Origin of the sequence: Pseudomonas atacamensis (genome assembly GCF_017167965.1) — a bacterium.
Lineage (GTDB): Bacteria > Pseudomonadota > Gammaproteobacteria > Pseudomonadales > Pseudomonadaceae > Aquipseudomonas > Aquipseudomonas atacamensis.
This window is the reverse complement of record NZ_CP070503.1, coordinates 5,045,621-5,099,786: the sequence shown is the minus strand read 5'-3', so window position 1 is coordinate 5,099,786 and position 54,166 is coordinate 5,045,621. Positions and strand designations below refer to the sequence as shown.

The following is a 54,166-nucleotide window of genomic DNA, read 5'->3' as shown; positions in this document are numbered from 1 at the left end:
CCAACCGGTGCTCGATGCACGCGGGCTGATGGGCCAGGTGGTTGAGTTGATGCCGTACACCTCGCGTGTCCTGCTGCTGACCGACACCACTCACAGCATTCCGGTGCAGGTGAACCGTAACGGTCTGCGCGCGATTGCCAGCGGCACCGGCAACCCTGAGCGCCTGGAATTGCGTCATGTCGCCGACACGGCAGACATCAAAGAGGGCGACCTGCTGGTCAGCTCCGGCCTCGGCCAGCGATTCCCGGCCGGTTATCCGGTGGCCACGGTCAAGGAAGTCATCCACGATTCCGGCCAACCGTTTGCCATTGTCCGCGCCGTACCGACTGCCGCCTTGAACCGCAGCCGCTACCTGCTGCTGGTGTTCAGCGACAGCCGCACTGCCGAGGAACGCGCCAATGACGCCGCCCAGGCGCAGGAACAGCTCGATGCCCACGGCGGTGGCCCGATGTTGCCGGCCAGCGTGCCGAAACCGTTGATCATGCCTGCCACGCCGTCGACCGCTACCGCAGCGCCGGCCACTGAAGCCGCAGCGCCTGCCGCCACGCCAGCCAAGCCCGCCGCGAGCAAACCGCCCGCTGCCGCTCCGGCCGCTGCCAAACCGCCGGCCGCGAGCAAACCACCGGCGAAACCGCCAGCGACTACCGGGGGACGAGAATAATGGTCGGCGCGAAAAAATCCGGAAACGGCTGGATGATCTGGCTGACATTCTTCGTCGGTATCCTGCTCAGCGTATCGCCGTTGCCGATCTTCATGGAAATCCTTCGCCCGCTGTGGCTGGCCTTGCTCGTGACCTTCTGGGCGCTGTATATGCCGCACACGGTCGGCATGGTCACCGCCTTCTGTCTGGGACTGGCCGAAGATGTCCTGCAGGGCGACCTGCTCGGGCAGAACGCGCTGATCCTGACCCTGATTACTTTCCTCGTGTTGTCGTTGCAGCAGCGTCTGCGCATGTTCCCGATGTGGCAGCAGTGCCTGGTGATCCTGGTGATCTTCGGCCTCGCACAATTGGCGCAACTGTGGCTCAGCGCTCTGACCGGCAACCGTCAGCCAACCCTGGCGCTGGTCTTGCCGGCGCTGGTCAGTGCCTTGCTCTGGCCGTGGGTCAGCTTCGCCCTTCGCGGGATGTGCCGACGCTACAGAATCTATTGAGCCGGTGAAGCAGGGCACTGAACAGGGAGATGTTTTGATGAAACTGCTTTACCTCGCCTCCGGCTCACCGCGCCGCCGGGAATTGCTCACGCAGATCGGCGTGCAGTTCTCCTCCATCAGCGCGGACATCGACGAAACCCCGCTGCCTGAAGAATCCCCTTCGGCCTATGTCGACCGCCTCGCGCGTGGCAAGGCTGAGGCCGGGCGCCGCTCGGTCGTCTCTGACCAGCCGTTCTGCGTGCTTGGCGCCGACACCGCTGTGGTACTCGACGGCAAAATACTTGGCAAACCGGTGGACGAAGCCGATGCATGCGCCATGCTGATGATGTTGTCCGGCAACGAACACGAAGTGCTGACCGCCATCGCCGTGCTTGAAGGTGAGCGCTGCGAGTCGCGGGTGGTGCGCAGTCGCGTGCGTTTTCGCAGCATCAGCCGCGAAGAGGCCGGCGCCTACTGGGCCAGTGGCGAACCGCGCGACAAGGCCGGCGGCTATGGCATTCAGGGCCTGGGTGCGGTGTTCGTCGCCGGGCTCGACGGCAGCTATTCGGCGGTGGTCGGCCTGCCGTTGTGCGAAACCTGCGAGGTGTTGGGCCATTTCGGCATACCCTGTTGGCAAAACCTGAACACGCCCTGAGCGTCGTACGAATCCAGATGCGGCCACTATCGTGAACATGCCTGAACGAGATCCTGCCATGAGTGAAGAGATTCTGATCAACATCACGCCGATGGAATCGCGCGTGGCGGTGGTCGAAAACGGTGTGCTGCAAGAAGTCCACGTCGAGCGCACGCAGAAACGCGGGATCGTCGGCAACATCTATAAAGGCAAGATCGTTCGTGTACTGCCGGGCATGCAAGCGGCATTTGTCGACATCGGCCTCGATCGTGCAGCTTTCATTCACGCCGCCGAAATCTCCTTGCGCGAAGGCCCGGCGGTGGAAAGCATCAGTTCGCTGGTGCACGAAGGTCAAAGTCTGGTGGTGCAAGTCACCAAAGACCCGATCGGCTCCAAAGGCGCACGCCTGACCACGCAACTGTCGATTCCTTCGCGTTATCTGGTGTACATGCCGCGCACCGCCCACGTCGGCATTTCCCTGAAGATCGAAGACGAAGCCGAGCGCGAGCGTCTCAAGCAGGTGGTCAGCGATTGCGTAGCCAAAGAAGGCATCAAGGAGGCCGGCGGTTTCATTCTGCGCACAGCCGCTGAAGGCGCGGGCGCTGATGAAATCTTGATGGACATTCGCTACCTGCGGCGCCTATGGGACCAGATCAACGAGCAGATCAAGACCATCGCCGCGCCCAGCGTCATCTACGAAGACCTCGGCCTGGCCCTGCGCACCCTGCGCGATCTGGTCAATCCGAAGATCGAGAAGATCCGCATCGACTCGCGGGAAACCTTCCAGAAAACCACGCAATTCGTCGCCGAACTGATGCCGGAAATCGCCGATCGTCTGGAACACTATCCGGGCGAGCGGCCGATCTTCGATCTGTACGGAGTCGAAGATGAAATCCAGCGCGCGCTGGAGCGCAAGGTACCGCTGAAATCCGGCGGCTATCTGGTGATCGATCCGGCGGAAGCCATGACCACCATCGACGTCAACACCGGGGCGTTCGTCGGTCATCGCAACCTCGAAGAAACCATTTTCAAGACCAATCTCGAAGCGGCCACGGCGATTGCCCGGCAGATGCGCCTGCGCAACCTCGGCGGGATCATCATCATCGACTTCATCGACATGGAAGATGAAGAGCACCAGCGTCAGGTCCTGCGCACTCTGGAGAAACAGCTGGAGCGCGATCACGCCAAGACCAACATCATCGGCATTACCGAGCTGGGCCTGGTGCAGATGACCCGCAAGCGCACCCGCGAAAGCCTCGAACAGGTGTTGTGTGAACCGTGCAGCAGTTGTCAGGGACGCGGCAAACTGAAGACCGCCGAAACCATCTGTTACGAGATCTTCCGCGAGATTCTACGCGAGGCGCGGGCCTATCAGGCCGAGGGTTATCGGGTACTGGCCAACCAGAAAGTGGTCGATCGTCTGCTCGATGAAGAGTCCGGTAACGTCGCCGAGCTTGAAGGCTTTATCGGCCGCACCATACGCTTCCAGGTGGAAACCATGTATTCCCAGGAACAATATGACGTGGTGCTGCTCTGAAGCCCTGCATCACTACTCATTCAACGCGGCTGGCCTCAGCTTTTCGCAGTATTTTTGCCATGGGAGCCAACTGACATGGAGCGTCTGACACGCATTCTGGCCGCACTCACCCGCTGGGGGCTGGGCCTGTGCGCGTTGGTTCTGGTGTTGATGGCGTTATACGTCAGCCTCGGCCGCGAGCTGACGCCACTGGTGGCCGAATACCGCGCCGACATCGAAGACAAGGCCAGCGCCGCCCTCGGCATGCCTTTGCAAATCGGTGAGCTGGAAGGCAACTGGAGCGGTTTCGCGCCGATCCTGCTGGCCCACGACGTGATGGTCGGCGACGGTGCCAACGCTCTGCGCCTCGACCGCGTGCGGGTGGTGCCGGATATGTGGGGCAGCGTGCTCGCCCGCGAAGTGCGCCTCGCGCATATCGAACTCAACGGTTTGAAGGTCAGCCTCAAGGAAGCCGAAGACGGCACTTGGGCGCTGGAAGGCCTGCCGGTGCAGAAGGATCAACCGTTCGATCCGGCACAATTGTTCCAGCGCTCGCAGATGATCAAGCAACTGTCGGTGCTCGACAGCCAAGTGACCCTGCAACCGCTCGACCACGCGCCCATGACGCTCACCTATGTCGGTCTGAATCTGCGCACCGGCGCCAGCCGCCAGCGTCTCGACGCGCGTCTGACCTTGCCCGATGGCCAGCCTGTGGCGCTGAGCCTGCGCAGCCAGTTGCGTCCTGATCAGTGGCAGAACAGCTCTATCGAGGGCTATGCCAGCCTGCCGCAGAGCGACTGGTCGAAGTGGCTGCCCGAGCGCCTGACTCAGCAATGGAATTTTTCCGAGATCAAGGCCGGCGGTGAACTCTGGGTCGATTGGGCCGAAGGCGCGTTGCAAAGCGCCGCGTTGCGCCTGAATGCGCCGCAAGTGACCGGTGCCTACGCCGAGCGCAAGCCAATCCAGATCAACAATCTGGCGCTCAACGCCTATTACCGCAACACCGCCGAGGGCGCGAAGGTCACTCTTGATTCACTGGCGATGAGCTTCGGCGACACCCGTTGGGAATCCCATGTGCAGGTGCAGCAGACTCGCGCCAGCGCCAACGCTGAAGAGCTCTGGCATTTGCAGGCCGATCGCCTCGATCTGACCCCGATCACGCCGCTGCTCAATGCGCTGGGGCCGTTGCCGCAAAGCTTCGCCACAGTGGTCGAGCGTTTGAAGGTAACCGGCGGCCTGCGCAACGTCCTGCTGGATTTCCGTCCGACCGCCGCCGATGGCAATAAATTCGGCTTTGCCGCCAACCTCGATAATGTCGGTTTTGATGCCTACCACGGCGCTCCGGCGGCGCGGAATGTCAGTGGCAGCCTCAGCGGCAATCTGGACGGCGGTGAGTTGCGCCTCGACAGCAAGGACTTCGTCCTGCACCTCGATCCGATTTTCGCCAAACCATGGCAATACCTGCAGGCCAATGCGCGGCTGACCTGGAAGCTCGACAAGGATGGCTTCACCCTGATTGCGCCGTACCTGAAGGTGCTGGGCGAGGAGGGCAAGATTGCCGGCGACTTCCTTATCCGCCTGCACTTCGACCATAGCCAGGAAGACTACATGGACCTGCGCGTCGGCCTGGTCGATGGCGACGGTCGCTACACCGCGAAATACCTGCCGGCGGTGTTGAGCCCGGCGCTTGATGAGTGGCTGCGCACGGCGATCCTCAAAGGCGCGGTGGATCAGGGTTTCTTCCAGTATCAGGGCTCGCTGAGCAAGAATGCCGGCGAGGCTGATCGCAGCATCAGCCTGTTCTTCAAAGTGCATGACGCCGAACTGGCCTTTCAGCCGGGCTGGCCGCACGTGAGCAAGGTCAGCGGTGACGTGTTCATCGAGGACAGCGGCGTGCGCATCTGGGCCAGCAAGGGCCAGTTGCTCGATACGCAAGTCAGCGATGTCTTCGTCAATATTCCTCACGTACCGGCCGGACAGAACAGCCATCTGTTGCTCGATGGCGCGTTTGCCGGTGGCCTGGGCGATGGTTTGAAGATTCTTAAGGACGCGCCGATCGGCACCGGCGAAACCTTTGCCGGTTGGGAGGGCGCCGGTGATCTGAATGGCAAGCTCAAACTGGACATTCCGCTGGCCAAGGGCGAACAGCCGAAAATCCTCGTCGATTTCAAAACCGCCAACGCGCGGCTGAAACTGGCCGAACCGAAACTGGAACTGAGCCAGCTCAAGGGCGATTTCCGCTTTGACAGCAATAAAGGCCTCAGCGGCCAGAACATCTCTGCGCGGGCCTTCGACAAACCGGTCACTGCGCAGATCTTCGCGGATGGCAGCCCCAACCAGATCAAGACCCGGGTTGCGGCGTCGGGGCAGGTCGAAGTGAAAAAGCTCACCGACTGGCTGGGCGTGACCCAGCCGTTGCCGGTGTCCGGGACGATTCCTTATCAGTTGCAGCTGAATCTTTCCGGGGCCGACAGCCAGTTGCTGGTCAGCTCCAGCCTCAAAGGCGTGGCAGTGGATTTGCCGGCGCCGTTCGGCATGGCCGCCGATGTCGGGCGCGACACAGTGTTTCGCATGACCCTGCAAGGCCAGGAGCGGCGTTACTGGTTCAATTACGATCAACTGGCCAATTTCACTTTTGCCGCGCCGCCGAGCAATTTCGCCGATGGCCGTGGCGAACTGTTTCTCGGCGCTGGCGAAGCGGTGTTGCCGGGCGCCAAGGGCCTGCGCATTCGTGGGGTGCTGTCGGAGCTGGACGTCGCGCCGTGGCAGGATCTGGCCAACAAATACGCCGGCGGGGATCCCGGCGGCAGCGCCAAGCAACTGCTCAGCAGCGCTGACATCAAAGTCGGCAAATTGACCGCGCTCGGCACCACGCTGGATCAGGCCTCGGTGCAGATCAATCGCAAGCCCGGCGCATGGAATCTCGCTCTCGATAGTCAGCAGGCCAAGGGCACGGCCAGCCTGCCGGACGCCAACGGCGTGCCGATTGCGGTGAATCTGCAATACGTGAAACTGCCGGCGCCGGACCCGGCGGTGCAGGCTGACGAGAACGCGCCGGATCCATTGGCGTCAGTCGATCCGACGAAAATCCCGGCGCTGGATATCACCCTCAATCAATTGTTCCTCGGCCCCGATCTGGTGGGTGGCTGGTCGCTGAAAGTGCGGCCGACCGCCAAGGGCATCGCACTGAACAACCTCGATATGGGCCTCAAGGGAATCCTCCTGCAAGGCAACGGCGGCTGGGAAGGCGCGCCGGGGGCGACCAGCAGTTGGTACAAGGGCCGCATTGGCGGCAAGAATCTGGCCGACGTGCTCAAAGGCTGGGGCTTCGCGCCGAGCGTGACCAGCGAAGAATTCCATATGGACGTCGATGGACGTTGGCCGGGCTCGCCGGCGTGGCTGGCGACCAAGCGCTTCTCCGGCACCCTCGACGCCTCGCTGAACAAGGGCCAGTTCGTTGAAGTGGAAGGTGGTGCTCAGGCGCTGCGGGTGTTCGGTCTGCTCAACTTCAACTCGATCGGCCGGCGTCTGCGTCTGGACTTCTCCGACCTGTTCGGCAAAGGCTTGAGCTACGACCGGGTCAAAGGTTTGCTGGTGGCGAACAACGGTGTCTACGTCACCCGTGAGCCGATTCGCCTGACCGGGCCTTCGAGCAATCTTGAGCTGGACGGCACGCTGGATCTGGTCGGTGACAAGGTCGATGCGAAATTGCTGGTGACACTGCCGGTGACCAACAACCTGCCGATCGCCGCGCTGCTTGTTGGCGCACCGGCGGTCGGCGGCGCGCTGTTCCTCATCGACAAGCTGATCGGCGACCGCGTCGCGCGCTTCGCCAGCGTCAAGTACACCGTCAAAGGCCCATGGAAAGAGCCGAAAATCACCTTTGACAAGCCTTTTTGAACGGCCCGGCCTTGAAGCGATGGAGTAGCATGGCCGAATACCTCTTTGGGAGTTCGCCATGTCTTTAGCGGTGATTCAAATGGTCAGCCAGAGCGACGTGCCGGCCAATCTGGCCCAGGCGCGACGCCTGCTCGAACAGGCCGCCGCCGGCGGGGCGAAACTCGCGGTGCTGCCGGAAAACTTCGCCGCCATGGGCCGTCGCGACGTCGCCGATATCGGCCGCGCCGAGGCCTTGGGCGAAGGGCCGATCCTGCCCTGGTTGAAACAGACCGCCCGCGACCTCACCTTATGGATAGTCGCCGGTACATTGCCGTTGCCACCGTTGGGTCAACCCACGGCCAAAGCCAATGCCTGCTCGTTGCTGATCAACGATAACGGTGAGATCGTCGCGCGCTATGACAAGCTGCATCTGTTCGATGTCGATGTCGCCGACAATCGCGGCCGATACCGTGAATCCGATGACTATGCGTATGGCGGTAATGTAGTGGTGGCGGATACGCCGGTGGGGCGAGTCGGTCTGAGCGTGTGTTACGACTTGCGTTTCCCGGAGCTGTACAGCGAATTACGTGCCGCCGGTGCCGAGTTGATTACCGCACCGTCGGCCTTTACGGCCGTAACCGGCGCCGCGCATTGGGATGTACTGATCCGCGCGCGGGCCATCGAAACACAGTGTTATATCCTCGCGGCCGCACAGGGCGGCAGTCATCCGGGGCCACGCGAGACCTTCGGGCATGCGGCGATTGTCGACCCGTGGGGGCGTGTGCTGGCCCAGCAGGATCAAGGCGAGGCGGTGTTGCTGGCCGCCCGCGACAGCGATGAACAAGCGTCCATCCGGGCGCGCATGCCGGTGACGCGTCATCGGCGGTTTTTCTCGCAGGGCGCCCAGCGGCCTGCTTCAGAACACGAATTTAAGGCGTAAACCTATGAGCGAGTTGTTGTCCTCAGTCAGTGATCACCTGTTGGCACCCGGCGGTGTCACGATCGAGAGCCTGCAAGGCGTGCTCGGCGATCTGGCCGGGCCGGGCATCGATGCCGCCGACCTGTATTTCCAGGGCCAGATTTCCGAGTCGTGGGCGCTGGAAGACGGCATCGTCAAGGAAGGCAGCTTCAACCTCGATCAGGGTGTCGGCGTGCGCGCGCAGTCCGGTGAGAAAACCGGTTTTGCCTACAGCAACGCGATCACCCTCGAAGCCCTCGGTGCAGCGGCCCGCGCCGCGCGTTCGATCTCACGTGCCGGGCAGAACGGCACCGTGCAGGCATTCACCAGTCAGGACGTCGCGCAACTGTACGCGCCCGATAACCCGCTGGAAGTGCTCAGCCGCGCGGAAAAAGTCGAGTTGCTCAAACGCATCGACGTCGCCACCCGCGCACTCGACCCACGGATTCAGCAGGTCAGCGTGAGCATGGCCGGGGTCTGGGAGCGAATCCTGGTGGCCTCCACCGACGGTGGCCTGGCCGCCGACGTGCGCCCACTGGTGCGTTTCAACGTAAGCGTCATCGTCGAACAGAATGGCCGTCGCGAACGCGGCGGGCACGGCGGCGGTGGGCGTACCGATTACCGCTACTTCCTCGCCGAAGACCGCGCCATGGGTTATGCCCGCGAAGCGCTGCGCCAGGCGCTGGTGAATCTGGAAGCGATTCCGGCGCCGGCCGGTACCTTGCCGGTTGTGCTCGGTTCCGGCTGGTCCGGCGTGCTGCTGCACGAAGCGGTCGGTCACGGTCTGGAAGGCGACTTCAACCGCAAGGGCAGCTCGGCCTACAGCGGGCGCATGGGTGAAATGGTTGCCTCCAAACTTTGCACCATCGTCGATGACGGCACCTTGAGCGGCCGTCGCGGTTCGCTCAGCGTCGATGACGAAGGCACGCCCACCGAGTGCACTACGCTGATCGAAAACGGCGTACTCAAGGGCTACATGCAAGACAAGCTCAACGCGCGGCTGATGGGCGTGGCGCGCACCGGTAACGGTCGCCGCGAATCCTACGCGCACCTGCCGATGCCCCGCATGACCAACACCTACATGCTCGGTGGCGAAAGTGATCCGGCAGAAATCATCGCTTCGGTGAAGAAGGGCATCTACTGCGCCAACCTCGGCGGCGGTCAGGTCGATATCACCAGCGGCAAGTTCGTATTCTCCACCAGCGAGGCTTATCTGATCGAGGACGGCAAGATCACCGCACCGGTCAAAGGCGCGACGTTGATCGGCAACGGTCCCGAGGCGATGAGCCGGGTGTCGATGGTCGGTAACGATCTGGCGCTGGACAGCGGTGTGGGTACGTGCGGCAAGGATGGGCAGTCGGTGCCGGTGGGTGTCGGCCAGCCAACGCTGAAAATCGATGCGATTACCGTGGGTGGCACGGGCGCATAAGAGCGGCGGGGCTTTCGGGTGGCGCGCAGGACGGCCACCCGGTGGCGATTTTCAACGCAGGCCGCGTTGAGTCTCGTCCAGCTCCCGAATGTATTTGAAGATCTTGCGGCTCGAAGCAGGTGGTTTGTTTTGCGCAACCTCATGCTGGGCCTGACGGATCAGGGAACGCAATTGCTGGCGATCGGCGTCCGGGTATTCGATGACGAATTTCTCCAGCACGGCGTCATCGCCCGCGATCAGGCGGTCACGCCAGCGTTCCAGATTATGGAAACGCTCGTTGTACTGGCGAGTGGAGGCATCGAGTTGATCGAGCAGAGTCAGAATCGCGTCAGTGTCCTGGTCGCGCATCAGTTTGCCGATGAACTGCAAATGCCGTTTACGCGCGATGTTCGCGGTGTGCTTGGGCGCATCGGCCAATGCCCGGCGCAAAGCGTCGGTCAACGGCAATTTGGCGACCAGATCAGGCTTGAGTGTGGTCAGGCGCTCGCCGAGGTCAACCAGCGCATGCAACTCGCGTTTGACCTGAGATTTGCTTTTTTCTCCCGTATCGAGGGAGTCGTCGTAAGAATCAACCATGGTGGCAGTCCGCAAAGAAACGCCGCCATGATAACCAGTCGGGGGCCGCTTGTCCGGCCCGGTCGCTCGATGACCCCAGCCGAAAGCAGAATTTGAGTGGAGATGAGCATGAGTGCAGTTCAAAGCGTCGGCCCGCAGGCATTGCCGGCACTGCAAGAACAGGTCGAGCAGATCATCGCCGAAGCCAAGCGCCAGGGCGCCAGCGCCTGTGAAGTCGCGGTGTCGCTGGAGCAGGGGCTGTCGACTTCGGTGCGTCAGCGCGAGGTCGAAACCGTTGAATTCAATCGTGATCAGGGTTTTGGCATTACCTTGTATGTCGGCCAGCGCAAAGGCTCGGCCAGCACCTCGGCCACCGGGCCGGAGGCGATTCGTGAAACCGTCGCAGCAGCACTGGCCATCGCCAAGCACACTTCCGAAGATGAAGCCTCGGGCCTCGCCGACGCCGCACTGATGGCCAGGGATGTGCAGGATTTCGACCTGTTCCACGAATGGGACATTACCCCGGAGCAGGCCATCGAGAAGGCTTTGCTCTGCGAGGCGGCGGCGTTCGATGCCGATGCGCGGATCAAGAACGCCGACGGCACCACCCTCAGCACCCATCAGGGCTGCCGGGTTTACGGCAACAGCCACGGTTTCATCGGCGGCTACGCATCGACCCGGCACAGCCTGAGTTGCGTGATGATCGCCGAAGCTGACGGGCAAATGCAGCGCGATTACTGGTATGACGTCAATCGCCAGGGCAGTCTGCTCGCCGATCCGGTGAGCATCGGCCAGCGTGCCGCGCAACGGGCGGCCAGCCGTCTGGGCGCGCGGCCGGTGCCAACCTGCGAGGTGCCGGTGCTGTTTTCCGCCGAACTGGCGGGTGGTCTGTTCGGCAGTTTCCTCTCGGCCGTGTCGGGCGGCAGCCTGTATCGCAAATCGTCGTTTCTGGAAGGCACACTCGGGCAAAAGCTGTTCCCGGAATGGCTGACCATTGATGAGCGCCCGCATCTGATGCGCGCCATGGGCAGTGCTTCCTACGACGGTGATGGCCTGGCGACTTACGCGAAACCGTTCGTCGAGAAGGGCGAGTTGGTCTCGTACATCCTCGGCACCTATTCCGGGCGCAAACTGGGCATGCCGAGCACCGCCAACGCCGGCGGCGTGCACAACCTGTTCGTCACCCATGGCGACGAGGATCAGGCAGCGCTGTTGAAGCGCATGGGCCGAGGACTGCTGGTCACCGAATTGATGGGCCACGGCCTGAACATGGTCACCGGCGACTATTCGCGCGGTGCGGCGGGCTTCTGGGTGGAAAACGGCGAGATCCAGTTCGCCGTGCAGGAAGTGACCATCGCCGGCAACATGCGCGACATGTTCAAGCAGATTGTCGCGGTGGGTAATGATCTGGAGCTGCGCAGCAACATCCGCACCGGGTCTGTATTGATCGAGCGGATGACTGTCGCCGGCAGCTAAGCCGCGAATCCGCCAACAAAAAAGGCGCGCCATCCGATCTGGATGGCGCGCCTTTTTTGTTGGTTTCACTGCGATTCCCCTGTGGGAGCGAGCCTGCTCGCGAAAGCGATGGATCAGTTGTAAATGTGCTGACTGACACAGCGCATTTCGCGAGCAGGCTCGCTCCCACAAGTGAACAGCGCAAACTCGAATGCTTGTGTTGGTTCTCATTATCATCTAATAATAAATCTCATCTCCGAACGAGTCCCGGATCATGAGTTCTGCCTTGCACGAGCAGCCCTACCTCGAAAGCTGGCGCTGGATGAGCCGCCAGATCCGTTGCGCGCTGGATCCTGACGAACCGCGCCTGATCGAACACTACCTCGCCGAAGGACGCTATCTGTCCTGTTGCACAGCCACTTCGCCCTGGACTGTCGCCGAAACGTCTTTCCGTCTGCTGCTCGATACCGCCACGGACATCGCGTTGCCGTGGCACTGGCGCAGCGTCTGTCTCGATCAAGCCTGGCGCCCCTTGCGTGAAATGGAGCGCCTGTCGCTATGCCAATGCCGCTTGCGGCGCTGGCAACGCTACACCTGGCAGCTCGCCACTTGCGAGTTGCAACCGTCGATTCCTCTCATTGATTTGCTGCAAGGACATTCGCATGACCAAGACACGTATTGAGCGCGACAGCATGGGCGAACTGCAGGTGCCGGTCGATGCGCTCTATGGCGCGCAGACCCAGCGCGCCGTGGACAACTTCCCGATCAGCGGCAAGCCGATGCCGACGCAGTTCATCCGCGCGCTGATCCTCGCCAAAGCCGCCGCTGCCCGGGCCAACGTTGAGCTGAACCAGATCAGCGCGGCCCAGGGCAAAGCCATCAGTGATGCCGCGCAAGGTCTGCTCGAAGGCGATTTCATGCAGCATTTCCCGGTGGATATCTTCCAGACCGGGTCCGGCACCAGCTCGAACATGAACGCCAACGAAGTGATCGCGACGCTGGCCAGTCGCATGCTCGGCGAGCCGGTCAACGCCAACGATCATGTCAACTGCGGGCAAAGCAGCAACGACATCATCCCGACCACCATCCACGTCAGCGCCGCGCTGGCGCTGCATGAACAATTGCTGCCGGCGCTGTTGCATCTGGTCCAGGTGATCGAGCGCAAGGCCGAGCAAGTGCATCACCATGTGAAGACCGGGCGCACCCACCTGATGGACGCGATGCCGGTGCGCATGAGCCAGGTGCTCAACGGTTGGGCGCAGCAGCTCAAGGCCAATATCGGCCATCTGCAGGATTTGCTGCCAAGCCTGCAAGCGCTGGCGCAGGGCGGCACTGCGGTCGGTACCGGGATCAATGCGCATCCGGAGTTCGCCGCGCGATTCAGTCGGCATCTGAGCCAACTGACCGACGTGCAGTTCACCCCGGGCAAGGATCTGTTCGCGCTGATTGGCTCGCAGGACACGGCGGTCTCTGTCTCCGGCCAGCTCAAAGCTACTGCGGTGTCGCTGATGAAAATCGCCAACGACCTGCGCTGGATGAACTCAGGTCCCCTGGCCGGCCTCGGCGAAATTGAACTGCAAGCGCTGCAACCGGGTTCATCGATCATGCCCGGCAAGGTCAACCCGGTGATCCCGGAAGCCACTGCGATGGTCGCTGCGCAAGTGATCGGCAACGACTCGGTGATCACCGTGGCCGGCCAATCCGGCAATTTCGAACTGAACGTGATGTTGCCGATCATCGCGCACAACCTGCTGAGCAGCATCGAACTGCTGGCCAATTCCAGTCGCCTGCTCGGTGACAAGGCAATCGCTACTTTCAAGGTCAACGAATCGCGCTTGCAAGAAGCGTTGTCGCGCAATCCGATTCTGGTCACCGCACTCAACCCCATCATCGGTTACCAGAAAGCCGCCGAAATCGCCAAGCAGGCCTACAAGGAAGGCCGCGCGGTGATCGACGTCGCTCTGGAACACACCGACCTGTCGCGCAGCCAGCTGGAAGAGTTGCTCAACCCCGAGAAGCTCACCGCCGGCGGCGTGTAAACCCCGCAACCGCTTTGGAGGCTCACCATGGAGCACTGGAAACGCACGATCGAACGGGCCAATCGCTGCTTCATGCTGGGCGAACTGATCGACGCCCGCGAGGCTTACCTGCAAGCCCTGGCCCTGGCGCAAGTGTTGTTCGAACGCTGGGCGGATGCCGACGAAGCGGTGGCGGCCTGCGTCGTCTCTCATCACAACCTCGCCGACCTGCATTTGCGCCTGAACCAACCGGAGGAGAGCGCCGAATATCTTTGCGCCATCCATCAACGTTTGTTGCAGACCATGCAGGACGAACGCCTGCGCCCGGCCCTGCGTGAGGCGGCGTTGCGCCAGAGCAGCAAGACCTACGTCGAACTGTTGAATTTCATCAGCGAGCACGGCGAGTACCCGCGCACCCAGCGCCTGCTGCATCCGGACACCGGCAATGCCCGCCGCGCCTCAAATCCCCATCAGTATGGAGTCCACTGAAATGGCTTTTACCTTGCCTGCCTTGCCTTATGCCTACGATGCCCTTGAGCCGCACATCGATGCGCAGACCATGGAAATCCATTACACCAAGCATCACCAGACCTACATCAACAACCTCAACGCCGCCGTGGAAGGCACCGAATTCGCCGAGTGGCCGGTGGAAAAACTTGTCGCCAGCGTCCAGCAACTGCCGGAAAAGCTTCGCGCGGCGGTGATCAATCAGGGCGGCGGTCACGCCAATCACTCGCTGTTCTGGGAAGTGATGGTGCCCAACGGCGGCGGCAAGCCCGACGGCGCGCTGGCCACGGCTATTGATGAGCAACTGGGCGGACTCGACAGCTTCAAGGAAGCGTTCACCAAAGCCGCGCTGACCCGTTTCGGCAGCGGCTGGGCCTGGCTCAGCGTGACACCGGAGAAAAAACTGGTCGTGGAAAGCAGCGGCAATCAGGACAGCCCGCTGATGACCGGCAATACCCCCATCCTCGGTCTCGACGTCTGGGAACACGCCTACTACCTGCGTTACCAGAACCGTCGCCCGGAATACATCAACGCGTTCTACAACGTGATCAACTGGCCGGAAGTTGCTGCGCGCTATCAGGCCGCACTGGTCTGAGCCTTCCATAAAAACAATCAGGGCTGACTATGGGCACGGAAACACTGGCGATTGGCAGCGGGCGCATGTTTCGTTACGCGGTGGGCTCGCTGTTGCTGCTGGCGGGGATGACTTTGCTGGTCGCCCACGGTTTGCAGTGGCTGAATCTGGAACCGCGGCTGTTGCGCGCCTTGCAGGGCGGTGCCATCTGCGCCTTGGGCACGGCGCTTGGCGCGGTGCCGGTGCTGGTGATCCGGCGCATGCCGCAGGCACTCAGCGACACCTTGCTGGGATTTGGTGCCGGGGTGATGCTGGCGGCGACGGCGTTTTCGCTGATCGTGCCGGGCATTGCTGCGGCGGAGAGTCTTGGTCTTACGCCGTGGGCCGCCAGTGGCCTGATCTGCTTCGGCATCCTGCTCGGCGCGTTCGGTCTGTATCTGGTGGATCGGCGCGTTTCCGGTGCCTCGCCGCAGATGCTCGTCGGCACGCTGGAGCATCCGGTGATTCCACCACGAATCTGGCTGTTCGTGTTCGCCATCATCGCGCACAACATTCCAGAAGGCATGGCGGTCGGCGTGTCTGCCGGCGGCGGGATGGCGGACGCCGACAGTCTGGCGATGGGCATTGCGTTGCAGGATGTGCCGGAAGGGCTGGTGATTGCGTTGGTGCTGGCCGGGGCGGGGATGTCACGGTTCAGGGCGTTTCTCATCGGCGCGGCGTCTGGGCTGGTCGAACCGGTATTTGCACTGTTATGCGCGTGGCTGGTGAGTCTGGCTCAAGTGCTGTTGCCGCTGGGACTGGCGTTGGCGGCCGGGGCGATGTTGCTGGTGGTGACCCACGAAGTGATTCCGGAGTCGCGCCGTCATGGGCATGACAAGCTGGCCAGTCTGGGCCTGTTGGTCGGGTTTTGTTTGATGATGGTGATGGATACGGCGTTGGGGTGAATGGAGGCGAGGAACAGTGTCCCCGCCTCGCGGATTATTCACCTTCGTCGAAATACCTTTCGATCAGATCGACCAATGCGTCCATGGCTTCCTGAGCCTGTTCGCCTTCGGTGCTCAAATGGATTTTGGTGCCTTTACCCGCCGCGAGCATCATCATTGCCATGATGCTCTTGCCGTCGACAGTCGTTTCAGGGGTGCGTCCCACCCGGATCGTGCAGTCTGGATACTGACCGGCCACGCCGACGAATTTGGCCGATGCCCGGGCATGCAGACCCAGTTTATTGATGATTTCGATTTCACGAGCAGGCATCGCGGTGTGGATCCTTTAGGTGAGGTCGCGGTGGCGAACCTGGACGTTCTTCAGGGTTTTCTGCAGGGCCTGACCCAGACGTTCGGTCAGGTAGACGGAGCGGTGGTGCCCGCCGGTGCAGCCAATGGCAATGGTCACGTAGGCGCGGTTGCTGGCGGCGAAGCGTGGTAGCCACTTGTTCAGGTAGGCGTAGATGTCCTGATACATTTCTTCGACATCCGGCTGCTGCGCCAGATACTCGGCCACAGGGGCATCGAGGCCGGACTGAGCGCGCAGCTCGGGTTTCCAGTACGGATTGGGCAGGCAGCGCACATCGAACACGAGGTCGGCGTCGACCGGCATGCCGCGCTTGAAGCCAAATGATTCAACCAGAAACGCCGTGCCGGGCTCAGGCTGATTCAACAGGCGCAACTTCAGGGTATCGCGCAGTTGATACAGATTGAGGTTGGTGGTGTTGATTTTCAGGTCAGCCAGATCGGCGATCGGGCCGAGCAGGGCGGTTTCATCGTGAATCGCCTCGGCCAGTGAGCGATTGGCGTTGCTCAGCGGGTGACGACGACGGGTCTCGGAAAAACGCTTGAGCAGGGTTTCTTCGTCGGCGTCCAGGTACAGCACATCGCACTTGATGTGTTTGGCACGGACGTCTTCGAGCAATTCGGGGAAACGTGACAGATGGCTGGGCAGGTTGCGCGCATCGATCGACACGGCGACCAGCGGCTGCGCCAGTTCCGTGTGAATCAGCGCACGCTCGGCCAGTTCCGGCAGCAAACCGGCCGGCAGATTGTCGATGCAGTAGTAGCCGTTGTCCTCAAGGACATTCAGGGCGGTACTTTTACCCGAGCCCGAACGGCCACTGACAATGATCAAGCGCATGATTAGTGCCCGTTCTGCTCGTCCAGTACAACCTGGTACAAGGCTTCGTTGCTCGCGGCGCTGCGTAACTTGTCACGCACTTCCTTGCGGTCGAGCATGCTGGCGATCTGGCGCAACAACTCCAGATGCGCGTCGGTCGCGGCTTCCGGGACCAGCAGCACGAACAGCAGGTCCACCGGAGCGCCGTCGATGGCATCGAAATCAATCGGAGCTTCGAGGTGCAGCAGGGCGCTGACCGGCGCCGTGCAGCTCTTGAGGCGGCAGTGGGGAATGGCGATGCCGTTACCAAAACCGGTGGAGCCGAGTTTTTCACGGGCGATCAACGCCTCGAAGACGTCCTGCATCGCCAGATCCGGCACTTCGCGGTGGATCAGGTTGGCAATCTGTTCGAGGGCTTTTTTCTTGCTGCCGCCCGGCGCGTTCACTTGGGAACGGCCGGGGGTCAGGATGGTTTCAAGTCGGATCATGGGATAGGGGTGTTAACGACCGGTCGCGCCCTGGAGGAGGCTCTGGGTCTTTTCCTTATGCTTTTTGAGTTGGCGATCCAGCTTGTCGGTAAGTGAGTCGATCGCAGCGTACATGTCGGTATCTTCTGCGTTGGCAACTACTTCTCCGCCGGGTATATGCAGTGTGGCTTCAATCTTCTGCTGCAGTTTTTCGACGCACATCGTGACTTGCACGTTAGTGATTTTGTCGAAATGCCTCTCCAATCGGTCGAGTTTTTCCTCGATGTAGGAACGCAGAGGTTCGGTCACTTCCAGTTGGTGTCCACTGATGTTGACTTGCATACAGCTTCTCCTTCGTTGCCAGTGCATAAAGCGGCAGGCCGAAAAGCCTGCCACTGGAACGCTGTAACGTGGCTTACATCAACCGCTTGCGTTCGCTCGAAGGCGCGATTCCGAGGGATTCGCGGTACTTGGCGACGGTGCGGCGAGCCACCTGAATGCCTTGTGCCTCCAGTAAACCAGCGATCTTGCTGTCACTCAACGGCTTTTTCTGATTTTCCGCGGCCACCAGTTTTTTGATGATCGCGCGGATCGCCGTGGACGAGCATTCGCCGCCTTCGGAGGTGCTGACGTGGCTGGAGAAAAAGTATTTCAGCTCATAAATACCGCGCGGGGTATGCATGAATTTCTGCGTGGTCACCCGGGAAATCGTCGATTCGTGCATGCCGACCGCTTCGGCGATGTCATGCAATACCAACGGCTTCATCGCTTCGTCGCCGTATTCGAGGAAGCCGCGCTGATGTTCGACGATCTGCGTGGCCACTTTCATCAGGGTTTCGTTGCGGCTCTGCAGGCTCTTGATGAACCAGCGGGCTTCCTGCAACTGGTTACGCATGAAGGTGTTGTCGGCGCTGGTGTCGGCACGCTTAACAAACCCGGCGTACTGGGCATTGACGCGCAGGCGTGGCACCGATTCCTGGTTCAGCTCGACCAGCCAGCGCTCGTTGTCCTTGCGCACGATCACATCGGGAATGACGTATTCGGCTTCGGTTGATTCGATCTGCGAGCCCGGACGCGGATTGAGGCTCTGTACCAGCTCGATGACCTGACGCAGCTCGTCTTCCTTGAGCTTCATGCGGCGCATCAACTGGCTGTAATCGCGACTGCCGAGCAGGTCGATGTAATCGGCGACCAGACGCTTGGCCTCGGTCAGCCACGGCGTCTTCGCGGGCAACTGACGCAATTGCAGCAGCAGGCATTCGCTGAGGTTGCGGGCGCCGATCCCGGCGGGCTCGAATTGCTGGATGCGATGCAGGACGGCTTCGATCTCGTCGAGCTCGATGTCCAGTTCAGGATCGAACGCTTCAAGAATTTCTTCGAGGGTTTCGTCCAGATAGCCCTGATTGTTGATGCAGTCGATCAGGGTCACGGCGATCAGGCGATCGGTGTCGGACATCGGCGCCAGGTTCAGTTGCCAGAGCAGATGGCTCTGCAGGCTCTCGCCGGCGGATGTGCGGGTGGTGAAATCCCACTCGTCGTCATCGCTGCTCGGCAGGCTGCTGGCGCTGGTCTGGTAGACGTCTTCCCAAGCGGTATCCACCGGCAGTTCGTTGGGGATGCGCTCGTTCCATTCGCCATCCTCGAGGTTGTCCACCGTCGGGGCGGTTTCCTGGTAGGAGGGTTCCTGGATTTCGGCGGGCTTCTGTTCGGCGTTGTCGGCCAGAGGATCGGCGTTGTCGAAGTCGTCGCCTTCTTCCTGGCGCTCGAGCATCGGATTGGATTCCAGAGCCTCCTGGATCTCCTGTTGCAGGTCCAGGGTCGACAATTGGAGCAGGCGGATGGCCTGTTGCAGCTGCGGTGTCATCGTCAGCTGCTGGCCCATTCTCAAGACTAGCGATGGTTTCATGGCAGGGGCTTAACACCTTATTCGCCGGCGCTTTGCGCCATCCACTACAGGGCGCCGAAGCGCCAAACTTAAGCAAATTATATGCCTGAAACTGAAGTGTTTGCCTAGAGCGCTGTAACAATTAAAGCGGATAAATGCGCCTTGAATCGATACAGCGCTGTCGCGCTTACAGGCGGAACTCGTGACCCAGATACACTTCCTTGACCAGATCGTTGGCCAGGATGGTCTCGGCATCACCTTCGGCGATCAGTTGACCGTCGTTGACGATGTAAGCGGTTTCGCAGATATCCAGGGTCTCACGGACGTTGTGGTCGGTGATCAGCACACCGATGCCCTTGGCCTTGAGGTGGTGGATGATCTGCTTGATGTCGCCGACCGAGATCGGGTCGACACCGGCGAACGGTTCGTCGAGCAGGATGAATTTCGGCGCAGTGGCCAGGGCACGAGCGATTTCCACCCGGCGGCGCTCACCACCGGACAGGCTCATGCCGAGGTTGTCGCGGATGTGGCTGATGTGGAATTCCTGCAGCAGGCTTTCCAGCTCCTTGCGCCGACCGGCCTTGTCGAGTTCAGGGCGAGTCTCGAGGATCGCCATGATGTTGTCGGCGACTGACAGTTTGCGGAAGATCGACGCTTCTTGCGGCAGATAGCCGATACCGGCCTTGGCGCGGCCGTGCATCGGCTGGTGGCTGACGTCCAGATCATCGATCAGCACACGGCCCTGATCCGCCTGCACCAGGCCAACGATCATGTAGAAGCACGTGGTCTTGCCGGCGCCGTTCGGGCCGAGCAAGCCGACGATCTGCCCGCTGTCGATCGACAGGCTGACGTCACGCACGACCTGGCGGCTTTTATAGGCCTTGGCCAGGTGCTGAGCTTTCAGAGTTGCCATTACTGGGATTTCTCTTCGGTTTTCTTCTTCGGCTGGATCACCATGTCGATGCGCGGGCGCGATTCGGTGACCTTGCTGCCCGTGGCGCGACCGGCGCTGGCCAGTTTCTTCACGGTGTCGTAGACGATTTTTTCGCCCTGGGTGACGTTGTTATCCTTGTCGATAACCTTGGCCTTGTCGATCAGCACCACCCGATTCTGCTGGGCGTGGTATTGAATCGTCACGCCGTAGCCCTTGACCGGGTTGGCGTCGCCCTGGGTCTGCAACTGCTCGAAATAGGCCAGGTTGCCGACCGAGGTCACCACATCGATGTCGCCATTGGGCGCGCGCGTCATGGTCACGGTGTTGCCTTTAACGATCATCGAGCCTTGGGTAATGATCACGTCACCTTTATAGGTGGCAATGCCATTCTTGTCGTCCAGTTGGGCGTCGTCGGCCTGAATGCGGATAGGCTGCTGCTGATCGTTCGGCAGGGACCAGGCGCTCGCGCTTCCCAGTGCTGCGCCCAGACTGAGCAAAATAGGGAGGGTTTTAACGAGCCTCATACTGTCCTCTTACGTTCGATTGCAGGTGTATCCTGCTGTCCTTCAGGTACGCTTTCATTCCGACGCCAGTCGATACACCGCCAGCGCCCTCGATTCTAACGGGTTGCGCAGTCTGCGCATATTCCTGCTGCGGGAACACGGTCATGCGGGTGCTGGTGATCAGGGTGCCGCGCTGTTTCTCGTCGGTGCGCTGTACGCGTACCGAGTCGATCAATTCCACTTCGGTACCGCCGGAATTCACTTCGCCGCGCTCACTGGTCACGTGCCACGGGAAGTCGGTGCCGCGATACATGTTCAAGTCAGGCTTGGTTACCAGAGTGACATCGGTAGCCTTGACGTGCTCGGCCTTGTCGGAGGTCATCTCGTACTGCACCTTGCCGTCGGGCAGGTACTGAATGGTGTGCGTGTTGGTCGCGTACCAGTCGATCGGATTCTCGGCCGCCGAAACCGGTGGCTTGTCGAGGAAGCGTTCCGGGCTGATGTTCCAATAGCCGACCGCAGCGAAAATCGCCGCGATGCAGCCGAACAGCAGGAAGTTGCGAAACTTTTTGCTAAACATGGTCAGGCTCACAGGTACGCGGCGTTGGCCGCTTCGAGGCGGCCCTGGGCGCGCAGGATCAATTCGCAGAATTCACGGGCGGCACCTTCGCCGCCACGGGCGCGGGTAACGCCGTGGGCGTGTTCGCGGACGAAATCGGCAGCGTTGGCCACCGCCATGCCCAGCCCAACACGGCGGATCACCGGCAAGTCTGGCAGATCGTCACCGAGATAGGCGACTTCTTCATAGCTTAGGCCCAGTTGCGCGAGCAGACCGTCGAGTACCACCAGTTTGTCCTCGCGCCCCTGAAACAGATGCGGGATGCCGAGGTTCTTCGCGCGGCGCTCGACCACCGGGGTCTTGCGACCACTGATGATCGCCGTCTGCACGCCGGCATTCATCAGCATCTTGATGCCTTGGCCGTCGAGGGTGTTGAAGGTCTTGAACTCGCTGCCGTCTTCGAGGAAGTACAGGCGGCCGTCGGTGAGCACACCGTCGACGTCGAATACTGCCAGTTTGATCGCTTTGCCGCGTTGCAGCAGATCGTTGCTCATTACATGACTCCTGCGCGCAGCAGATCGGAGAGGTTGAAGGCGCCGATCGGGCGATCCTCCTCGTCGACGACTACCAGGGCGTTGATTCGATGGTCTTCCATGATTTTCAGGGCTTCGGCGGCGAGCATGTCGGGCCGGGCGGTCTTGCCGTGTGCAGTCATCACCTGGTCGATGGTGGCGCTGCGGATGTCGATGGCGCGATCCAGGGTGCGGCGCAAATCACCGTCAGTGAAGATCCCGGCGAGCTTGCCATCGGCTTCAATAATAGCGGTCATGCCCAGACCTTTACGAGTCATCTCCATCAGCGCGTCCTTGAGCAGGGTACCGCGTTGTACCTGCGGCAGCTCCTGCCCGGCGTGCATGACGTTTTCGACTTTCAGCAGCAGGCGACGGCCAAGGGCGCCACCCGGATGCGAAAAGGCAAAATCTTCAGCGGTGAAACCACGCGCTTCCAGCAAGGCCACGGCCAGAGCGTCGCCCATGACCAGCGCGGCCGTGGTCGAAGAGGTCGGCGCCAGATTCAGCGGGCAGGCTTCGTGCTCGACATGCACATTGAGATTGACCTCCGCAGCCTTCGCCAGTGGCGACTGTGGATTGCCGGTGACGCTGATCAGCTGGATACCCAAGCGTTTGATCAACGGCAGCAGAGTCACGATTTCATTGGTCGAACCAGAGTTCGACAGGGCCAGGATCACGTCGTCGCGGGTGATCATGCCCATGTCGCCATGGCTGGCTTCGGCCGGATGCACGAAAAACGCCGGGGTGCCGGTGCTGGCCAGGGTGGCGGCGATCTTGTTGCCGATATGCCCGGATTTACCCATGCCGACCACGACCACGCGGCCCTTGCTGGCCAGAATCATCTCGCAAGCGCGTACGAAATCGGCGTCGATATGGGCCATCAAGCCTTGGACGGCTTCCACTTCGAGGCGGATGGTGCGTTGTGCCGATTGAATCAGGTCGCGGGTTTTGCTCATGTCAGAATCGTATGGGCCGATGAAAAGGCGGCGATTATAGCGGTTATGTGGCAAAGCCTCACGCAAGTTCGACGTGCTTTGTCATTACTGGTTACCAAAACCCTCTGAAACTCGCTCGGGCCCTCTTCAGTCGGCGATCTTGGCCGGGTTCTCGCTTGGGCGCTCAGCCTTTGCAGTGATATAGTTCGCCGCCAGTTCGGCCTGCCCGGGATGCAGGTGTTTCCGAGGAAAGTCTGGCATCCCAGTGAGAGGCTGCATCGCAAGGAGTTTAGATGAGTGCCGATAACGCCTACGCGGTCGAGCTGAAGGGAGTCTCCTTCAAGCGCGGTGCGCGGAGCATTTTCAATAACGTCGATATCCGCATCCCGCGCGGCAAGGTCACCGGCATCATGGGGCCTTCCGGCTGCGGCAAGACCACGCTGCTGCGCCTGATGGGCGCGCAGTTGCGGCCGTCCGGCGGCGAAGTCTGGGTCAACGGGCAGAACCTGCCGACGCTGTCGCGCAGCGATCTGTTCGATGCGCGCAAGCACATGGGCGTGCTGTTTCAGAGCGGTGCGCTGTTTACCGATCTCGATGTGTTCGAGAACGTGGCCTTTCCGCTGCGGGTGCACACGCAACTGCCGGAAGACATGATTCGCGACATCGTCCTGCTGAAATTACAGGCCGTGGGGCTGCGTGGCGCCATCGAGCTGATGCCGGACGAACTGTCCGGCGGCATGAAGCGCCGTGTAGCATTGGCCCGGGCGATTGCCCTCGACCCGCAGATTCTCATGTACGACGAGCCCTTCGTGGGCCAGGACCCGATCGCCATGGGCGTGTTGGTGCGCCTGATCCGCCTGCTCAACGATGCTCTGGGCATCACCAGCATCGTGGTTTCGCACGATCTGGCGGAAACCGCGAGCATTGCCGACTACATCTATGTAGTGGGCGATGGTCAGGTGCTGGGTCAAGGCACACCGGATGAGCTGATGAATTCCGATGATCCGCGTATCCGCCAGTTCATGACCGGTGATCCCGATGGCCCGGTGCCGTATCACTTTCCAGCGACGGATTACCGCGCAGATCTTCTGGGGAAGCGTTGATGCGCAGAATTTCATTGATGGAACGCCTGCGTCGGTTCGGCGAATCGGCGATCGACGCGGTTGCAGTGTTTGGTCGAGCGACCCTGTTCCTGTTTCACGCCCTGCTGGGCCGTGGCGGTATCAGCGGTGGTTTCGGCCTGCTGGTCAAGCAGCTGCATTCGGTCGGCGTCATGTCGCTGGTGATCATCGTGGTCTCCGGCATTTTCATCGGCATGGTCCTGGCGTTGCAGGGCTTCAGCATTCTTTCCAGCTATGGTTCAGAGCAGGCAGTGGGGCAGATGGTCGCCCTGACGCTGCTGCGTGAACTGGGGCCGGTGGTCACCGCCTTGCTGTTTGCCGGGCGCGCCGGTTCGGCGTTGACCGCCGAGATCGGCAACATGAAATCCACCGAGCAGTTGTCCAGCCTGGAAATGATCGGTGTCGATCCGCTCAAGTACATCATTGCCCCGCGCCTGTGGGCCGGCTTCATTTCCCTGCCGGTGCTGGCGATGATCTTCAGCGTCGTCGGCATCTGGGGCGGTTCGTGGGTGGCAGTCGACTGGCTGGGCGTTTATGAAGGCTCGTACTGGGCGAACATGCAGAACAGCGTGAACTTCACCAGTGACGTGCTCAATGGCGTGATCAAAAGTGTCGTTTTCGCCTTTGTGGTGACCTGGATCGCCGTATTCCAAGGCTATGACTGTGAGCCCACTTCCGAGGGGATCAGTCGTGCCACCACCAAGACCGTGGTGTTTGCCTCGCTGGCAGTGCTCGGCCTGGACTTTATTCTGACCGCTTTGATGTTTGGAGATTTCTGATGCAAAACCGCACCCTGGAAATCGGTGTCGGCCTGTTCCTGCTGGCAGGGATCCTGGCTTTGCTGCTGCTCGCCTTGCGCGTCAGCGGCCTGTCTCCGACTTCGTCCACCGACACTTACAAGTTGTATGCGTATTTCGACAATATCGCCGGTCTGACGGTCAGAGCCAAAGTGACTATGGCCGGTGTGACCATCGGCAAGGTCACCGCTATCGATCTGGATCGCGACAGCTTCACCGGTCGGGTCACGCTGCAAGTGGATAAAAAGGTCGACAACCTGCCGGTCGATTCCACAGCGTCTATCCTGACCGCGGGTCTGCTGGGCGAGAAATACATCGGTATCAGCGTCGGCGGTGAAGACACCCAGTTGAAAGACGGTGGAACCATCCACGACACGCAGTCGTCACTGGTACTGGAAGACCTGATCGGTAAATTCCTGCTCAATACCGTTAGCAAAGACGCCAAATGAGGAGCTTTTGAATGATCTCTATCTTGCGACGTGGCCTGTTGGTGTTGCTCGCGGCCCTGCCGTTGATGGCTAACGCTGCACCGGGGCAATCGGCTCATGACCTGATTCAGGACACCACGAACCGGATGCTTGCCGATTTGCAGGCGAACAAAGAGAAGTACAAGCAGGATCCGCAGGATTTCTATGCGGCGCTGAACAACATTGTCGGTCCGGTGGTGGATGCCGAGGGCATCTCCAAAAGCATCATGACCGTGAAGTATTCGCGCAAGGCCACGCCTGAGCAGATGCAGCGCTTTCAGGAAAACTTCAAGCGCGGTCTGTTCCAGTTCTACGGCAACGCTCTGCTGGAATACAACAACCAGGGCATCACGGTTGACCCGGCCAAAGACGAATCGGGCGAGCGCACCAGTGTCAACATGACCGTCAAGGGCAGCAACGGCGCGATCTATCCGGTGCAGTACACGCTTGAGAAGATCAGCGGCGAGTGGAAACTGCGCAACGTGATCATCAATGGCATCAACATCGGCAAGCTGTTCCGTGACCAGTTCGCCGACGCCATGCAACGCAATGGCAACGATCTGGACAAGACCATCGATGGCTGGGCCGGTGAAGTCGCCAAGGCAAAGGAAGAAACCGACAAAGCCGCCGGGAATCCAGCGCAATGAGTGAGGCGGCAGTTCGCATGAGTGATGTCGACGAACTGGTGCTCAGTGGCGTGCTGGATTACCGCACCGGGCCCGACCTGCGCAAGGAAGGGCAGGCGCTGATCAAGTCGAGCAAGGCGTCCGCGCTGGTCATCGATTGTTCGGCGGTGCAGAAGTCCAGCAGCGTCGGCCTGTCGTTGCTGCTGTGCTTCATGCGTGATGCGCAGGCGGCCGGCAAGGCCGTCAGCATTCGTGCGATGCCTGACGACATGCGTGAAATCGCTCAGGTCAGTGAATTGACCGAGTTGTTGGCGCAACCCTGAACCATCATCTATAAAGAAGCCCCCCGTCAGAGTCCTGCGTTGCGGGGTTCGCAGGCGCGGGGCTTTTTTGTATGATGTCCGACCCGTGCGCACAGGGCGCCGATTGAGGTTGAGCATGCAGGCCGTAGAAGTGAAGAGCTTCCTTGAAGGAAAGCTGCCAGGAACGCTGGTAGAAGTTGAAGGCGAAGGCTGCAACTTCCAGCTGAACGTGATCAGCGATGAACTGGCGGCGTTGAGCCCGGTGAAGCGTCAGCAGCAGGTCTATGCCCATTTGAACCCATGGATCACCGATGGCAGCATCCATGCGGTCACTATGAAATTTTTCAGCCGCGCGGCCTGGGCCGAGCGCACCTGAGCCCTAGGGCGTCGAGATACTAATGGATAAATTGATTATTACCGGTGGCGCTCGTCTTGATGGCGAGATCCGCATTTCCGGCGCGAAGAACTCCGCCCTGCCGATTCTGGCCGCGACCTTGCTGTGCGATGGCCCGGTCACCGTTGGCAACCTGCCGCACCTGCACGACATCACCACCATGATCGAGCTGTTCGGGCGCATGGGCATTGAGCCGGTGATCGACGAGAAGCTCAGCGTCGAAATCGACCCGCGCACCATCAAGACCCTGATCGCCCCGTACGAACTGGTGAAAACCATGCGTGCGTCGATCCTGGTACTGGGCCCGATGGTCGCGCGTTTCGGTGAAGCCGAAGTCGCACTGCCTGGTGGTTGCGCCATCGGTTCGCGTCCGGTCGACCTGCACATCCGCGGTCTGGAAGCCATGGGCGCGGTCATCGACGTCGAAGGCGGCTACATCAAGGCCAAGGCGCCTGAAGGCGGCCTGCGCGGCGCGCACTTCTTCTTCGACACCGTCAGTGTGACCGGTACCGAAAACATCATGATGGCCGCTGCACTGGCCAAGGGCCGCAGCGTGTTGCAGAACGCCGCGCGCGAGCCTGAAGTAGTCGACCTGGCGAACTTCCTCAATGCCATGGGCGCCAAGGTTTCCGGCGCCGGCACCGACACCATCACCATCGATGGCGTCGAGCGCCTGGGTTCGGCTTTCTACAAAGTCATGCCTGACCGTATCGAAACCGGCACCTACCTGGTCGCTGCTGCCGTGACCGGTGGCCGCGTCAAGGTCAAGGACACCGATCCGACCATCCTCGAAGCGGTACTGGAAAAGCTGCGTGAGGCCGGTGCGGAAATCACCTGCGGTGAAGACTGGATCGAGCTGAACATGCACGGCAAGCGCCCGAAAGCGGTCAACGTGCGCACCGCGCCGTACCCGGCGTTCCCGACCGACATGCAGGCCCAGTTCATCTCGCTCAACGCCATTGCCGAAGGCACGGGTGCGGTGATCGAGACGATCTTCGAAAACCGTTTCATGCACGTGTACGAGCTGCACCGCATGGGCGCGCACATCCAGGTTGAAGGCAACACCGCGATCGTCACCGGTATCGAGAAGCTCAAGGGCGCGCCAGTCATGGCCACCGACCTGCGCGCATCGGCCAGTCTGGTGATCTCGGCGCTGGTTGCCGAAGGCGACACGCTGATCGACCGCATCTACCACATCGACCGTGGTTACGAGTGCATCGAAGAAAAACTGCAAATGCTGGGTGCCAAGATCCGCCGCGTTCCGGGCTGATCGCTGCATCGGGACACAGGGACGTGTCCACTGAATTCGTTTCGAGTCGAGGGTGTACGCACCCTCGATGTGTGTCCGGCGCCGATTGCGACCGGACATGAGTACCTTGATAAGGACTGACGTTTCCCATGTTGACCATCGCACTGTCCAAGGGCCGCATCCTTGACGACACCCTGCCGCTTCTCGCTGAAGCGGGCATCGTGCCGACCGAGAATCCGGACAAGAGCCGCAAGCTGATCATTCCCACGACCCAGGACGACGTGCGTCTGCTGATCGTGCGTGCCACCGACGTGCCGACCTATGTCGAGCATGGCGCGGCCGACCTCGGCGTCGCCGGTAAGGACGTGCTGATGGAATACAGCGGCCAGGGCCTGTACGAGCCGCTGGACCTGCAGATCGCCCAATGCAAGCTGATGACCGCCGGCAAGATCGGCGCGGCCGAGCCCAAGGGCCGTCTGCGCGTGGCGACCAAGTTCGTCAACGTTGCCAAGCGTTATTACGCCGAGCAGGGCCGTCAGGTCGACATCATCAAGCTGTACGGCTCAATGGAGCTGGCGCCGCTGATCGGGCTGGCCGACAAGATCATCGACGTGGTCGACACCGGCAACACCTTGCGCGCCAACGGCCTGGAACCCCAGGAACTGATCGCCACGATCAGCTCGCGTCTGGTGGTCAACAAGGCTTCAATGAAAATGCAGCACGCCCGAATCCAGGCGTTGATCGACACCCTGCGCAACGCAGTGGAATCGCGACACCGCGGCTGATCTACCTGCGCGACCCGAGGTCGCGCCGTCTATCCGCCTCATAGCCAGAATTCTCAGGTGCCCAAGCGGATCGAATGCTAGTTTCGGGCGCCTGAGTTATTTGCCATTCCTATGAGGCTCTCGCTATGACCGCAACCACTGCAATTCGCCGACTCAACGCTGCTGACCCGGATTTCGCGCATCATCTGGATCATCTGCTGAGCTGGGAAAGTGTGTCTGACGACTCGGTCAATCAGCGCGTGCTGGACATCATCAAGGCTGTGCGCGAGCGCGGTGACGCGGCGCTGGTCGAATTCACCCAGAAGTTCGACGGTCTTGAAGTCGCCTCGATGGCCGACCTGATCCTGCCGCGCGAGCGTCTCGAACTGGCCCTGACCCGCATCACGGTGCCGCAGCGCGAGGCTCTGGAAAAAGCCGCCGCCCGCGTGCGCAGCTATCACGAAAAACAGAAGCAGGATTCCTGGAGCTACACCGAGGCTGACGGCACCGTGCTTGGTCAGAAAGTCACGCCACTGGATCGCGCAGGCCTTTACGTGCCGGGCGGCAAGGCCTCGTATCCGTCGTCGGTATTGATGAACGCGATTCCGGCCAAGGTCGCCGGCGTGACCGAAGTGGTCATGGTCGTGCCGACCCCGCGCGGTGAAATCAACGAGCTGGTGCTGGCCGCTGCCTGCATCGCCGGTGTCGACCGCGTGTTCACCATCGGCGGCGCGCAAGCAGTTGCCGCACTGGCTTATGGCACCGAAAGCGTGCCGCGTGTCGACAAGGTTGTCGGCCCGGGCAATATCTATGTAGCCACGGCCAAGCGCCATGTGTTCGGCCAGGTCGGCATCGACATGATCGCCGGCCCTTCGGAAATCCTCGTGGTCTGCGACGGCCAGACCGATCCGGACTGGATTGCCATGGACCTGTTCTCCCAGGCCGAGCACGACGAAGACGCGCAAGCGATTCTGGTCAGCCCGGACGCCGAGTTCCTCGACAAGGTGGCCGCGAGCATCGATAAATTGCTGCCGACCATGGACCGCGCGACCATCATCGAAACTTCGATCAATGGCCGTGGTGCGCTGATTCAGGTGAGCGACATGGCCCAAGCCATCGAAGTCGCCAACCGCATCGCCCCGGAACACCTGGAATTGTCGGTCGCCGATCCACAAGCCTGGCTGCCGCAAATTCGCCACGCCGGTGCGATCTTCATGGGCCGCCACACCTCCGAAGCGTTGGGCGATTACTGCGCCGGTCCGAACCACGTGTTGCCGACTTCCGGCACCGCGCGCTTCTCCTCGCCGCTGGGTGTGTACGACTTCCAGAAGCGCTCGTCGATCATCTTCTGCTCCGAGGCCGGCGCTTCCGAGTTGGGCAAAACTGCATCGGTACTGGCCCGTGGCGAATCGCTGAGCGCGCACGCACGCAGCGCCGAATACCGCATCAAAGACCAAGACTTTCTGAAAGGGCAGGGGAACTGAGCGATGAGTAAATTCTGGAGCCCGTTCGTCAAGGATCTGGTGCCCTACGTGCCGGGCGAACAGCCGAAGCTGACCAAACTGGTCAAGCTCAATACCAACGAAAATCCGTATGGCCCGTCGCCAAAAGCACTGGCGGCGATGCAAGCCGAGCTCAACGATAACCTGCGCCTGTACCCGGACCCGAACAGTGATCTGCTGAAAAACGCCGTGGCCGAATACTACGGCGTGCAAACCAGTCAGGTGTTCCTCGGCAACGGTTCGGACGAAGTGCTTGCGCACATCTTCCACGGCTTGCTGCAACACGATCAGCCGCTGCTGTTCCCGGACATCAGCTACAGCTTCTATCCGGTCTACTGCGGTCTGTACGGGATTGAATTCGACGCGGTGCCGCTGGATGCGCAGTTCCAGATCAACCCGGCCGACTACGCCAAACCGAATGGCGGGATCATTTTTCCCAACCCGAACGCCCCGACCGGGTGCCTGCTGGCGCTGGACGCGGTCGAGCAAATCCTCAAGGCCAGTCCTGATTCGGTCGTAGTCGTGGATGAGGCGTACATCGACTTCGGCGGCGAGACGGCGATAAGTCTGGTGGACCGCTATCCGAATCTGCTGGTGACGCAGACGCTGTCCAAGTCACGCTCGCTGGCCGGCCTGCGTGTCGGTCTGGCGGTAGGGCATCCGGACCTGATCGAAGCGCTGGAGCGGATCAAGAACAGCTTCAACTCCTATCCACTGGATCGTCTGGCGATTGTCGGCGCGGCGGCGGCGTTTGCAGATCGCGAGTATTTCGACAAGACCTGTCGTCAGGTGATCGAGAGCCGCGAATGGGTGGTGGCGCAGTTGCAGGCTAAAGGCTTTGAAGTGCTGCCGTCGGCGGCCAACTTCATCTTCGCTCGCCACCCGCAGCATGATGCGTCGGGCCTGGCGGCCAAGCTGCGCGAGCAGGGCGTGATCGTGCGGCACTTCAAGCAGGAACGGATTGCGCAGTTCTTGCGGATATCGGTGGGGACGCCGGAGCAGAATCAAGCGTTGATTGATGGGCTTGGGGATCTCTAAGCGACACTGAAATTGTGGGAGCGAGCCTGCTCGCGAACGCGGTCTTTCATTCAATGCCAGTGCTGAATGTTGTACCTATTCGCGAGCAGGCTTGCTCCCACATTTGCTCATTGTGTTTATTCGTGATGCGGCTCGCCAAGGAATGTCAGCGAACTGAACAACCCACGACTGTCCACATCCGCGCTGTCCCTCACCGGCACCTCGACCTGCGCCGCAATCACATTCAACCCTTCATTACGCACCAGAACCTGCGCACGCCCATCCTTGTCGGTCTCGGTGCTCAGGGTGTTTGGCGCGCTGCGATAGTCGCCATATAACTTCACCCCCGCCGCCGGTTTGCCATCGAGCAGCACCCGCACCGGTAACGATTTACCCGGCCCGACGGTCAGCGGATCGACCTCCGGCAGGATCAGCAGTTTGATCTGCTCCAGTTTCGGCAACTTCGTCCCCGGCTGATAGATCGCCAGGCTGTACTTGAACGTCTGCGTGGCCTCGGTGGCGCCGGGCACTTTGCTGCGTCCTTCGTTGATCCACTTCTTGTCCGCCGTCTGCGACCACATGCCGTTGTTCAGCGCCACGGCCATCAGCGCCGGCGGCTTCAATGGTTTCAAACGGGCATGATCGGCCAGGCGCTCGACGCTGACCGGGATCATTTTGCCGCCTGCGTCATAAGCCCAGGCACCGCTGATTTTCTGCGCCTTGAAGGCGTTGTCTTCGGCGCCGTGACCGTAGACCACTTCGATGTTGCCGCGTCGCTCCTCTGTCCACAGGCCGTGCGCCGACACCTGACCGGTGAATAGCGCAGCGAGGAGCAGAAGGGATTTGCCGTAGTGCATGGTGACGTCCTTTTACAGGTTGAGTGTCAGGCTGACAGTGAAATTGCGTGGCTCGCCGGGGTTGACCCAGTAGTTGCTGTAAGAGCGCTCGTAGTATTTTTCGTCGAAGATGTTGTTCAGGTTCAGGCCGACCGTGACGTTGTCGCTGGCCTTGTAATGCGCGAGCAAGTCGACGGTCTGGTAGGCCGGCAATTCGAAGTCGCTGCCGGATTCGCCCGAACGATCACCGACGTAGGTGAACGCTGCACCGACGTCTGAACCGCGCAGTCGGCCATCCTGAAATTCATAAACACCCAGCAGACTGCCGCTGCGTTTAGCCACGCCGAGGATGCGGCTGCCGGTAGGAATGGTCGCGTCGCCCTTGGTCACCTCGGCGTCGATGTAGGCGAAGGCGCCAATGACCCGCACTGCGTCGGTCACCTGACCGCTCACTTGCCAATCGAAACCCTGACTGCGCGCCTTGCCCATGGCGCGGCTGGTGTCGGTGCCCGGATCGAGGGCGAGAACGTTTTCCTTGTCGATGTGGAAGAAGGCGAGGGTGCTGCTCACGCGCTCATCGAACAGCTCGTTCTTGATCCCCACTTCGTAACCGACGCCTTCTTCCGGATCGAAGGAATTGCCGGAAGCATCCAGGCCGTTGTTCGGTTTGAACGAGGTCGAGGCGTTGGCGAACAGGCCGGTGTTCGGCGTGAGTTGATAGAGCAGGCCAGCGCGTTGAGTCAGTGCGTCGTGGCGCTGCTGGCTTTTGGCGTTGCGGCTGTGATCGTCGATGCGCTGATCGAAATGCTCGAAGCGCGCGCCGACCATGCCGCGCAGCTTGTCGGTGAAGATGATCTGGTCCTGCAGATTCAGCGCATGACTTTCGACGTGTTCGAAGAAGTCGGTGCCCGAGCGTACGCCATTGGGTTTCGGCTGGCCATAAACCGGCTTATAGATGTCGATGGCGTAGGGGCCGCCAGCAATGGTGGTGACGCGTTCGTCCTTGCGGTAATTCTCGTACTCGGTGCCGATCAGCAATTCATGCTGCCACGGCCCGAGGTCGAACAGACCGCGCAGTTCCAGTTGGGTGATGCTGTCGTGCCAACTCGTATCGCGTTCGCGCAAGCGGCGATTGACCGTGTGGCCGTCGGCGTTCAACGGTCGTGCTTCGGAAGCGTCGCCCCAGAGTTTGCCTTCCTTGTAGTGACTGGCCAGGCGCAGCTTCCAGCTGTCGTTCAGATGGTGCTCAAGAGTGGCCTGGAGCAGGTTGTTGTGGTTGTCGATGTTGCCGTCGTTGGGCTCACCCAAGAACGTCGAACGGGACACGCCGCTCCACTTGTTGTTCGGCGCCACCACACCACGATCGAACGTCGAGTTGTGACGGACGATTTCGCTCTCCACCAGCAGCGAGGTGTCCGGGTTCAACTGCCAACTGATTGAGGGTGCGACGAATACCCGCTGGCTGTCGACGTGGTCGCGAAAGCTGTTGTTGTCTTCTACGGCGAGGTTGATGCGCGAGAGCACATTGCCCTGGTCATCAAGGGGCGTGTTGACGTCCAGCGCGGTGCGGTAGCGATCCCAACTGCCGGCGCTGGTCTGCAAAGTGGTGAACGCTTCGGGCTGCGGCTTCTTGGTGACGATGTTCACCGTGCCGCCGGGATCACCCCGGCCGTACAGGCTGGCGGCCGGGCCCTTGAGCACTTCGATGCGTTCTATATTGGCCGCATCTGGCGTACTCGGATAACCGCGATTGGCACTGAAGCCGTCCTTGTAGAACTCCGAGGTGGTGAAGCCGCGCACGCTGTATTCGTACAGGGTCAGGCCGCCGAAGTTGTTCTGCTTCGATACGCCGCCGGCAAAATCCAGCGCGCGTTCAACGCTGGTGCTGCCCAGATCCGAGAGCACACTGGCCGGAACGACGCTGATGGCTTGTGGGATATCGCGAATCGCCGTGTCGGTTTTGGTCGCACTGGCCGAACGAGTCGCGCGATAACCGCTGACCGGGCCGGTGGGTGATTCGTAGTCGGAAGTGACGCTGATGGCTTCCAGCTCAACGGGCTGCGGCTCATCGGCGAAGGCGGGATCGCAAAGCAAACCCAGAGTCAGGCCCAGCAGCGAGGCCTTTTTGCGAGACGACATGTTATGTTGTTCCAATTGCTAGAATTGAAACAATATAACATGCCTGTTGAGAATGTCTGTTATTCGCGCCACTGGCGCGAAAACATTTTTACTCTTCTTTTTCTTTCACCGGTGCCGGCGGTGGACGCAGGCCGATTTCAGCCGTCAGCTTCAGCTCCTTGCCGTTGCGCATAACCTGAATCGTCACCTTGTCGGTCGGTTTGATCCGCGCCACCTGGTTCATCGAGCGGCGACCATCGCCGGCGGGCTCGCCATCGATGCTCAGAATCACATCGCCCAGTTGCAGGCCGGCTTTCTGCGCCGGGCCGTCACGGAAGATTCCGGCAACGACAATCCCCGGGCGCCCGGACAAGCCAAACGACTCCGCCAGTTCCTGAGTCAGCGGTTGTACTTCGATGCCCAGCCAGCCGCGAATCACCTGACCGTGCTCGATGATCGACTTCATCACTTCCATCGCCAGTTTCACCGGGATGGCAAAACCGATGCCTTGCGAGCCGCCGGATTTGGAAAAGATCGCCGTGTTGATACCGGTGAGGTTGCCGTTGGCATCGACCAGCGCACCGCCGGAGTTGCCCGGGTTGATCGCCGCATCGGTCTGGATGAAGTCTTCGTAGTTGTTCAGGCCCAACTGATTTCGGCCGGTGGCGCTGATGATGCCCATGGTCACGGTCTGGCCGACGCCGAACGGGTTGCCGATGGCCAGCGCGACGTCACCGATGCGAATGCTGTCGGAGCGGCCGACGGTGATTGCCGGGAGGTTTTTCAGGTCGATTTTCAGAACTGCAAGGTCGGTTTCCGGATCGCTGCCAATCACCCGTGCCAGCGTTTCGCGACCATCCTTCAACGCCACAACGATCTGGTCGGCGCCGCTGGTGACGTGGTTGTTGGTGAGGATGTAGCCTTCCGGGCTCATGATCACCCCGGAACCGAGGCTCGATTCCATGCGCTTCTGTTTCGGCGAATTGTCACCGAAGAAGCGGCGGAACTGCGGATCCTCGAACAAAGGATGCGCCGGTTTGTTGATGACCTTGGTGGTGTACAGGTTGACCACCGACGGCGCGGCGATGCCCACCGCGTCCGCATAGGACACCGGCCCCTGCTGCACGATCGTGGTCTGAGGGGCCTGTTGCAGATTGACGTCGAGGCTCGGCAGCCCGACCCACTCGGGGTAACGCTGAATAATCAACAGAGCGATAAGCACACCGGCCAACAGCGGCCAGCCAAAAAAACGCAGCGCCTTGAGCATTAAGCACGTTCCTGGAAAGGTTGCAGGCGAGGTCAGACCGCCCATAATGTCGCGCATTATACGAGGCCGCGCGCGCCTCTGAACGGGATATTTAGGAGTCTTTCATGGCCGTTGCCCTCAGCACCCTCGTCGAAGAAGCCGACCGTTACTTGGGCAGTACGAAAATTGCCGATTATTGCCCCAACGGATTACAGGTCGAAGGCCGCCCGCAGGTGATGCGCATCGTCAGTGGCGTCACCGCCAGCCAGGCGTTGCTCGATGCCGCCGTCGAAGCCGAGGCCGACCTGATCCTGGTCCACCACGGTTATTTCTGGAAAGGCGAAAACCCTTGCGTCACCGGCATGAAACAGCGCCGCTTGAAAACCTTGCTCAAGCACGACATCAGTCTGCTCGCCTATCACCTGCCGCTGGATCTGCACCCGGACGTCGGCAACAACGTGCAACTGGCGCGTCAGCTGGACATCACTGTCGAAGCGCCGCTCGACCCGAGCAATCCGAAAGTCGTCGGGCTGGTCGGCTCGCTGAATGAGCCAATGACTGCGCGGGATTTCGCGCGCAAGGTGCAGGACGTCATGGGCCGCGAGCCGCTGCTGATCGAAGGCAGCGGCATGATCCGCCGCGTCGGCTGGTGCACCGGCGGTGGCCAGGGTTATATCGACCAGGGCGTGGCGGCGGGTGTCGACCTGTTCATCAGCGGCGAGGCCTCCGAGCAGACTTTCCACAGTGCGCGGGAAAACGACATCAGCTTCATCGCCGCCGGCCACCACGCCACTGAACGCTACGGCGTCCAGGCGCTGGGCGAGTATCTGGCGAAACGCTTTGCCCTTGAGCACATCTTTATCGATTGCCCCAACCCGATCTGAGCTCACCGCAAACTCCTGTGGGAGCGAGCCTGCTCGCGAAGGCCTCAGACCTTCAATACAAAGGTGCCTGACAATCCGCTTTCGCGAGCAGGCTCGCTCCCACATTCGGCCCTGACGGGCCGAACTGGCAGGCATATTCATATACCCTTTCGATCTAGTTGGCGTCCTGATTAGAAGAGGTCGCTGTGCTAGGATTCCTCGCTCGAACACGGCCCGCTGGCCGTTCATAAGAAAGCTTTCGTGAGTAGCCATGGTCGACAAACTGACGCATCTGAAACAGCTGGAGGCGGAAAGCATCCACATCATCCGCGAGGTGGCCGCCGAGTTCGATAACCCGGTGATGCTGTACTCCATCGGTAAAGACTCCGCCGTGATGCTGCACCTGGCACGCAAGGCGTTCTTCCCGGGCAAACTGCCGTTTCCGGTGATGCACGTCGACACCCGCTGGAAATTCCAGGAAATGTACAAGTTCCGCGACAAGATGGTCGAAGACTTGGGCCTGGACCTGATCACCCACATCAACCCCGATGGCGTGGCGCAGAACATCAACCCGTTCACCCACGGCAGCGCCAAGCACACCGACATCATGAAAACCGAAGGCCTGAAACAGGCACTCGACAAGCATGGTTTCGATGCAGCGTTCGGCGGCGCCCGTCGCGATGAAGAGAAATCCCGCGCCAAAGAGCGCGTGTACTCGTTCCGCGACAGCAAACACCGCTGGGACCCGAAAAACCAGCGTCCAGAGCTGTGGAACGTCTACAACGGCAAGGTCAACAAGGGCGAATCCATCCGTGTGTTCCCGTTGTCGAACTGGACCGAGCTGGACATCTGGCAGTACATCTATCTCGAAGGCATCCCGATTGTGCCGCTGTACTTTGCCGCCGAACGCGAAGTGATCGAGAAGAACGGCACGCTGATCATGATCGACGACGAGCGCATCCTCGAGCACCTGTCCGATGAAGACAAAGCGCGCATCGTGAAAAAGAAAGTGCGGTTCCGCACCCTTGGCTGCTACCCGTTGACGGGCGCGGTGGAGTCCGAGGCCGAAAGCCTGACGGACATCATTCAGGAAATGCTCCTGACGCGAACTTCCGAGCGCCAGGGCCGGGTCATCGACCACGATGGCGCAGGCTCGATGGAAGACAAAAAACGTCAAGGTTACTTTTAAGCTTCGAGTTACAAGCGGCAAGCTGCAAGTTAAAGGCGGTATGAGTAGCTTTGCAGTTTGGCGCTTGCAGCCGGTTGCTGCGGGCCGGAATCGGATGACTCGTAATGGATTTCGAGAGACTGGTTGTATGGCAGCGAAGCAAATGTCTGGCGGTGAGGATTTTCAAAGAGTTTGCGCGGTGCGGGGATTTTGGATTCAAGGATCAGATCACCCGTTCTGCACTTTCAGTGCCTTCCAATATCGCTGAAGGCATGGAGCGTCGGAGTTGCAAAGAAAAGGTTCATTTTCTTTGGATTGCGAAAGCTTCTTGTGGAGAGCTGCGCACCCAGATCCTGATAGGCCGAGATATCGCTTACATCGCAGAACCACTGGCTGAAAATTGGATTATGGAGACCCGAGAGCTTTCTAGGATGCTGGTTGGGTTGATCAACAAAATTTCTGACTAGCTGTACGCCGACAAGCTTGCCGCTTGAAGCTTACAGCTTGGAGCTTGAATGCAATGAGCCATGCTTCTGATTTGATCAGCGAGGACATCCTCGCCTACCTGGGCCAGCACGAACGTAAAGAGCTGCTGCGCTTTTTAACCTGCGGTAACGTCGATGACGGCAAGAGCACCCTGATCGGGCGCCTGCTGCACGACTCGAAGATGATCTACGAAGATCACCTCGAAGCGATCACCCGCGATTCGAAGAAAGTCGGCACCACCGGTGACGACATCGACCTGGCATTGCTGGTCGACGGTCTGCAGGCCGAGCGTGAGCAGGGCATCACCATTGATGTCGCTTACCGCTATTTCTCCACTGCCAAGCGCAAATTCATCATCGCCGACACCCCCGGCCATGAGCAGTACACCCGCAACATGGCCACCGGTGCGTCCACCTGTGACCTGGCGATCATTCTGGTCGACGCCCGTTACGGCGTGCAGACCCAGACCCGTCGCCACAGCTTCATCGCTTCCCTGCTGGGTATCAAACACATCGTCGTCGCCATCAACAAGATGGACTTGAAGGACTTCGACGAAGGCGTGTTCGAGTCGATCAAGGCCGACTACCTGAAGTTCGCCGAAGGCTTGAAGATGAAGCCGACCAGCATGCACTTCGTGCCGATGTCTGCCCTCAAGGGCGACAACGTGGTGAACAAGTCCGAGCGCTCGCCGTGGTACACCGGTCAGTCGCTGATGGAGATTCTGGAGACTGTGGAAGTCGCCGGCGATCGCAACTTCACCGATCTGCGTTTCCCGGTGCAGTACGTCAACCGTCCGAACCTGAACTTCCGCGGTTTCGCCGGCACCCTGGCCAGCGGCATCGTGCACAAGGGCGACGAAGTCGTGGTGCTGCCGTCGGGCAAGAGCAGCCGCGTGAAGTCCATCGTCACTTTCGAAGGTGAGCTGGAACACGCAGGCCCAGGTCAGGCGGTAACGCTGACCATGGAAGACGAAATCGACATCTCCCGTGGCGACCTGTTGGTGCATGCCGACAACGTGCCGCCGGTGACCGACAGCTTCGAAGCGATGCTGGTGTGGATGGCTGAAGAGCCGATGCTGCCGGGCAAGAAATATGACATCAAACGCGCCACCAGTTACGTGCCGGGCTCGATCGCCAGCATCGTCAACAAGGTCGACGTCAACACGTTGGAAGAAGGCCCGGCGAGCGCGTTGCAGCTCAACGAAATCGGCAAGGTGAAGATCGCGCTCGACGCGCCGATCGCCCTCGATGGTTACGAAAGCAACCGCACCACCGGCGCATTCATCGTCATCGATCGCCTGACCAACGGCACCGTTGGCGCCGGCATGATCGTCGCTCAGCCAGTGGCCCATGGCACTGCAACCCACCACGGCAAATTGGCCCACGTGGCGACCGAAGAACGTGCCCAGCGCTTCGGCCAGCAACCGGCCACCGTGCTGTTCAGCGGCCTGTCCGGTGCGGGCAAAAGCACCCTGGCATACGCGGTCGAGCGCAAGCTGTTCGACATGGGCCGCGCGGTGTTTGTACTGGATGGCCAGAACCTGCGTCAGGACCTGAACAAGGGGCTACCGCAGGATCGCGCCGGGCGTACCGAGAACTGGCGTCGAGCCGCGCACGTGGCGCGTCAGTTCAACGAAGCGGGGCTGCTGACATTGGCCGCGTTCGTTGCGCCGAGTGCCGAAGGTCGCGAGCAGGCCAAGGAACTGATCGGCCAGGATCGCTTGCTGACGGTCTATGTGCAGGCCTCGCCGACCGTGTGCGCCGAGCGTGATCCGCAAGGTCTGTACGCCGCTGGCGGCGACAACATCCCGGGCGAATCCTTCCCGTACGATGTGCCGCTCAATGCCGACCTGGTGATCGACACGCAGTCGCTGAGCCTGGAAGAAAGCGTCAAGCAAGTGCTGGAGCTGTTGCGTCAGCGTGGTGCGATCTAAGGTAGAAGCAGCGACAGGCTTCTAGCTGCAAGCGGCAAGAAAAAGCCCGCCGGTGAGTGATCATCGGCGGGTTTTTTTTGGCCGGGTGATCGTTCCCACGCGGAGCGTGGGAACGATCAACTGTGGGAGCGAGCCTGCTCGCTCCCACAGGGGTCAGTGTTTGGGTGGATATTCGCGGTGCATCTGCTCCAGCAACGCATCCTTGTCCAGCCACAGTTGATTGATCCAGCCCTGGAACTGCAATCGATACTCGCCGTCCTGGTCGTAGTTCTTGCCGATGAAGGCCAGCGGGATTTTGATTTCTTCAAAATGCACCACCACATCGCGCACATTGCCGCAGAGCAAATCCCAGAACCCCGGACGCCCGGCCGGATAATGAATCGTCACGTTGACGATTGATTCCAGCTGTTCGCCCATCGCATCCAGCACAAAGGCGATCCCGCCGGCCTTGGGCTTGAGCAGGTACTTGAACGGTGACTGCTGCTGCGCATGCTTGCCTTCGGTGAAGCGTGTGCCTTCGACGAAGTTGAAAATCCCCACCGGGTTATGGCGGAATTTCGCGCAGGTCTTGCGCGTGGTTTCCAGGTCCTTGCCTTTTTTCTCCGGGTGTTTTTCCAGATACGCCTTGGAGTAGCGCTTCATGAACGGAAAGCCCAGCGCCCACCAAGCCAGCCCGATTACCGGAACCCAGATCAGCTCCTGCTTGAGGAAGAACTTCAGCGGCTGAATCTTGCGGTTGAGCACGTATTGCAGCACCAGAATATCCACCCAGCTCTGGTGGTTGCTGGTGATCAGGTACGAGTGCTGATAGTCGAGGCCTTGCAGACCGCTGAGGTGCCAGCGGGTGCGCCGTACCAGATTCATCCAGCCTTTGTTATTGCTGATCCACGCCTCGTGGGTGTGGCTCATCAGCCAACCGGCGATGCGCTGGGTAAAGGCAAACGGCAAAGCCTTGACCAGCGCCACGCAGAACAGGAACGAGCACAGCAGAATCGTGTTGAGCGCCAACAGCAGCGAGGCGATCACGCCGCGCACGGGGGCGGGTAGAAAATCCAGCATTTACACATCCATAGGTCGGTTGGCGGCTTGAATCGCGGTGAGCGCGATGGTGTAGACGATGTCATCGACTTGCGCGCCGCGCGGCAGGTCGTTCACCGGTTTGCGCAGGCCTTGCAGCATCGGCCCGAGGCTGACGCAATCGGCGCTGCGCTGCACGGCTTTGTGCGTGGTGTTGCCGGTGTTCAGATCGGGGAACACAAACACCGTGGCGCGCCCGGCGACCTGACTGTTCGGCGCCAGTTGCCGGGCGACGTCGGCGTTGGCGGCGGCGTCGTACTGCAACGGGCCGTCGATCAACAGCGAGTTTTGTTGCTCATGAGCGAGCAGAGTCGCCTCGCGGACTTTCTCGACTTCTTCACCGCGCGCCGATTCGCCGCTGGAATAGCTGATCATCGCCACCCGTGGAGTAATGCCGAATGCGGCCGCCGAGTCGGCGCTTTGCAGGGCGATCTCGGCCAGTTCCGCGGCGCTCGGGTGCGGGTTCATCACGCAGTCGCCGTAGACCAGCACTTCTTCCGGAAAGAGCATGAAGAACACCGACGACACCAGCGTGCAGCCCGGTGCGGTCTTGATCAGTTGCAGGGCCGGGCGGATGGTGTTGGCGGTGGTGTTGATCACACCCGAAACCAAGCCGTCTACCTCGTCCAGCGCCAGCATCATGGTGCCGATCACCACGGTGTCTTCCAGTTGCTGCTCGGCCATCGGTGCGTTGAGGCTTTTGCTCTTGCGCAGGGCGACCATCGGCTCGACGTAACGCTCGCGGATGTGGTCCGGGTCAAGGATTTCCAGACCCGGCGGCAGCACGATGCCTTGGGCGCGGGCGACCGCTTCGACGTCTTCGGGTTTGGCCAGCAATACGCAGCGGGCGATCCCGCGTTCCTGACAGATCGCCGCTGCTTGCACGGTGAACGGCTCGCTGCCTTCGGGCAACACGATGCGCTTGTTCGCCGCTTGCGCGCGCTGGATCAATTGGTAGCGGAACACCGCTGGCGACAGGCGCATCTCCCGAGGCGTGCCGCAGCGCTGGTGCAGCCAGTTGGCGTCGAGGTGGCTGGCGACGAAATCGGTGATGATCTCCGCGCGCTCGCGGTCATCGATCGGGATTTCCTTGTTCAGGCCATTGAGCAGATTGGCGGTGTCGTACGAGCCGGTGCTCACCGACAACACCGGCAAACCGGCCTGCAACGCGCCCCGGCACAGGTCCATGATGCGCGGGTCGGGCAGGGTGTCGCTGGTCAGCAGCAGGCCGGCCAGCGGCACACCGTTGATCGCCGCGAGGCTGACGGCGAGGATGATGTCGTCGCGATCGCCCGGCGTCACCACCAGCACGCCGGGCTTGAGCAGCTCGACGGTGTTGCGCATGGTTCGTGCGCAAATGATGATTTTGCTCATGCGCCGGGTTTCGTAGTCGCCCGCGTTGAGCACTTGCGCACCCATCAGGTCGGCGACGTCGCGGGTGCGCGGCGCATTGAGTTCCGGCTGAAACGGGATGCAGCCAAGCAAGCGGAAATCACCGCTGCGCAGCAACGGCGAATGCTCTTTCAGGCGTGTGGCGAAGGCGTCCATGCTCTCGTCGGTCTTGACCTTGTTGAGGATCACCCCGAGGACCTTCGGGTCTTTCGGGCCGCCGAATAATTGCGCTTGAAGCTCGACGCGGCCAGAAAGCTCGGCGAGCACTTCGTTTTCCGGCGCCGAGACCAGAATCACCTCGGCATCCAGACTCTTGGCCAGATGCAGATTGACCCGCGCGGCGTAACTGGCGCTGCGGGTCGGCACCATGCCTTCTACCACCAGCACGTCTTTGCCGACCGCCGCTTGTTGATACAGGGCGATGATTTCTTCGAGCAATTCGTCGAGCTGACCGTCGCCGAGCATGCGTTCGACGTGCGCCAGCCCCAACGGCTGCGGCGGTTTCAGGCCATGGGTGCGCGCCACCAGTTCGGTGGAACGCTCAGGGCCAGTGTCGCCCGGATGTGGCTGGGCGATCGGTTTGAAGAAGCCGACTTTGAGGCCGGCGCGTTCAAGCGTGCGCACCAGCCCGAGGCTGATGGAGGTCAGACCCACGCCAAAATCGGTGGGGGCGATAAAAAAAGTTTGCATGGGAATTCTCTATGCAAGGGTGTCAGCCTATGTCTGGCCGACTACCGAAATTCAGTCGCCAAGGTTATCGCTAACCGAGCCTTGTGCACACCAACCGCAGGCAAAGGGTTGACCTGTTTTTTCAATACGTTGCGCCGGATCCAGGACCCAGGCACGGGTTTGCCACGGCGGTTGGTGGCGCAGGTGCTGGGTGTGGCCACAGGAAAGCTCGACCACCCAATGGCCATCTTCGTCCTGATGGAAGCCGGTGATGGTCGAAACCCGTTTGTCCGGGTTGTGGTCGCTTTCAAGCGATTGCTTCGCTAAACTTGGCCTTTCTATATTCTTATGCAAAAGGTCTCGCCCCATGCTGATCGCCGCCAATAAGGCTGTCTCCATCGACTATACCCTGACCAACGACGCTGGTGAGGTCATCGACAGCTCCGCCGGCGGCGCTCCGCTGGTTTACCTGCAAGGCGCAGGCAACATCATCCCGGGCCTGGAAAAAGCCCTTGAAGGCAAAGCTGTCGGCGACGAGCTGAAAGTAGCCGTTGAGCCTGAAGACGCTTACGGCGAATACGCCGCTGAACTGGTCAGCACCCTGAGCCGCAGCATGTTCGAAGGCGTTGACGAGCTGGAAGTCGGCATGCAGTTCCACGCTTCGGCGCCGGACGGCCAGATGCAGATCGTCACCATCCGTGATCTGGACGGCGACGACGTCACCGTTGATGGCAACCACCCTCTGGCCGGTCAGCGCCTGAACTTCGAAGTGAAGATCGTTGATATCCGTGACGCCAGCCAGGAAGAAATCGCTCATGGTCACGTCCATGGCGAAGGTGGCCATCACCACTGATTTTCTGCGCTAAGCTTCGAGTACTGGAGAGGCGCCTGTGGGCGCCTTTTTAGTCCGCGGCTGTCCTTGGTGGCCTCGCCAAGTGGCTGTTTCGAGTAGAACACGAGAATCCTGGAGTTCGGCATGAGTGCTTTTCACGACCTTAAGTTGACAGCTCTGGATGGTCAGGAGCTACCGCTGGCGCCGTTCAAGGGCCAAGTCGTGCTGGTGGTCAACGTGGCCTCCAAATGCGGCTTGACCCCTCAGTACGCGGCACTGGAAAACCTCTACCAGCAATACAAAGATAAAGGCTTTGCTGTGCTGGGCCTGCCGTGCAACCAGTTTGCCGGTCAGGAGCCAGGCTCGGAGAAAGAGATCCAGGAGTTCTGCAGCCTCAACTATGGCGTGACCTTTCCGTTGTCGAGCAAGCTCGAAGTCAACGGCCACGAGCGGCATCAGTTGTATCGCCTGCTGGCGGGCGAGGGCGCCGAATTTCCCGGTGACATCACCTGGAACTTCGAAAAATTTCTGCTCGGCAAGGACGGCCGGGTGCTGGCGCGGTTCTCGCCGCGCACCGCGCCGGATGATCCGACAGTGATTGCCGCGATCGAAAAAGCCTTAGCCTGAATCAGAAAATCGCAGCATTGAGCTGCGATTTTTTTTGCCTGCCTTTTGACCCTTAATCATTCAGATCAATAGTGCTGTCACGCGAATAACGTGGCGGATATTATCGCCGTCATATCGATCAATGTCCGTCGCCAACGTTTTCGTGGAGTCTCTCGATGCCCGTTCAAGCCCTGTTCAAACCGTTCCACCTCGGTGCCCTCGAACTGCCGACCCGCGTGGTCATGGCGCCAATGACCCGTTCGTTTTCGCCGGGCGGTGTGCCGAATTCCAAAGTCATTGAGTACTATCGCCGTCGTGCGGCCGCCGGGGTTGGTCTGATCATCACCGAAGGCACCACCGTCGGCCACATCGCGGCCAACGGCTATCCTAACGTGCCGCAATTTTTCGGTGACGCGCCGCTGGCCGGCTGGAAAAAGGTTGTCGACGCCGTGCACGCCGAGGGCGGCAAGATCGTCCCGCAACTGTGGCATGTCGGCAGCGTACGTCGCCTCGGCACCGAGCCGGACGCCAGCGTGCCGGGCTACGGTCCGTCGGAAAAACTCAAGGACGGTCAGGTCGTGGTGCACGGCATGACCAAGCAGGACATCCAGGACGTGATCGCCGCGTTTGCCCAGGCTGCCAAAGATGCGCAAAGCATCGGCATGGATGGCGTGGAAATCCACGGCGCCCACGGCTATCTGATCGACCAGTTCTTCTGGGAAGGCAGCAATCAGCGCACCGATGAATACGGTGGCAGCCTGGCCAACCGTTCGCGTTTTGCCATCGAATTGGTTCAAGCAGTGCGCGCGGCTGTCGGTGAGGGTTTCCCGATCATCTTCCGCTTCTCGCAATGGAAGCAGCAGGATTACACCGCGCGTCTGGTACAAACTCCCGAAGCGCTGGGCGAGTTTCTCAAGCCGCTGTCCGACGCTGGCGTGGACATTTTCCACTGCTCGACCCGACGCTTCTGGGAGCCGGAGTTCGACGGTTCGGATCTGAACCTTGCTGGCTGGACCCGCAAGCTGACCGGCAAACCGACCATCACCGTGGGCAGCGTCGGCCTGGACGGCGAGTTCCTGCAGTTCATGGTCAACACCGACAAGGTCGCGCAACCGGCCAGCCTGGAAAACCTGCTGGAGCGTCTGAACAAAGAAGAGTTCGACCTGGTAGCGGTGGGCCGTGCGCTGCTGGTCGATCCGGACTGGGCGCAGAAAGTCCGTGAAGGGCGTGAGCAGGACATTCTGCCGTTCAGTCGTGAGGCGTTGATGACCCTGGTTTAAGCGGCGCCAGTTCGACCTTTTCGCGAGCAGGCTCGCTCCCACCTTCGACCGCATTCCATCTGAAAGAATGCAGTACCCATGTGGGAGCGAGCCTGCTCGCGAAAGCTGTTTCTAAGTCGCCGAAAATCTAAGGTTGTGTCTGCGCCCCAGGCACCACCAGCTCCCCCACACAAGCCCCACGCAAATACCCCTCGAACTGCTCGATAATCGCCGCCCAGCCCTGGCGACTGCCATGCTGCCGCGCATTCAGCCGCACACAGCGCAACCGCTCATCCTCCTCCAGCAACCACGCCGCCGCCTCGCAAAATGCCTGCTCATCGCCGGGCATGGCTGACACGCCGTTGTAGCCGTGGCGAATATGCTGCGCCGCCGCTGCCTGATCATAGGCAACAACGCCGAGTCCCGCAGCCAGGGCTTCCAGCACCACATTGCCGAAGGTTTCGGTCAGGCTGGGAAATACGAACAGATCTCCTGAGGCGTAGTGCGCCGCCAGGGCTTCTCCCCGTTGCGCGCCGCAGAAGATCGCCTCCGGCAGTTCTTTTTCCAGCGCCGAACGCTGCGGGCCATCTCCGACCACGATCAGCTTCAGATGGCGCTGTGGATAAGTTTCGCGCAAACCTTCAAAGCAGCGTTTGAGCAGGCCCAGATTTTTCTCCGGGGCGAGCCTTCCTACGTGGATGACCGCGATATCCGTCTCAGAGAGTCCCCATTGCTCACGCAACGCGGTCTGACGTTTGCTCGGATGAAACAACTGGCTGTCCACACCCCGCGACAACAACGCCAGCCGCTCGAAATGCCGCCGCTCCAGTTCCAGGCGCTGACTGACGCTCGGCACCAGAGTCATTGCCGAACGATTGTGAAACCAGCGCAGGTAATGAGTGAGCATCCGCGTCAGCAGACCGAGGCCGTACTGGCTGGTGTATTGCTGGAAGTTGGTGTGAAAACCGCTCACCACCGCAATCCCCAGGCGCCGTGCGGCGCGCAGTGCCGACAATCCGAGCGGGCCTTCCGTGGCGATGTACAGCACATCCGGGCGCTGGCGTTTCCAACGGCGCAGCAATTTATGCATCGACGACTGGCCCCATTGCAGTCCCGGATAGCCCGGTAGTGGCCATCCGCGACACAGCAACAGTGCATCGTCTTCGCTGCGTTGCGGATCGGTGGCCTGGCGCGGGCGCACGAGCTCCACCTGATGCCCACGTGCGCGCAAACCCTCGCACAAGCGGCCAAGGGTATTGGCCACGCCGTTGATTTCCGGTGGGAAGGTTTCGCTGATGAGGGTGATATGTAGAGCTGTCGTCATGACCTCAGTGTCGGCTGAGGCCATGTCGAGCTTGTTACGGTCGGATGATGGATTTGTGACGCGATCAGTGTTGGATCACCAGATTTTCGGCACCACGCTCGCGCACCCAGAACAACGTCGCCCCGGCTACCGCCGCCGGCATCATCAGGATGTTGACCACCGGAATCAGCAGCACCAGGTAGACGATCCCGCCAAAACTCATGCTCTGCCAGCGCTTCTGCCGCAGCCAGGCGAGCATCTCGTTCCAGCCGAGTTTGTGGTTGTCCGCCGGGTAGTCGATGTACTGGATGGCCATCATCCACACGCCGAACAGCAGCCATAACGGCGCGGCGACGATATTCACCACTGGGATGAACGACAGGATGAACAGGCCGATGGCGCGCGGCAGGAAATAGCCGAGCTTGCGCATTTCCCGGGAAAGGGTGCGCGGGATCATCGCGATCAGTTCGCCCCAGCTGAACGCCGGGAAATCATCAGTGCCGCGCACCACCACTTCAACTTTTTCCGCGAGGAAACCGTTGAACGGTGCGGCAATGATGTTGGCGAGCATGGTGAAGGTGAAAAACACCATCAAGGCCACGAGGACCACGAACAACGGCCAGAGGATATAGCTGAGGAAACTCAGCCATTCAGGCAACGACGGCATCAGCGTGTCGACCCACAGGCTGAACTGGTGGCCGGCCAGATAGATCAATCCGACGAACAGCACCAGGTTGATCGCCAGCGGCAACAACACGAACAGGCGCAGGCCAGGGCTCAGGACCAGTTTGAGGCCTTCGCGCAGGTATTGCGGGCCGGACAGAACAGGGGCGGGCATAAGGTGCTCCGAAGCAAGGGAAAACGCGCCGACGTTACCGGCTTTGCCCCAGCGGCGAAAGCGCGGCAGAGCAATCGACATTCACTGTAACAAAGAGGTCTATCTCGTCAGCGTCTCGGCATAGAGACCACCTATGAGCTGGATTGTTAAACCGTATTTCCTTAATCTTGCCCCCCTCGATACGCTGCACCCAACTTTTTACAGGACTGTCGAGTTCAAGCCTTCCCCAAGGTGTCCACGGTCCTTTTTTATTCCGCCGGCCGTCCGGCGTCCGCGCCAGATTTTTCATGGCCGGCCAACAGGAGCAGATTCATGTCTGAAGTCCGTCATTCGCGAGTGATCATTCTCGGTTCCGGCCCCGCCGGCTACAGCGCTGCGGTCTACGCGGCCCGCGCCAACCTCAAGCCACTGCTGATCACCGGCATGCAGGCCGGCGGTCAACTGACTACCACCACCGAAGTCGACAACTGGCCGGGTGATGTTCATGGTCTGACCGGCCCGGTGCTGATGGAGCGCATGCGCGAGCACGCGGAGCGTTTCGAGACCGAGATCGTTTTCGATCACATCAACGCCGTGGACTTCGCTGCCAAGCCGTACACTCTGACCGGCGACAGCGCGGTTTACACCTGTGATGCTCTGATCATCGCCACCGGTGCCAGCGCCCGCTACCTGGGTCTGCCGTCGGAAGAAGCGTTCATGGGCAAAGGCGTGTCGGCCTGCGCGACCTGCGACGGTTTCTTCTATCGCAACAAGCCGGTCGCTGTGGTTGGCGGTGGCAACACCGCTGTCGAAGAAGCGCTGTACTTGGCCAACATCGCCAGCACCGTGACTTTGATCCACCGTCGCGAAACTTTCCGCGCCGAGAAGATCCTGATCGACAAGCTCAACGCCCGTGTGGCCGAAGGCAAGATCATCCTCAAGTTGAACGCCAACCTGGACGAAGTCCTCGGCGACAACATGGGCGTCACCGGTGCGCGTCTGCGCAACAACGATGGCAGCTTCGACGAAATCAAAGTCGATGGCGTGTTCATCGCCATCGGCCACACCCCGAACACTTCGCTGTTCGAGGGCCAGTTGACGCTGAAAGACGGTTACCTGGTTGTGCAGGGCGGCCGCGAAGGCAATGCGACGGCCACCAGCGTCGAAGGCATCTTCGCTGCCGGTGACGTGGCTGACCACGTTTACCGTCAGGCCATCACCTCGGCCGGCGCCGGTTGCATGGCGGCACTGGACACCGAGCGCTACCTGGACGGCCTGCAGAACGCCACGTTCTAAGACCGCAGGGCACAAAAAAAACCGGCCAGAGATTGGCCGGTTTTTTTGTGCACGCTCTTCCTGCTCCAACGCAATTCGATCGTTCCCACGCTCTGCGTGGGAATGCAGCCCGAGACGCTCTGCGTCCCAAAGCGGACGCAGAGCGTCCAATGAGGCATTCCCACGCGGAGCGTGGGAACGATCCGAATCCAGTTGTTAGCGGCGGGTCAGGGGTTGTGCGGTGAATTTCACCCCAGCCAGGCCGTGCTTGATCAACGCGCGAATATTGCCGTGATCGCTGCCCTCAGGCGTCGCCAGTACCGAGCGGTAATGCTCGCCGAAAGCCAGCAGCGCTTCTTCATCGCTCAGCCCCTCAAGCAATGCGAGGCCCAGTGTCTTGCACGAGCCTTCATTCTGCCCGGCAGCGTTTTCCACGCCGCCGTTGTTGAATGCTTGCGGCTGGTAGTCGTAACCGGCGGCGATGAACGCCAGAGTGTCGGCGAAAGCATGCTCGCCACTCTTGAGGCTGGCGCGCAGGGTGTTCAAATCAGTCATTGGGTTTTCCTTTGGCAAACGCTGCTTGCTGCTCGGCGCTGGCTTCTTGCTGGTATTGGGCTTTCCACTCGGCGTAGGGCATGCCGTACACCACTTCGCGGGCGTCATCGAGGCTGACCTCGATCTGGCGTTGGTCGGCTTCGGCCTTGTACCACTTCGACAGGCAGTTGCGGCAGAACCCGGCAAGGTTCATCAGGTCGATGTTCTGCACGTCCTTGCGGCTGTCGAGGTGGGCGACCAGTCGGCGAAAGGCGGCGGCTTCGAGTTCCAGGCGTTGTTGATCAGTCATGGGGGTCTCTTCGAGACAGCTTTGAGCGGCAAGCTTCAAGCTGCAAGATGGGTGTCTGTGAGCAAAGTTTACAGCTTGCGGCTTGAGGCTTGAAGCTAGCGACTCGCCGCGAGCGTAATCGATACCGACTCGGCGAAGCGCAGGGCGTGCGGTTTGTCGACTTCGACTTCGGCGTACAGCACCGATGCATTGGTCATCACCAGGTCGAGCAATTCCTGGGTCAGGCGTTCGAGCAGGGCGAAGCGGTTAATTTCGACGTGGGCGATGATCGCTTTGGTGATGGTGCGGTAATTCAGCGCGTGGTCGATGTCGTTATCACGCACCGCCTCCTGCGCCGCGTACAGAATGGTCAGGTTGATCAGCACATCCTGCTTGTTGAGGATTTCGTCCTCGTTGATGCCGATAAAGGTGCGCAGGCGCAGATCCTTGACCCGGATGCGCGCCATCCCCGGTTGAAGTTGTGGCATTGATTTGCTCCGTCCAGTCTATTGCAGGCGTTCTGGTGGATCTTACTCGACTCGCGGCCGAAGCGGGACGGCCTATTTGACGTGCCGTCCACCGTTGACGGTGAGGGTCGTGCCGGTGACATAGGGATTGTCGAGCAGATAGCGCAGGCTCTGATAGATCACCTCGCTGCCGGGCTCGATACCCAACGCGGACTTGGCCAACGCCTTGGCGCGGTACGCCGCGTCATCGTCGGGGTTGAACAATAACAGCGCCGGGGCGATGCCGTTGACCTTGATGGCCGGCGCAAAGCGCGCGGCAAACGACAGGGTCAGACTGTCGAGCCCGGCCTTGCTGGCGCAATAACCGATGTGCTTGCTGCTGCCTTTGCGGATGACATCGTCGCTGATGTGGATGATGTCGGCAGGCGTCGAGCGCTGCAGCAACTCGGCGCAGTGCAGGTTGATCAGGTAAGGCGCGAGCATGTGAATGTTGAACATGCGATTGAAGGCTTGTGCTTCGCTGCCCTGGGTTTCCGCCAGCCATTCGGAGGCGTTGTGCACAATCGCGCGCAAACTGTCGGTGTGCGCGTTCAATGAATTAATGAAGGCCAGTATTCCTGCCTCACTGGAAAAGTCCGCGAACAGCGCTGTCGCGCCAAGATCGCGCAGTGCCTGCACGCCCGGTCGCTCGGTGCGGTAAGTGAAAATCAGCGGGTGGCCGTCCTCGATCAAGCGCTGCGCGCAGTGCAAGCCGACACGCTGGCCGGCGCCGGTGATGAGGATCGGGGCTGCGGAATCTGGCATGGGCGGCTCGCATCGCGGTTGAAGCGAAAACTATAACAGGCTCGCCGCCCGCTGCAGATCAGCGATTCTGCGCCGACGGTGCGCCAGCCAATGGCCGCGTCGGCGTGCTGTTCAACCAGTTCGCCAGCAGGCGCGTCGACAACGGGATGAAGAAATACACCATCAGCGGCGTCAGGCACGCCGTGCCGATCAATATCCGCGGCAACAGGCTCAACTCAGCCAGCAGCGGGCCGAGGATAAAGTTGAAAATCAGCGACACCGGGAAAAACGCCAGCCAGATCGCCACGGCCTGTTTCCAGCGCGGTGGGCGTTGCCCGGCAGCACCAAACCAGCCTTCAATGCCGCTGACCCGGTGCTCTTTAGGATGTTCGAACAAATCGCTGCCGCGGTTAAGCCAGGCGGTACGCGACGCCGAGTATTCCCAAGCATGCAGGGTCTGCTCATCGACAAAGCGAAAGATGATCTGGAATTCGTTGTCACCGGGCGGTGGCGCAAGGACGCCGGAACCCAGGTAGCCGGGGAAGTCGGTGGCCAGTTGTTCGCCTTCGCGCAACCATGCAATGAGATCGTGATAGCGGCCATCAGCGACGCGACGCGCTACCATCAACGTAACGGGGGAAGTAGACATTTTGTATCTCCGTATTTCGAGCACGTCGTTCCGGGTAGGAGCTTCGCCTGACGCAGGCCGGGGTAGAGGCCTGCGCTTTACAACAAGCAAGGATTATTCCTGATTTTGTCGATTAAACCAGCCATATTCGTCGCAGATCACTACTTGAAGGTTTCCAGTCCATCATGTTTAAAATGGGATCCAATAAACCGACATGGAAGTTGACCGCCAGATGCCTGTAATCACGGATACTCGCCCGGCCTCAACAGCACCCGGCACGCTCGAACGCGAAGAGCTGTTCCCCATCCGCGAAGTGGCGCGCCTGACCGGCGTCAATCCGGTGACCCTGCGGGCCTGGGAGCGTCGCTACGGATTGATCCAGCCGACCCGCACCGAAAGCGGGCATCGTTTGTATTCCATGAACGATATCGAGCGTGTTCGCAGCATCGTCGACTGGATCGATCGCGGCGTGGCCGTGAGCAAAGTCGGCAAGATCCTGGCGAAAACAGAGCCTCTGAAGGTGCTGGCAAACTTTATCCCCGATGATCATGTGCAGGCCGATTACAAGCAATGGCAGGAGCAGGTTCAGCAGGCGGTCAGTGAGTTCGACGATCAGCAGCTGGATCGCGTCTACGGACAGATTTTCTCGTCGTACACGCTGCCAGTGGTGTTCGAAGCCATCATCATGCCGTTGTGGCGGCAATTGCTGCAGCGCCAGGACGCTTTCGGGCAAACCAGCGAATGGTTGTTTCTCGACGGATTTCTCAGGGCGCGCGTGCTGCAGCGCATCGTCATGCTGCGGGGGGCTCAACCGCGCCGGGTGGTCGTCAGTGCGCTTGCGGGGCAATGCAGAGAGCTTGAGTTGCTGGTCGCGGCGCTGTTTCTCAGTGGCAACGATTCTGGCGTGCGGGTGCTGACCACGGGCCAGCCTTTCGATGAATTGACGCTGGTCTGCGAAAAGGTCAAGCCTGACGCGCTTGTGCTGTTTTCAAACCATGCCCCCGGTCCGGAGCTGCCCCGGCGCCTGAATCGTCTGGCACTGAGTCTGGATTGCCAATTAATGTTGGCCGGCGATGCCTCGGAACTGGCCGAAGACAGCCTGGCCGGTTCATCGGTGGCATGCCTGGGAAATGAGGGCGCGACAATGCGTCAACGCATGAAGCAATTCATGGCAGGCAAACTGGATACCTGAAACTCAGGCGTGCAGGGCGGGGTGGGTCAGGCGATGCTGTTGCAGGATGAACTGGCGCAAGCGCTCGGTTTCGTCGGCATCGGTCTGGCTCAGTTCGTAGGCGAAGAAACCTTGCTCGGTTTCACGCTCGAAATGGCCGCGCAACGAGATGCGCTCATAACCGGAAGGGCTGAACCACAGGGCGAAATGTTTCGGTGGTTTGGTCTTGTTGCGCACTTCCAGCAACACGCCTTTGTGCGATACCTCGTGTACCCACAGCGTGCCGGGCTGGCCTTTGGCGTTTTCCAGCGCCACCGGCTCTTCAAGAACCAGGCGCCATGGGCGCACCATCGGGCCGTCTTCGTAGATGCTCGGCACACCGAGACGCAGATGCAGCGCGTGGAACTCGTCTTCCACCAGATGCAGCGGAAAAGTCATCTGCTGATTTTCGAAGTTGGCCTGGATCGTCACCTGCTCGTGAGCAGCCAGACGTGTCAGCAGGTCACGGATCTGCGAACCACCATTAACCAGCAGACTCGACGTTGCATCCCGCACGTTAAGTTGCGGGTTGTGCTGCATGGTCTGGATGAAATCCAGCTCGTCCTGGGTGAGGAGGGCGTCGCGTTGCATGGCTAACTCGAAGTGAATAGTTACAAAGTCATTGGTGATTGTAGTTAATGACCATCAGTTCGCGGTTTTGTTTGCGCCGTTCGTCGCTTTCAACGCCGATAGCTCGCTTTGCAGCGCCGCCACTTGTGCTTCCAGCTGCGCAACCCGCTGCTGCGCCTTGACCTGAAGCGTTACATCTTTTTGCACACCGATGAAATAAGTCTGCCCGTCATCGGCATTTTTTATCGTCGACAATGACAATTCGTTCCAGAACGGCGTGCCATCCTTGCGATAGTTGCGCAGGATCTCCCGGCAGGAACCGCCTTCACGCAATGTCTCGCGAATCAGCTGCAGACTTGGTTGATCACGGTCTCCAGCCTGCAAAAAACGACAGTCCTGGTAGAGGATCTCCTCACTGCTATAACCGGTCATGCGCTCGAAGGCAGGGTTGACGTAAATAAGGATGTTGTCCTGCTCGCCTTCCTTTTCAGCAACTACGATTCCGTCATTCGACGCATTAATCACCATTTGCAGCAGGCTGGCGTTGATCATCCGAGAATCCCTTCCGTTATGTCAGTGGCAGGCATTCTAGAAGAAAGCCGCGGACTGTCTATAGGCCAGCAGCTTCCATTGAGAGCCAATCGCAACTTCGCGGCATGGGCTGTTACTATCGCGGCTCTTTTTTTCAGTTCCAGGATCAGATTGATGAAAGTCGCCATCCTCTCAGGTTCAGTCTACGGCACCGCCGAAGAAGTCGCCCGCCACGCCCAGAACCTGCTGAAAGCCGCCGGCTTTGAAACCTTCTACAACTCGCGCGCCGCGTTGGCCGATATTCAGGCGTTCGGTCCCGAGGCCCTTCTCGCTGTGACTTCGACCACTGGCATGGGCGAGTTGCCAGACAACCTGCAACCGTTGTATTCGACCCTGCGCGATCAGTTGCCTGCTTCGT

Annotated in this window: 59 protein-coding genes (2 of these 59 cut by a window edge); 33 read left to right on the top strand and 26 right to left on the bottom strand. The window is 60.5% G+C overall.

Annotation, left to right across the window (positions count from 1 at the left end; all coding sequences use genetic code 11):
* The 7 genes from mreC to tldD form a co-directional block, all read left to right on the top strand.
* Positions 1 to 661, top strand: the 3' portion of a protein-coding gene (gene mreC, locus JWU58_RS23315; protein WP_083387093.1) for a rod shape-determining protein MreC. 443 nt of this gene lie to the left of the window's left edge; the window shows 661 of its 1,104 coding nt (coding positions 444-1,104); its start codon lies off the left edge, out of view; it ends in the stop codon at positions 659 to 661.
* On the top strand, positions 661 to 1,152 hold the full coding sequence (gene mreD, locus JWU58_RS23310; RefSeq protein ID WP_024011608.1) for a rod shape-determining protein MreD: 492 nt from the start codon (positions 661 to 663) through the stop codon (positions 1,150 to 1,152). The genes mreC and mreD overlap by 1 nt, the downstream gene beginning before the upstream one ends.
* Positions 1,153 to 1,189: 37 nt before the next feature.
* Complete coding sequence (locus JWU58_RS23305; RefSeq protein WP_206421052.1) at positions 1,190 to 1,786, top strand: Maf family protein; 597 nt, start codon at positions 1,190 to 1,192, stop codon at positions 1,784 to 1,786.
* 58 nt (positions 1,787 to 1,844) lie between these two features.
* A complete protein-coding gene (gene rng, locus JWU58_RS23300; RefSeq protein WP_016771696.1) occupies positions 1,845 to 3,302 on the top strand; it encodes a ribonuclease G in 1,458 nt (485 codons plus the stop codon).
* Between the two features lie 75 nt (positions 3,303 to 3,377).
* On the top strand, positions 3,378 to 7,181 hold the full coding sequence (locus tag JWU58_RS23295; RefSeq protein ID WP_206421051.1) for a YhdP family protein: 3,804 nt from the start codon (positions 3,378 to 3,380) through the stop codon (positions 7,179 to 7,181).
* Between the two features lie 58 nt (positions 7,182 to 7,239).
* Positions 7,240 to 8,100 carry a carbon-nitrogen hydrolase family protein gene (locus JWU58_RS23290; RefSeq protein ID WP_125917929.1) on the top strand — a complete coding sequence of 287 codons (861 nt, stop codon included), beginning with the start codon at positions 7,240 to 7,242 and terminating at the stop codon, positions 8,098 to 8,100.
* 4 nt (positions 8,101 to 8,104) lie between these two features.
* On the top strand, positions 8,105 to 9,547 hold the full coding sequence (gene tldD / locus JWU58_RS23285; RefSeq protein WP_016771693.1) for a metalloprotease TldD: 1,443 nt from the start codon (positions 8,105 to 8,107) through the stop codon (positions 9,545 to 9,547).
* Positions 9,548 to 9,598: 51 nt separating this feature from the next.
* Here tldD and yjgA read toward each other — a convergent pair whose 3' ends face one another.
* Positions 9,599 to 10,123: a ribosome biogenesis factor YjgA gene (gene yjgA / locus JWU58_RS23280; protein WP_016771692.1), complete on the bottom strand. Its 525-nt coding sequence runs from the start codon at positions 10,121 to 10,123 to the stop codon at positions 9,599 to 9,601.
* Between the two features lie 108 nt (positions 10,124 to 10,231).
* Between yjgA and pmbA the strand changes: the two genes are divergently transcribed.
* From pmbA to JWU58_RS23250, 6 genes are all read left to right on the top strand, one after another.
* Positions 10,232 to 11,578, top strand: a complete 1,347-nt coding sequence (gene pmbA, locus JWU58_RS23275; protein WP_024011613.1) for a metalloprotease PmbA — start codon at positions 10,232 to 10,234, stop codon at positions 11,576 to 11,578.
* Positions 11,579 to 11,831: 253 nt separating this feature from the next.
* Positions 11,832 to 12,239, top strand: a complete 408-nt coding sequence (locus JWU58_RS23270; protein WP_016771690.1) for a hypothetical protein — start codon at positions 11,832 to 11,834, stop codon at positions 12,237 to 12,239.
* Positions 12,220 to 13,596: a class II fumarate hydratase gene (locus JWU58_RS23265; protein WP_016771689.1), complete on the top strand. Its 1,377-nt coding sequence runs from the start codon at positions 12,220 to 12,222 to the stop codon at positions 13,594 to 13,596. Before JWU58_RS23270 ends, JWU58_RS23265 begins: the two co-directional genes overlap by 20 nt.
* 27 nt (positions 13,597 to 13,623) lie before the next feature.
* Positions 13,624 to 14,064 (top strand): hypothetical protein, encoded by a 441-nt coding sequence (locus JWU58_RS23260; protein ID WP_016771688.1) that lies wholly within the window; start codon positions 13,624 to 13,626, stop codon positions 14,062 to 14,064.
* Between the two features lies 1 nt (position 14,065).
* Complete coding sequence (locus JWU58_RS23255) at positions 14,066 to 14,677, top strand: superoxide dismutase (protein ID WP_122692846.1); 612 nt, start codon at positions 14,066 to 14,068, stop codon at positions 14,675 to 14,677.
* 29 nt (positions 14,678 to 14,706) lie between these two features.
* Positions 14,707 to 15,600 (top strand): ZIP family metal transporter, encoded by an 894-nt coding sequence (locus tag JWU58_RS23250; RefSeq protein ID WP_130888599.1) that lies wholly within the window; start codon positions 14,707 to 14,709, stop codon positions 15,598 to 15,600.
* A gap of 34 nt (positions 15,601 to 15,634) precedes the next feature.
* Here JWU58_RS23250 and JWU58_RS23245 read toward each other — a convergent pair whose 3' ends face one another.
* From JWU58_RS23245 to JWU58_RS23200, 10 genes are all read right to left on the bottom strand, one after another.
* The gene (locus JWU58_RS23245; protein ID WP_016771685.1) at positions 15,635 to 15,910 is read right to left on the bottom strand and encodes an HPr family phosphocarrier protein; all 276 of its coding nucleotides are present in this window, start codon (positions 15,908 to 15,910) and stop codon (positions 15,635 to 15,637) included.
* 15 nt (positions 15,911 to 15,925) lie between these two features.
* Positions 15,926 to 16,783, bottom strand: a complete 858-nt coding sequence (gene rapZ, locus JWU58_RS23240; RefSeq protein ID WP_076565860.1) for an RNase adapter RapZ — start codon at positions 16,781 to 16,783, stop codon at positions 15,926 to 15,928.
* 2 nt (positions 16,784 to 16,785) lie between these two features.
* Positions 16,786 to 17,250, bottom strand: a complete 465-nt coding sequence (ptsN, locus tag JWU58_RS23235) for a PTS IIA-like nitrogen regulatory protein PtsN (protein ID WP_206421050.1) — start codon at positions 17,248 to 17,250, stop codon at positions 16,786 to 16,788.
* A gap of 12 nt (positions 17,251 to 17,262) precedes the next feature.
* Complete coding sequence (hpf, locus tag JWU58_RS23230; RefSeq protein ID WP_122699932.1) at positions 17,263 to 17,571, bottom strand: ribosome hibernation-promoting factor, HPF/YfiA family; 309 nt, start codon at positions 17,569 to 17,571, stop codon at positions 17,263 to 17,265.
* 73 nt (positions 17,572 to 17,644) lie between these two features.
* Positions 17,645 to 19,135 carry an RNA polymerase factor sigma-54 gene (locus JWU58_RS23225; RefSeq protein WP_016771682.1) on the bottom strand — a complete coding sequence of 497 codons (1,491 nt, stop codon included), beginning with the start codon at positions 19,133 to 19,135 and terminating at the stop codon, positions 17,645 to 17,647.
* A 166-nt stretch (positions 19,136 to 19,301) separates the two neighbouring features.
* Entirely contained in the window at positions 19,302 to 20,027 is a 726-nt protein-coding gene (gene lptB, locus JWU58_RS23220; RefSeq protein ID WP_024011621.1) for an LPS export ABC transporter ATP-binding protein, read from the bottom strand.
* Complete coding sequence (gene lptA / locus JWU58_RS23215; RefSeq protein WP_016771679.1) at positions 20,027 to 20,572, bottom strand: lipopolysaccharide transport periplasmic protein LptA; 546 nt, start codon at positions 20,570 to 20,572, stop codon at positions 20,027 to 20,029. Before lptA ends, lptB begins: the two co-directional genes overlap by 1 nt.
* Positions 20,559 to 21,131 (bottom strand): LPS export ABC transporter periplasmic protein LptC, encoded by a 573-nt coding sequence (gene lptC / locus JWU58_RS23210; RefSeq protein WP_024011622.1) that lies wholly within the window; start codon positions 21,129 to 21,131, stop codon positions 20,559 to 20,561. The genes lptA and lptC overlap by 14 nt, the downstream gene beginning before the upstream one ends.
* Positions 21,132 to 21,139: 8 nt before the next feature.
* Positions 21,140 to 21,664, bottom strand: a complete 525-nt coding sequence (locus tag JWU58_RS23205; RefSeq protein WP_016771677.1) for a KdsC family phosphatase — start codon at positions 21,662 to 21,664, stop codon at positions 21,140 to 21,142.
* The gene (locus JWU58_RS23200; protein ID WP_024011623.1) at positions 21,664 to 22,638 is read right to left on the bottom strand and encodes a KpsF/GutQ family sugar-phosphate isomerase; all 975 of its coding nucleotides are present in this window, start codon (positions 22,636 to 22,638) and stop codon (positions 21,664 to 21,666) included. The genes JWU58_RS23205 and JWU58_RS23200 overlap by 1 nt, the downstream gene beginning before the upstream one ends.
* 272 nt (positions 22,639 to 22,910) lie before the next feature.
* On the opposite strand from JWU58_RS23200, the gene JWU58_RS23195 reads away from it, so the two are divergent.
* From JWU58_RS23195 to hisC, 10 genes are all read left to right on the top strand, one after another.
* Complete coding sequence (locus JWU58_RS23195) at positions 22,911 to 23,720, top strand: ATP-binding cassette domain-containing protein (protein WP_076565862.1); 810 nt, start codon at positions 22,911 to 22,913, stop codon at positions 23,718 to 23,720.
* Entirely contained in the window at positions 23,720 to 24,517 is a 798-nt protein-coding gene (gene mlaE / locus JWU58_RS23190; protein ID WP_073473777.1) for a lipid asymmetry maintenance ABC transporter permease subunit MlaE, read from the top strand. The genes JWU58_RS23195 and mlaE overlap by 1 nt, the downstream gene beginning before the upstream one ends.
* Positions 24,517 to 24,984: an outer membrane lipid asymmetry maintenance protein MlaD gene (gene mlaD / locus JWU58_RS23185; protein WP_016771673.1), complete on the top strand. Its 468-nt coding sequence runs from the start codon at positions 24,517 to 24,519 to the stop codon at positions 24,982 to 24,984. The genes mlaE and mlaD overlap by 1 nt, the downstream gene beginning before the upstream one ends.
* A gap of 11 nt (positions 24,985 to 24,995) precedes the next feature.
* The gene (locus JWU58_RS23180) at positions 24,996 to 25,649 is read left to right on the top strand and encodes an MlaC/ttg2D family ABC transporter substrate-binding protein (protein ID WP_073473774.1); all 654 of its coding nucleotides are present in this window, start codon (positions 24,996 to 24,998) and stop codon (positions 25,647 to 25,649) included.
* Entirely contained in the window at positions 25,646 to 25,951 is a 306-nt protein-coding gene (locus JWU58_RS23175; protein ID WP_016771671.1) for an STAS domain-containing protein, read from the top strand. Before JWU58_RS23180 ends, JWU58_RS23175 begins: the two co-directional genes overlap by 4 nt.
* Positions 25,952 to 26,066: 115 nt before the next feature.
* Positions 26,067 to 26,306: a BolA family protein gene (locus JWU58_RS23170; protein WP_016771670.1), complete on the top strand. Its 240-nt coding sequence runs from the start codon at positions 26,067 to 26,069 to the stop codon at positions 26,304 to 26,306.
* A gap of 22 nt (positions 26,307 to 26,328) precedes the next feature.
* A complete protein-coding gene (gene murA / locus JWU58_RS23165) occupies positions 26,329 to 27,594 on the top strand; it encodes a UDP-N-acetylglucosamine 1-carboxyvinyltransferase (protein WP_016771669.1) in 1,266 nt (421 codons plus the stop codon).
* Between the two features lie 128 nt (positions 27,595 to 27,722).
* On the top strand, positions 27,723 to 28,358 hold the full coding sequence (gene hisG, locus JWU58_RS23160) for an ATP phosphoribosyltransferase (protein WP_016771668.1): 636 nt from the start codon (positions 27,723 to 27,725) through the stop codon (positions 28,356 to 28,358).
* 125 nt (positions 28,359 to 28,483) lie between these two features.
* Complete coding sequence (hisD, locus tag JWU58_RS23155) at positions 28,484 to 29,821, top strand: histidinol dehydrogenase (protein WP_016771667.1); 1,338 nt, start codon at positions 28,484 to 28,486, stop codon at positions 29,819 to 29,821.
* A gap of 3 nt (positions 29,822 to 29,824) precedes the next feature.
* Positions 29,825 to 30,877 carry a histidinol-phosphate transaminase gene (hisC, locus tag JWU58_RS23150; RefSeq protein ID WP_122881958.1) on the top strand — a complete coding sequence of 351 codons (1,053 nt, stop codon included), beginning with the start codon at positions 29,825 to 29,827 and terminating at the stop codon, positions 30,875 to 30,877.
* Between the two features lie 116 nt (positions 30,878 to 30,993).
* On the opposite strand, the gene JWU58_RS23145 is transcribed toward hisC, so the two are convergent.
* From JWU58_RS23145 to algW, 3 genes are all read right to left on the bottom strand, one after another.
* Positions 30,994 to 31,713 carry a DUF4198 domain-containing protein gene (locus JWU58_RS23145; RefSeq protein WP_123443396.1) on the bottom strand — a complete coding sequence of 240 codons (720 nt, stop codon included), beginning with the start codon at positions 31,711 to 31,713 and terminating at the stop codon, positions 30,994 to 30,996.
* A 12-nt stretch (positions 31,714 to 31,725) separates the two neighbouring features.
* A complete protein-coding gene (locus JWU58_RS23140) occupies positions 31,726 to 33,831 on the bottom strand; it encodes a TonB-dependent siderophore receptor (RefSeq protein WP_123443397.1) in 2,106 nt (701 codons plus the stop codon).
* An 88-nt stretch (positions 33,832 to 33,919) separates the two neighbouring features.
* Positions 33,920 to 35,077 (bottom strand): Do family serine endopeptidase AlgW, encoded by a 1,158-nt coding sequence (gene algW, locus JWU58_RS23135; protein ID WP_016770590.1) that lies wholly within the window; start codon positions 35,075 to 35,077, stop codon positions 33,920 to 33,922.
* A gap of 104 nt (positions 35,078 to 35,181) precedes the next feature.
* Between algW and JWU58_RS23130 the strand changes: the two genes are divergently transcribed.
* From JWU58_RS23130 to cysN, 4 genes are all read left to right on the top strand, one after another.
* Entirely contained in the window at positions 35,182 to 35,940 is a 759-nt protein-coding gene (locus JWU58_RS23130; RefSeq protein ID WP_206421049.1) for a Nif3-like dinuclear metal center hexameric protein, read from the top strand.
* Positions 35,941 to 36,190: 250 nt separating this feature from the next.
* Positions 36,191 to 37,108 (top strand): sulfate adenylyltransferase subunit CysD, encoded by a 918-nt coding sequence (gene cysD, locus JWU58_RS23125; protein ID WP_016771664.1) that lies wholly within the window; start codon positions 36,191 to 36,193, stop codon positions 37,106 to 37,108.
* A gap of 104 nt (positions 37,109 to 37,212) precedes the next feature.
* Positions 37,213 to 37,554, top strand: coding sequence for a four helix bundle protein (locus tag JWU58_RS23120; RefSeq protein WP_039759341.1), 342 nt, complete (start codon positions 37,213 to 37,215; stop codon positions 37,552 to 37,554).
* A 53-nt stretch (positions 37,555 to 37,607) separates the two neighbouring features.
* Positions 37,608 to 39,506, top strand: coding sequence for a sulfate adenylyltransferase subunit CysN (gene cysN, locus JWU58_RS23115; RefSeq protein WP_160767844.1), 1,899 nt, complete (start codon positions 37,608 to 37,610; stop codon positions 39,504 to 39,506).
* Positions 39,507 to 39,659: 153 nt separating this feature from the next.
* Here the strand turns inward: cysN and JWU58_RS23110 are convergent, their stop codons facing one another.
* The 3 genes from JWU58_RS23110 to JWU58_RS23100 are packed head-to-tail and all read right to left on the bottom strand — an operon-like array spanning position 39,660 to position 43,043.
* Positions 39,660 to 40,565, bottom strand: a complete 906-nt coding sequence (locus JWU58_RS23110) for an acyltransferase (protein WP_206421048.1) — start codon at positions 40,563 to 40,565, stop codon at positions 39,660 to 39,662.
* Positions 40,566 to 42,665 carry a phosphate acetyltransferase gene (gene pta / locus JWU58_RS23105; RefSeq protein ID WP_024011632.1) on the bottom strand — a complete coding sequence of 700 codons (2,100 nt, stop codon included), beginning with the start codon at positions 42,663 to 42,665 and terminating at the stop codon, positions 40,566 to 40,568.
* Positions 42,666 to 42,716: 51 nt separating this feature from the next.
* The gene (locus JWU58_RS23100; protein ID WP_123443402.1) at positions 42,717 to 43,043 is read right to left on the bottom strand and encodes a DUF3565 domain-containing protein; all 327 of its coding nucleotides are present in this window, start codon (positions 43,041 to 43,043) and stop codon (positions 42,717 to 42,719) included.
* Here JWU58_RS23100 and JWU58_RS23095 point away from each other — a divergent pair.
* From JWU58_RS23095 to JWU58_RS23085, 3 genes are all read left to right on the top strand, one after another.
* A complete protein-coding gene (locus JWU58_RS23095) occupies positions 43,012 to 43,497 on the top strand; it encodes an FKBP-type peptidyl-prolyl cis-trans isomerase (protein ID WP_016771661.1) in 486 nt (161 codons plus the stop codon). The genes JWU58_RS23100 and JWU58_RS23095 overlap by 32 nt on opposite strands.
* A 123-nt stretch (positions 43,498 to 43,620) precedes the next feature.
* Positions 43,621 to 44,103 (top strand): glutathione peroxidase, encoded by a 483-nt coding sequence (locus JWU58_RS23090; protein WP_016771660.1) that lies wholly within the window; start codon positions 43,621 to 43,623, stop codon positions 44,101 to 44,103.
* A 155-nt stretch (positions 44,104 to 44,258) separates the two neighbouring features.
* The gene (locus tag JWU58_RS23085; protein WP_206421047.1) at positions 44,259 to 45,362 is read left to right on the top strand and encodes an NADH:flavin oxidoreductase; all 1,104 of its coding nucleotides are present in this window, start codon (positions 44,259 to 44,261) and stop codon (positions 45,360 to 45,362) included.
* A gap of 127 nt (positions 45,363 to 45,489) precedes the next feature.
* Here JWU58_RS23085 and JWU58_RS23080 read toward each other — a convergent pair whose 3' ends face one another.
* Both JWU58_RS23080 and cysZ read right to left on the bottom strand, forming a co-directional pair.
* Complete coding sequence (locus JWU58_RS23080; RefSeq protein ID WP_206421046.1) at positions 45,490 to 46,689, bottom strand: glycosyltransferase family 4 protein; 1,200 nt, start codon at positions 46,687 to 46,689, stop codon at positions 45,490 to 45,492.
* A 40-nt stretch (positions 46,690 to 46,729) separates the two neighbouring features.
* The gene (gene cysZ, locus JWU58_RS23075; RefSeq protein WP_038861129.1) at positions 46,730 to 47,482 is read right to left on the bottom strand and encodes a sulfate transporter CysZ; all 753 of its coding nucleotides are present in this window, start codon (positions 47,480 to 47,482) and stop codon (positions 46,730 to 46,732) included.
* A gap of 312 nt (positions 47,483 to 47,794) precedes the next feature.
* Between cysZ and trxB the strand changes: the two genes are divergently transcribed.
* On the top strand, positions 47,795 to 48,757 hold the full coding sequence (gene trxB / locus JWU58_RS23070) for a thioredoxin-disulfide reductase (RefSeq protein ID WP_016771656.1): 963 nt from the start codon (positions 47,795 to 47,797) through the stop codon (positions 48,755 to 48,757).
* 195 nt (positions 48,758 to 48,952) lie between these two features.
* On the opposite strand, the gene JWU58_RS23065 is transcribed toward trxB, so the two are convergent.
* From JWU58_RS23065 to JWU58_RS23045, 5 genes are all read right to left on the bottom strand, one after another.
* Positions 48,953 to 49,291 carry a HopJ type III effector protein gene (locus tag JWU58_RS23065; RefSeq protein ID WP_110600288.1) on the bottom strand — a complete coding sequence of 113 codons (339 nt, stop codon included), beginning with the start codon at positions 49,289 to 49,291 and terminating at the stop codon, positions 48,953 to 48,955.
* Positions 49,284 to 49,580: a DUF1244 domain-containing protein gene (locus tag JWU58_RS23060; RefSeq protein WP_056782977.1), complete on the bottom strand. Its 297-nt coding sequence runs from the start codon at positions 49,578 to 49,580 to the stop codon at positions 49,284 to 49,286. Before JWU58_RS23060 ends, JWU58_RS23065 begins: the two co-directional genes overlap by 8 nt.
* Before the next feature lie 95 nt (positions 49,581 to 49,675).
* Complete coding sequence (folX, locus tag JWU58_RS23055; RefSeq protein WP_110600286.1) at positions 49,676 to 50,047, bottom strand: dihydroneopterin triphosphate 2'-epimerase; 372 nt, start codon at positions 50,045 to 50,047, stop codon at positions 49,676 to 49,678.
* 72 nt (positions 50,048 to 50,119) lie between these two features.
* Positions 50,120 to 50,830, bottom strand: coding sequence for a dihydromonapterin reductase (gene folM, locus JWU58_RS23050; protein WP_206421045.1), 711 nt, complete (start codon positions 50,828 to 50,830; stop codon positions 50,120 to 50,122).
* Positions 50,831 to 50,888: 58 nt separating this feature from the next.
* Complete coding sequence (locus JWU58_RS23045; protein ID WP_024011637.1) at positions 50,889 to 51,458, bottom strand: putative antibiotic biosynthesis monooxygenase; 570 nt, start codon at positions 51,456 to 51,458, stop codon at positions 50,889 to 50,891.
* Positions 51,459 to 51,669: 211 nt separating this feature from the next.
* Between JWU58_RS23045 and JWU58_RS23040 the strand changes: the two genes are divergently transcribed.
* Positions 51,670 to 52,629, top strand: coding sequence for a MerR family transcriptional regulator (locus JWU58_RS23040; protein ID WP_038861127.1), 960 nt, complete (start codon positions 51,670 to 51,672; stop codon positions 52,627 to 52,629).
* A 3-nt stretch (positions 52,630 to 52,632) separates the two neighbouring features.
* On the opposite strand, the gene JWU58_RS23035 is transcribed toward JWU58_RS23040, so the two are convergent.
* Together JWU58_RS23035 and JWU58_RS23030 are read right to left on the bottom strand one after the other, a co-directional pair.
* Positions 52,633 to 53,238, bottom strand: a complete 606-nt coding sequence (locus JWU58_RS23035; RefSeq protein WP_024011639.1) for a hypothetical protein — start codon at positions 53,236 to 53,238, stop codon at positions 52,633 to 52,635.
* Positions 53,239 to 53,292: 54 nt separating this feature from the next.
* On the bottom strand, positions 53,293 to 53,769 hold the full coding sequence (locus JWU58_RS23030) for a PAS domain-containing protein (RefSeq protein WP_125917955.1): 477 nt from the start codon (positions 53,767 to 53,769) through the stop codon (positions 53,293 to 53,295).
* Between the two features lie 153 nt (positions 53,770 to 53,922).
* Here JWU58_RS23030 and JWU58_RS23025 point away from each other — a divergent pair, with 153 nt between their 5' ends.
* Positions 53,923 to 54,166, top strand: partial view of a flavodoxin gene (locus JWU58_RS23025; RefSeq protein ID WP_122881965.1) — the 5' portion only. Its footprint extends 212 nt past the window's final position; the window shows 244 of its 456 coding nt (coding positions 1-244); the start codon lies at positions 53,923 to 53,925; the stop codon falls past the right edge of the window.

What these genes read in the sequence shown, in the direction of transcription:
- mreD (WP_024011608.1), top strand. Translation starts at nt 661, where the DNA reads ATGGTCGGCGCGAAAAAATCCGGAAACGGCTGGATGATCTGGCTGACA.
- JWU58_RS23305 (WP_206421052.1), top strand. Translation starts at nt 1,190, where the DNA reads ATGAAACTGCTTTACCTCGCCTCCGGCTCACCGCGCCGCCGGGAATTG.
- rng (WP_016771696.1), top strand. Translation starts at nt 1,845, where the DNA reads ATGAGTGAAGAGATTCTGATCAACATCACGCCGATGGAATCGCGCGTG.
- JWU58_RS23295 (WP_206421051.1), top strand. Translation starts at nt 3,378, where the DNA reads ATGGAGCGTCTGACACGCATTCTGGCCGCACTCACCCGCTGGGGGCTG.
- JWU58_RS23290 (WP_125917929.1), top strand. Translation starts at nt 7,240, where the DNA reads ATGTCTTTAGCGGTGATTCAAATGGTCAGCCAGAGCGACGTGCCGGCC.
- tldD (WP_016771693.1), top strand. Translation starts at nt 8,105, where the DNA reads ATGAGCGAGTTGTTGTCCTCAGTCAGTGATCACCTGTTGGCACCCGGC.
- yjgA (WP_016771692.1), bottom strand. Translation starts at nt 10,123, where the DNA reads ATGGTTGATTCTTACGACGACTCCCTCGATACGGGAGAAAAAAGCAAA.
- pmbA (WP_024011613.1), top strand. Translation starts at nt 10,232, where the DNA reads ATGAGTGCAGTTCAAAGCGTCGGCCCGCAGGCATTGCCGGCACTGCAA.
- JWU58_RS23270 (WP_016771690.1), top strand. Translation starts at nt 11,832, where the DNA reads ATGAGTTCTGCCTTGCACGAGCAGCCCTACCTCGAAAGCTGGCGCTGG.
- JWU58_RS23265 (WP_016771689.1), top strand. Translation starts at nt 12,220, where the DNA reads ATGACCAAGACACGTATTGAGCGCGACAGCATGGGCGAACTGCAGGTG.
- JWU58_RS23260 (WP_016771688.1), top strand. Translation starts at nt 13,624, where the DNA reads ATGGAGCACTGGAAACGCACGATCGAACGGGCCAATCGCTGCTTCATG.
- JWU58_RS23255 (WP_122692846.1), top strand. Translation starts at nt 14,066, where the DNA reads ATGGCTTTTACCTTGCCTGCCTTGCCTTATGCCTACGATGCCCTTGAG.
- JWU58_RS23250 (WP_130888599.1), top strand. Translation starts at nt 14,707, where the DNA reads ATGGGCACGGAAACACTGGCGATTGGCAGCGGGCGCATGTTTCGTTAC.
- JWU58_RS23245 (WP_016771685.1), bottom strand. Translation starts at nt 15,910, where the DNA reads ATGCCTGCTCGTGAAATCGAAATCATCAATAAACTGGGTCTGCATGCC.
- rapZ (WP_076565860.1), bottom strand. Translation starts at nt 16,783, where the DNA reads ATGCGCTTGATCATTGTCAGTGGCCGTTCGGGCTCGGGTAAAAGTACC.
- ptsN (WP_206421050.1), bottom strand. Translation starts at nt 17,250, where the DNA reads ATGATCCGACTTGAAACCATCCTGACCCCCGGCCGTTCCCAAGTGAAC.
- hpf (WP_122699932.1), bottom strand. Translation starts at nt 17,571, where the DNA reads ATGCAAGTCAACATCAGTGGACACCAACTGGAAGTGACCGAACCTCTG.
- JWU58_RS23225 (WP_016771682.1), bottom strand. Translation starts at nt 19,135, where the DNA reads ATGAAACCATCGCTAGTCTTGAGAATGGGCCAGCAGCTGACGATGACA.
- lptB (WP_024011621.1), bottom strand. Translation starts at nt 20,027, where the DNA reads ATGGCAACTCTGAAAGCTCAGCACCTGGCCAAGGCCTATAAAAGCCGC.
- lptA (WP_016771679.1), bottom strand. Translation starts at nt 20,572, where the DNA reads ATGAGGCTCGTTAAAACCCTCCCTATTTTGCTCAGTCTGGGCGCAGCA.
- lptC (WP_024011622.1), bottom strand. Translation starts at nt 21,131, where the DNA reads ATGTTTAGCAAAAAGTTTCGCAACTTCCTGCTGTTCGGCTGCATCGCG.
- JWU58_RS23205 (WP_016771677.1), bottom strand. Translation starts at nt 21,664, where the DNA reads ATGAGCAACGATCTGCTGCAACGCGGCAAAGCGATCAAACTGGCAGTA.
- JWU58_RS23200 (WP_024011623.1), bottom strand. Translation starts at nt 22,638, where the DNA reads ATGAGCAAAACCCGCGACCTGATTCAATCGGCACAACGCACCATCCGC.
- JWU58_RS23195 (WP_076565862.1), top strand. Translation starts at nt 22,911, where the DNA reads ATGAGTGCCGATAACGCCTACGCGGTCGAGCTGAAGGGAGTCTCCTTC.
- mlaE (WP_073473777.1), top strand. Translation starts at nt 23,720, where the DNA reads ATGCGCAGAATTTCATTGATGGAACGCCTGCGTCGGTTCGGCGAATCG.
- mlaD (WP_016771673.1), top strand. Translation starts at nt 24,517, where the DNA reads ATGCAAAACCGCACCCTGGAAATCGGTGTCGGCCTGTTCCTGCTGGCA.
- JWU58_RS23180 (WP_073473774.1), top strand. Translation starts at nt 24,996, where the DNA reads ATGATCTCTATCTTGCGACGTGGCCTGTTGGTGTTGCTCGCGGCCCTG.
- JWU58_RS23175 (WP_016771671.1), top strand. Translation starts at nt 25,646, where the DNA reads ATGAGTGAGGCGGCAGTTCGCATGAGTGATGTCGACGAACTGGTGCTC.
- JWU58_RS23170 (WP_016771670.1), top strand. Translation starts at nt 26,067, where the DNA reads ATGCAGGCCGTAGAAGTGAAGAGCTTCCTTGAAGGAAAGCTGCCAGGA.
- murA (WP_016771669.1), top strand. Translation starts at nt 26,329, where the DNA reads ATGGATAAATTGATTATTACCGGTGGCGCTCGTCTTGATGGCGAGATC.
- hisG (WP_016771668.1), top strand. Translation starts at nt 27,723, where the DNA reads ATGTTGACCATCGCACTGTCCAAGGGCCGCATCCTTGACGACACCCTG.
- hisD (WP_016771667.1), top strand. Translation starts at nt 28,484, where the DNA reads ATGACCGCAACCACTGCAATTCGCCGACTCAACGCTGCTGACCCGGAT.
- hisC (WP_122881958.1), top strand. Translation starts at nt 29,825, where the DNA reads ATGAGTAAATTCTGGAGCCCGTTCGTCAAGGATCTGGTGCCCTACGTG.
- JWU58_RS23145 (WP_123443396.1), bottom strand. Translation starts at nt 31,713, where the DNA reads ATGCACTACGGCAAATCCCTTCTGCTCCTCGCTGCGCTATTCACCGGT.
- JWU58_RS23140 (WP_123443397.1), bottom strand. Translation starts at nt 33,831, where the DNA reads ATGTCGTCTCGCAAAAAGGCCTCGCTGCTGGGCCTGACTCTGGGTTTG.
- algW (WP_016770590.1), bottom strand. Translation starts at nt 35,077, where the DNA reads ATGCTCAAGGCGCTGCGTTTTTTTGGCTGGCCGCTGTTGGCCGGTGTG.
- JWU58_RS23130 (WP_206421049.1), top strand. Translation starts at nt 35,182, where the DNA reads ATGGCCGTTGCCCTCAGCACCCTCGTCGAAGAAGCCGACCGTTACTTG.
- cysD (WP_016771664.1), top strand. Translation starts at nt 36,191, where the DNA reads ATGGTCGACAAACTGACGCATCTGAAACAGCTGGAGGCGGAAAGCATC.
- JWU58_RS23120 (WP_039759341.1), top strand. Translation starts at nt 37,213, where the DNA reads ATGGATTTCGAGAGACTGGTTGTATGGCAGCGAAGCAAATGTCTGGCG.
- cysN (WP_160767844.1), top strand. Translation starts at nt 37,608, where the DNA reads ATGAGCCATGCTTCTGATTTGATCAGCGAGGACATCCTCGCCTACCTG.
- JWU58_RS23110 (WP_206421048.1), bottom strand. Translation starts at nt 40,565, where the DNA reads ATGCTGGATTTTCTACCCGCCCCCGTGCGCGGCGTGATCGCCTCGCTG.
- pta (WP_024011632.1), bottom strand. Translation starts at nt 42,665, where the DNA reads ATGCAAACTTTTTTTATCGCCCCCACCGATTTTGGCGTGGGTCTGACC.
- JWU58_RS23095 (WP_016771661.1), top strand. Translation starts at nt 43,012, where the DNA reads ATGCTGATCGCCGCCAATAAGGCTGTCTCCATCGACTATACCCTGACC.
- JWU58_RS23100 (WP_123443402.1), bottom strand. Translation starts at nt 43,043, where the DNA reads ATGGAGACAGCCTTATTGGCGGCGATCAGCATGGGGCGAGACCTTTTG.
- JWU58_RS23090 (WP_016771660.1), top strand. Translation starts at nt 43,621, where the DNA reads ATGAGTGCTTTTCACGACCTTAAGTTGACAGCTCTGGATGGTCAGGAG.
- JWU58_RS23085 (WP_206421047.1), top strand. Translation starts at nt 44,259, where the DNA reads ATGCCCGTTCAAGCCCTGTTCAAACCGTTCCACCTCGGTGCCCTCGAA.
- JWU58_RS23080 (WP_206421046.1), bottom strand. Translation starts at nt 46,689, where the DNA reads ATGGCCTCAGCCGACACTGAGGTCATGACGACAGCTCTACATATCACC.
- cysZ (WP_038861129.1), bottom strand. Translation starts at nt 47,482, where the DNA reads ATGCCCGCCCCTGTTCTGTCCGGCCCGCAATACCTGCGCGAAGGCCTC.
- trxB (WP_016771656.1), top strand. Translation starts at nt 47,795, where the DNA reads ATGTCTGAAGTCCGTCATTCGCGAGTGATCATTCTCGGTTCCGGCCCC.
- JWU58_RS23065 (WP_110600288.1), bottom strand. Translation starts at nt 49,291, where the DNA reads ATGACTGATTTGAACACCCTGCGCGCCAGCCTCAAGAGTGGCGAGCAT.
- JWU58_RS23060 (WP_056782977.1), bottom strand. Translation starts at nt 49,580, where the DNA reads ATGACTGATCAACAACGCCTGGAACTCGAAGCCGCCGCCTTTCGCCGA.
- folX (WP_110600286.1), bottom strand. Translation starts at nt 50,047, where the DNA reads ATGCCACAACTTCAACCGGGGATGGCGCGCATCCGGGTCAAGGATCTG.
- folM (WP_206421045.1), bottom strand. Translation starts at nt 50,830, where the DNA reads ATGCCAGATTCCGCAGCCCCGATCCTCATCACCGGCGCCGGCCAGCGT.
- JWU58_RS23045 (WP_024011637.1), bottom strand. Translation starts at nt 51,458, where the DNA reads ATGTCTACTTCCCCCGTTACGTTGATGGTAGCGCGTCGCGTCGCTGAT.
- JWU58_RS23040 (WP_038861127.1), top strand. Translation starts at nt 51,670, where the DNA reads ATGCCTGTAATCACGGATACTCGCCCGGCCTCAACAGCACCCGGCACG.
- JWU58_RS23035 (WP_024011639.1), bottom strand. Translation starts at nt 53,238, where the DNA reads ATGCAACGCGACGCCCTCCTCACCCAGGACGAGCTGGATTTCATCCAG.
- JWU58_RS23030 (WP_125917955.1), bottom strand. Translation starts at nt 53,769, where the DNA reads ATGATCAACGCCAGCCTGCTGCAAATGGTGATTAATGCGTCGAATGAC.